Source organism: Mesorhizobium loti (assembly GCA_014189435.1).
Lineage (GTDB): Bacteria > Pseudomonadota > Alphaproteobacteria > Rhizobiales > Rhizobiaceae > Mesorhizobium > Mesorhizobium loti_G.
In genome coordinates this window covers 2,242,352-2,300,022 of sequence record CP050293.1, presented here as the reverse complement: position 1 = coordinate 2,300,022, position 57,671 = coordinate 2,242,352, and the positions used below count along the sequence as shown (strand labels likewise).

Here is a 57,671-nt window from a genome sequence, read left to right as displayed (position 1 = left end):
ACGGCGATCGTCATGCAGCTTCTCGAGGAACGCGGCGAAATCGCAGCACCGAAAGGCCAGCGCATCGTATCGGTCCTGCTGCTCGAGGATCTGGCCATCGTGCCGTTGCTGGCCCTGATCGCGTTTCTGGCGCCCGGTGGTGCCGACACCAGCCTGTCGGAGCGGCTGACCGAGGTCGGCATTGGCCTCGCCGCGATCGTCGGCCTGGTGGTGGCCGGCCGGTATCTGCTCAATCCGTTCTTCCGCATCCTGGCAGATGCCCGTGCCCGTGAGGTGATGACGGCGGCGGCACTTCTGGTCGTTCTGGGATCCGCGCTCGCCATGCAACTCAGCGGCCTGTCGATGGCGATGGGCGCCTTCCTGGCCGGCGTGCTTTTGTCCGAATCGACCTTCCGCCATCAGCTCGAAGCCGACATCGAACCCTTCCGCGGCATCCTGCTCGGTCTGTTCTTCCTTGCCGTCGGCATGTCGCTCGACCTGCACGTGGTCGCCGCGAACTGGCGGCTGATCGCCATCTATGTCGTCGCCTACATGGTGATGAAGGCGTTCGGCATCTACATCGTCGCCCGTATCCTGAAGTCAGGCCACCGCGAAGCGCTTGAGCGCGCGGTCTTCATGGCGCAAGGCGGCGAATTCGCGTTCGTCCTTTATTCGGCGGCCGCGGCAGTCGGCATCATCGACGGCAACGCCAACGCGACGCTGACGGCGATCGTCATCATCTCCATGGTGCTGACGCCGCTGGCGATCATCGCGCTGCGCTATCTGACACCGCGCGACGAGCAGTCGCTCGACGGGGTCGATGTCGCCGATGGCCTGACCGGCAGCGTGCTGGTCATCGGTTTCGGCCGCTTCGGCCAGATCGCCAGCCAGCCGCTGCTGCTGCGCGGCATCGACGTCTCGATCATCGACAATGATGTCGAAATGATCCAGGCGGCGGCCGATTTCGGCTTCAAGGTCTATTATGGCGACGGCACGCGGCTGGACATCCTGCATGCCGCCGGCGCCGGCCGGGCGCGCGCCGTGCTGATCTGCGTCGACAAGGCCGATGCCGCCGTCCGCATCGCGGAACTCATCAAGGCAGAGTTTCCTTTGCTCACCGTGCTGGCACGCGCTTTCGATCGCGGTACCGCGCTGCAGCTCATTCGCGCCGGCGTCGACTATCAACTGCGTGAAACCTTCGAATCCGCCCTTGTTTTCGGCGGCTCGGCGCTGGAATCACTGGGTGTCGATCCCGAAGACGTGGCTGAAACGATCGAAGACGTCAGGCGCCGCGACACCGACCGCTTCGAAACCCAGCTTGCCGAAGGCATTCGCGCCGGACAACGCTTCCTGAGGGGCAATATCGGCACGCCGATTCCCACACCGCTCTCCACGCCGCGCCGCCCTGGTCAGGCGCTCAACGAAGAGACCGCCGGCGTCTTGCACAAATCCGAACCCGCCGACTGAGCAAGGAACGAGGCATGGAATTGGACAGCAGAGCCCTGTCGGTCACCAAATTCTGGCGCGATGCCGGCGAGGACGCGTGGTTCGAGAAGAATGAGGCCTTCGATGCCGACTTCCGCGACCGCTTTCTCGATCTGCACTATGCCGCCGCGCGGCGTGAATGCGACGGCTGGCTGGAGCATGCCGAAGGCGCGCTGGCGCTGATGATCCTGCTCGACCAGTTCCCACGGAACTGCTTTCGCGGCACCGGCCACATGTACGCGACCGACCCGCTCGCCAGATATTTTGCCGCAAAGGCGATCGCCGCCGGCCATGATCTGGCGCTCGAGCAAGAAATCCGCGTCTTCCTCTATCTGCCATACGAGCATTCGGAACTGCTCGCCGACCAGCATATATCGGTCGATCTCACCCAGGCCAGGGCCGAACCCTATCTCAAATATGCTGTCGAACACCGCGATATCATTCAGAATTTCGGTCGTTTTCCGCACCGAAACAAAATGCTTGGCCGCGAAGCCACGCCGCAGGAGCAGACGTTCCTGGATGGCGGCGGATTCTCGGGTTAAAGACTACGCTGCCGCCCGCTCCAAGGTGTGTTGAGATTCAGGTCAGGCCGCGTCGAAAACGGTGGGGTACGAGAACCGGAGCGGAGCGTACTTTTGGCTACGTGAGCACCGGAAGCGCAGGAACTCGCCGTTTGCAGGCCGGCATCACCTGAATATCAACGCACCTAGGCCAACCACCAATCCCGGCCGGATGACAAGCGCTCGATGCCGGAGGTGTCGACGGCGACCAACCGGTCCGTGATGCTGCGGCCACTGATAACCAGGCCGGGTGCGATCTCTGCCAGCGGCGCCAGCACAAAGGCACGCTCCAGCATGCGCGGATGCGGCACCTCCAGACCGGTCTCGTGGATGACGCGGTCGCCGAACACCAGAATGTCGATGTCGATCAGCCGCGGCCCCCAGCGCTCCTCGCGCACCCGCTTCAGTCTGCGCTCAGCATCGAGGCAAAGGTCGAGCAAGGCACGCGGCGCAAGTCCGGTGGAAATTTCCGCAGCCGCGTTGAGAAAGTCCGGCTGATCGAGCTTGCCCCAGGGCGGCGTACGGTAGAGCGACGAGACGCCGGTGACGCGCGTGTCCGCGTCGGCATCCAGCATGCGCAGCGCCGCGCCCATTGATTTCGCCGGGTCGCCAAGATTGCCGCCAAGGCTGAGATAGACCGTGCTATTCGGGCCAGACAACGGTCACCTCGACGTAATCGAGCACGCCGGGTACCGGGGCGTTCGGCTTGCGCACCGTGATCTCGGCTTTCTTGATCTGCGGAAAACGCGTCGTCAGCGCACGGGCGACCTCGAGCGCCAGGGACTCGATCAGGAAACGGCGCTGCCCGGTGATGATCTTTTCGATCACCGTGAACGCAATGCCGTAGTTGACGGTGTCCTCGATGGAATCCTCGACAAGCGCCCGGCCGGGATCGACGGTGAGAGCTGCATCGACATAGAAGCGCTGGCCGAGCCTTTCCTCCTCGTCCAGCACGCCGTGCCGGGCAAAGAAAGCGCAGTTCTTCATGCGGATGACGTACATCGCTCAGTTTCTCGCCCGGTCGGTTTGACGCGCCAGCATAGCATCTGCGAGCGCCAATGCGTCCACGTTGAATGCGACATCGTGGACGCGAAACAGATCGGCGCCCTTGAGCCGCAAGATGACGCTGGTCGCCGCTGTTCCAACACCTCTGTCGGCCGCATCGCGGCCGGTGACGTTCCCGATGAAGCGCTTTCGCGACGTACCGGCCATCAGCGGCAAGCCGAGCGTATGCAACTCCGAAAAGCGAGCCATCAGGTCGAGATTTTCCTCCGCCGTCTCCTTGGCGAAGCCGAATCCGGGATCGAGCACGATATGGTCGTCGGCAACGCCGTTCTGGCGCGCGATTTCGAGCGATTTCCGCAGGAATGCCAGCTGATCGGCAATCACATCCGGCAGCTTCTGGCGATCTCGCCCGGTATGCATGATGACAAGCCCGGCGCCGGTATCGGCCGCGACACGCGCGATGTCGGGCTCGCGCTGCAAACCCCAGACATCGTTGACGATATGCGCACCGGCGGCAACCGCAAGCCGCGCCGTTTCGGCGCGATAGGTGTCGACCGAAATCAGCACCTCGCCGGCGCCCGCCAGCGCTTCGATCACCGGCAGGATGCGGGCCTGTTCCTGGCTGGCCGATACCGCGGCGGCACCGGGGCGGGTCGATTCGCCGCCGACATCGACGACCAGCGCCCCTTCCCCGATCATGCGCCGTGCCTGAACCAGCGCTTTTTCGGGGGCGTCGAACAGGCCGCCGTCGGAAAAGCTGTCGGGCGTGACGTTGAGGATGCCGACGACCACCGCCTTGCCGCCAAGGTCGAGATGGCGTCCATGTGCCAACTGCCATTGCCTAGCCGTCATTGCTCATCAACCATGTGTGATCCCTGGCGGATCAATTCCGTTGCGCCGGCAACGGCCGTAAAGCAAGGTGGTCGAAGAGGCAACATGATGAAGCGATCCATGCCCGGCATGAAACAATCCTTGGCTTGCGCGCTGCTGCTCGCCGTGACCCCGCTCCCGGCGAGTGCGGCCAATCTCGTCAAGACGTACAGCTACTTCGCCATTGGCGGCAGTACGCTGGAAGACATCGAGGCACAGCTTTCCAAACGCGGGCCGGAGGTGAAAAGCACGGGCACGCGGCACCCCGGCGCCACCCAGATGGCCTTCACCACCCGCATCAGCTATGCACAGACATCGAACTCCTGCCGGATCGCCGACGCTGCAGTGACCGTCAAGGTGAAGGTGATCCTTCCGGAGTGGCGCCGTCCGCGCAAGGCCGATGCCGATGTCAGGCTGTTCTGGGATACGCTGTCCGCCGACATCAAGCGCCATGAGGAGCGCCATGTCGAGATCGCCAAGAACCATGGCCGCGAACTCGAAGAGGCCCTGAAAGCCACCTATCCGCAAAAGAACTGCGACGCCGCCAAGGCCAAGGCCGCCGCAATCACTGCGGCTGTTCTGGCCAGCCACGACCGGGCCCAAGTCCAGTTCGACCGTGTCGAAAGCGTCAATTTCGAAAGCCGCATCCTGAGGCTGCTGCGCTACCGGATGGAGCGCATCGGGAACGGCCAACTGCCGCCGGCCTGAACGCACTCGAACTGACGAAAGCCAAATTCGCCGAAGCGTAGTGCCAGTTTCGAAAAACTTTCGAGCCCCTGTCGAAATCGGCCTATATGGGACGACATATATCAGGCTCGCCAGACGCGAACTCAAAACACGCGAGCTCAAAACGCCAATGCGATCAAGACGGTCAAAGGACCGGAACGGCCAAACAGCGCCGGCAGATCGCAAGCTTACGGATGAACGATCATGGACCAGGCTGTCGACAACAAAACGATGGTGGAAACTGGCACGCCGCTAACCGAGCGCGAAAAGAACGCCATCATCGGCGGCGTGCTCCTGTCGATGCTGTTGGCGGCACTCGATCAGACCATCGTCGCACCAGCCATGCCGACCATCGGGCATGCGCTCGGAAACGCACAATATCTGCCATGGATCGTCACCGGCTACCTGCTGACCGCAACCGCCGTGGCTCCGCTCTATGGCAAGATCTCCGATGTCTATGGCCGCCGGCCGACCGTCTATGCCGCGATCCTGATCTTTCTGGCGGGATCGCTGGTCAGCGCGATGGCCCCCAACATGTTTGTGCTGGTTGTCGGGCGGGCGATCCAGGGCGCCGGTGGCGGCGGCTTGTTCGCTTTGACACAGACCGTCGTCGGCGACCTCGTTCCGCCACGCGAGCGGGCACGTTATGCCGCCTGGTTCTCCGGCACATGGGCTGTCGCCAGCATTGCCGGGCCGTTGCTCGGCGGCACCTTCGCCGAGCATCTGCACTGGTCGCTGATCTTCTGGATCAATATTCCGCTTGGTTTTCTTGCGATGGCGATCATCAACAAGCCGCTCAAGAAACTGCCCATCGCCGCCAAGCACCATCGTATCGACGGCCTGGGCGCCCTGCTTCTGATCATCGCCACGGCGCTGTTGCTCCTCGCATTGAATTGGGGCGGCAGCGCCTATCCCTGGATTTCGCTTGAGGTCATCGGCGTTCTCTGCGGCTCAGCGATTTTCTGGGGCGCTTTTGCCCTGCGGCTGATGCGAGCCGCCGAACCGCTCATCTCGCTCGAAGTGCTCGGCAATCCGATCGTCCTGGCAGGCACGCTTTCGATGTTCCTGCTTCAGGCCGCAAGCGTCGGCATGGCGGTGTACCTGCCTGTCTATCTCCAGTCGGTGCTCGGCCTGTCAGCAAGCCAGTCGGGCATCGCAATGCTAGGACTTCTGCTGGGGACCGTCGGCGGCGCTGCGTTCAGCGGGCGTATGATACCGCACTTCACCCACTACAAGCGCATTGCAATGGTGGGCGTCCTCTTCAGCATGGTTTGCCTCTGCCTGCTGGCCCTTGTCGCAGGGCATGCATCGCTGCTGGAAGTAGAGGTTTTGACGATTTGCATCGGGTTGGGGACCGGAACGACGTTCCCTGTCACCACCGTATCGGTCCAGAACGCCGTCGACCGCATGCATCTTGGCGTCGCGACGGGCGTGCTGACATTCCTGCGCTCGCTGGGCAGTGCCCTGGGCGTCGCGATGCTCGGCGCGGTCGCTCTGGGCTATGGCCTGCCGCTTGCCGGTGAAGGCGTGCGGATTACCGGCCATGCCGCATCGGTCGAGCCGTTCGTGATGATCTTTGCCGTCGCCGCCGCCACATTGCTGCTGGGGCTGATCACGCTGACGCTGATGCCCGAAAAGGCGCTTCGCGGTTATGCCGACGATGCAGCTCCGATCCTCGCGGAGTAAAACCTAATGCATGTCGCCCAAAAGTGGTCCCGGTTTTGAGAGAACGACATGCATAAAACAAAGACCTAAAGCGCGTCGGCTGAATCCGTTCAAACGCGACGCGCTTTAGCCGGAGACGCCGAGCTTCTTCTGCAGGCTGGTCGACGAGGTCGTGTACTGGAAGACGATGCGCTCGCCAGGGCTGATGATGCGCTTGGCGGCCTGCGCCATCAGCGCCACCTCGTGGAAACCCGACAGGATCAGCTTCAGCTTGCCGGGATACCAGTTGATGTCGCCGACCGCGAAGATGCCTGGCACCGATGTCTGGAACTTCTCGGTATCCACTGGAATGAGGTTCTCGTGAAGATTGAGGCCCCATTCCGCGATCGGACCCAGCTTCATGGTCAGGCCGAAGAACGGCAGCATGCGCGTGCAAGGCACCTCGACGTCGCCATCCGGCCCCTTGATGGTGGCCGATGACAGCTGGCCGTCGGCGCCGGTCAATCCGGTCACCTGCCCGACCTGGAACTCCAGCTGCTTCATCTCCTGCATGGCATACATCTTGTTGACGCTGTCAGGCGCGGCGCGGAACTCAGGCCGCCGGTGCACCAGCGTCACGCTCTTTGCCACCGGCTGCAGGTTGAGTGTCCAGTCGAGCGCCGAGTCGCCGCCGCCGACAATGACGAGGTCGTGGTCGCGAAAATCCTCCATCCGGCGCACCGAATAGAAGACGCTCTTGCCTTCGTAGGGCTCGATGCCCGGGATCGGCGGGCGCTTGGACTGGAAGGAGCCGCCGCCGGCTGCAATCACCACCACCTTGGCCTCGAACACCTCATTCTCGTCGGTGGTGACGCGAAAACTGCCGTCCTCCAGTCTTTCCAGGCTGGAGACCATGCGGTTGTAGGTGAAATCAGGCTTGAATGGCGCGATCTGCTCGAGCAGTTTGTCGACCAGTCCCTGCGCCGAGATCGAAGGCCAGCCGGGAATGTCGTAGATCGGCTTTTCCGGATAGAGTTCCGCGCATTGGCCGCCGGGCCGGTCGAGAATGTCGATCAGGTGGCATTTCATGTCGAACAGGCCGAGTTCGAACACGGCGAACAGGCCGACCGGCCCTGCCCCGACAATAAGCACGTCTGTCCTGGTGATGTCGGTCATGCCTGTGCCTCGCTGCGAAAACAGCAGGACACTGCATGACCATTGCTCCGCTGCCAAGCCGCAGCGGTAAAAATCAGTTGGCAAAGATCCTGCGCTTACCCCTGACGGGCTGGCACGCGGACAACAAGGCCGTCAAGCGCATCGCGCACCTTGATCTGGCACGACAGCCGTGAGTTTGGCTGGACGTCGTAGGCGAAGTCCAGCATGTCCTCTTCCATCGCTTCCGGCTCGCCGACTTCAGCCGTCCATGCTTCGTCGACATAGACGTGGCAGGTAGCGCAGGCGCAGGCGCCGCCGCATTCCGCCTCGATCCCGGGCACGGCGTTGCGAATCGCGTTCTCCATGACCGTCGAGCCGTTCTCGGCGTCCATGTCGAAATGTGTGCCGTCATGGGCGATGAAAGTCAGCTTGGTCATTTGTCACCTGAAGGGAGTCTCAGCCGAGATAATCACTCCGGCGAGCAAGTCAACTGCCGCGCGAAAGCGCCGCTCCGTGACGTTTTTCCGCAAACCGGGTTTAGCGCCGGATTCAGCGATTGATGGCGGCGATGAAATCGCGCACTTCGTCGATCAGCGTACCAAGCCGCTTGAGCGTCTGGTTGTCTTCCGGCTGGCGCTCTATCTCGGTGACGCAATCGGCAATGGCAAAGGCGCCGACGCCCCGTGCCGAGCCCTTGAGCCCATGGGCGAGCAGCAGCCGGTCCTTGATGTCGGCGTCGACTATTCTGTCGCGCACCGACAGCGCCTGTTGTACAAACAGCGCCAGCACTTCCTGCTCGAGGCCGCGGTCGCCCATCGTCTGGCGGGCAAGGTGTGCCAAATCGACCGGCCGTGACCGCCTTGGTCCGGATACGTCGCCCCCGGGCATTGAGAAGGCAATGCCGCTTTCGCCACGCATGAACTCGAACTCCGTTTCTTCGATCGCCCAAAAACCTAGGCGAATCCAATGGACAACGGGTTAATGAATGGCCGGGAAAAATGTTGGCAAAACGGCGCCCAAATCACGGTTGCGTTAACCTTATATTTAAAGTTTTACGTATCCCGCGGAATGCATGTTTTCTTTACCCCCCTGTGTCATTACGATACGAGGGGTCCATTTTCAGCCTCCTGCGCGTGGTACGACAAACACAATTATAAGGCCCGCGGCAGCTAGTACAGGGTAGCGAAGGCATGGCGAAGAAACCAACGACGACGAGAACTCTCGACAGCGACGTGGCCAGGGAACTGGAAAAGGCGCTTGATATCGACCTCGGCAATGATGTCGGCAGCGGCGACCTCGACATCGCGGCTTCGATGGAGGATCTGGAAGCGCAGATATCCCAGGCAGCCGACGAGTTGGCACGCGAGGGACGCAATCAGAAACCAGAGTCCGTAGTCTCTCAGAGCCAGGCCCAGAACCAAGCCGCAAAGCCCGCGCCTAAGGCCAAGCCTGCCGAGTTGCGCCCCGTGGAACCACGCAATGGCGCCCAGCCCGCGGGTTTCGCGCCTGCCAATGACGATCGCCAGAAGGACTACAAGACGCTTCTGCACAGCCTCAACAGGCGTGCCTCGAACACCATTTACTGGGTCGTTGCCTTCGTTTCGCTCGCCTGGTTCGCCGGCGCCGGCGGCTTGGCCAACCTGCTTTTCGGACCGAGCATCTGGAGAATCCGCACGCTCGACCAGTTCCTTGCCCGTCCGGAGCTGATCGGCCTCGTCGTCGCGGCGATCGTGCCCGTCATCCTGTTCTGGGCCTTTGCGGCAATGATTCGCCGCGCCCAGGAAATGCGCATCGCCGCTCAGTCGATGACCGAAGTGGCCTTCCGCCTGACCGAGCCGGAAAACCTTGCCCAGGATCGCGTCATGATGATCGGCCAGGCCGTTCGTCGCGAGGTTGCGGCCATGGGCGAAGGCATCGAACGCACGCTTGCCCGCGCCGTCGAGCTGGAGACGCTGGTCCACAGCGAAGTCAACCAGATCGAACGCTCGTATTCCGAGAATGAATCCCGCATCCGTTCGCTGGTCGACGGCCTCGGCAGCGAGCGCGAAGCCGTCGTCACCCACGCCGAGCGCGTCCGCGCCTCGATCACCGGCGCGCACGAGACGCTGAAGGACGAGATCGGCGCCGCCTCCGACATCATCCGCGACTCGATCCTCAATGCGTCGACCAAATTGTCGATGACGATCACCAATTCCGGCGACACGCTGATCGACCGCATCAACGAAAGCTCGATGTCGATCTTCGATTCGGTGGAAGGCCGGCTCGATTCGATCACCGACCGGCTGTCGACCTCGGGCGAGGCCTTCGCCAGCCTTCTCGACACCCGCATTGCCAAGCTGACGGACACCACGGACGGCCTGACACGGTCGTTGACCGATCTGCTCGACGATCGCACCACCGGCATGGTGTCGCTGCTTGGCGGCGCCGCGCGCACCCTCAATTCCGAATTCGAGGCCAGCCTCAATGGCATCGAACGCACGCTCGCCGAACGCGGCCAGGCGCTGATCAGCGAATTCCAGACCCGCGCCGAGGCGCTGGACACCGGAACGCAGAAGCTCAATGCGGCCCTCGAGGCCCGCGCCCGCCAGATCAACGAGACTCTGGTCGAGCGCGCCCGCGAAATCGCCCATACCTTTGCCGAGAGCAAGGACACGCTGTCGGCGATGATCGATCAGGGCAAGACCCAGATCGGCGCCGACATGGCCGACATCGTCACCTCGACCTCCTCCATGCTCGAAGCCCGCGCCAGCGACTTCGCCGGGCGCATGGAAGCCGCCCGTCACGTCGTGTCGCGTTCGTTCGACAGCGACATCCAGCGGCTCGCCGACGCCCGCGTCGGCATCGAGGACGCTGTCGAGAACCACAGCAGGAAACTGTCCGAAAGCCGCGAGCGTATGGCCGCGGCCATGGAGGCCGACCTGGCGAAGTTCGCCGAGGGCCGCGCCGGCATCGATGCGGCGGTGACCAACCAGGTGCAGAAGCTGGCCGAAGGCCGCAACCTGATCTCGCGCGCTCTCGAAGAGGATCTGCGCAAGGTCAATGAATCGCGGGCGGCCATCGATGCATCGCTCGGCAGCCATCTCGAAAGGCTGGAAGAAGGCCGCAACAGGCTCTCCACTGCCTTGAACGAAGACTCCGGGAAACTGGTACAAGCTCGTACGATCATTGATGAAATGGTCGCAGGCCACGTCGGCAAGCTCGCCGAGGGTCGCAACATCCTGTCGCGCGCCCTGGAGGCCGATCTCGGCAAACTGTCCGACAGCCGCGCCGGCATCGACGGTCTGGTCGCCGGTCAGGTCGAGAAGATCGCCGAAGGCCGCGCCGTGCTCGCCAAGGCGTTGGAAAACGACATCATCGGCATCAAGAGCCTCATCGAAACCCATTCCGCCAAGCTGGTGGAGGACCGCACACAGCTTTCCCATTCGCTCGACAGCGACCTGTCCGGCATACGCAATCTGATCGAAGGCCATTCGGGACGGTTGGCCGAAGACCGCAGCCTGCTGTCGCAGACCCTTGAAGCCGACCTTGCCAAACTGGCCGACAGCCGTTCGAGCATTGACGGTCTGGTCGCCGGTCAGGTCGAGAAGCTGGCGGAAGGCCGCGACATTCTCAAGCGCGCGCTGGAATCCGACCTGAGCACGATCAGGGGCGTCATCTCAAGCCAATCGGAAAAGCTGGCCGAGGATCGCGGGCAGCTTTCGCGGGTCCTGGAAGCCGACCTGCAGAATGTGAACAGCGTCATTGCCGACCACATGAACAGGCTGGTTCAGGATCGCTCGGCTCTATCCAAAGCACTTGAGGATGACCTCGCCAAGCTTGCCGACAGCCGCTCCAGCATCGATGGGCTGGTTGCCGGTCAGGTCGAGAAGCTGTCGGAGGGCCGCGACATCTTGCGGCGGGCCCTGGAAGCCGACCTCAATGCGATCAAGGGGACCATTGCCGATCAGTCGCAGAAACTGGTCGATGACCGGGCACAGTTCGCCCGCGCGCTCGAGGCTGATCTCGAAAGCGTCAACGGCCTAGTCAACAGCCATTCCGAACGGCTCGTGCAGGACCGTTCGACGCTATCCAAGGCGCTTGAGGACGATCTCGCAAGCGTCAGCAGCTTGGTCAACAGCCATTCCGAACGGCTCGCCCAGGATCGTTCGACACTATCGCGGTCACTCGAGGCCGACATCGAAAACGTCGGCGGCCTCGTCAACAGCCACGCGGAAAGGCTTGTCCAGGAGCGCTCGACCCTGTCGAGGGCGCTCGAGGACGATCTTGCCAAGCTGGCCGAGGGCCGCTCCAGCATCGACGGTCTGGTCGCGGGCCAGGTCGAGAAGCTCGCCGAAGGCCGCGACGTTCTCAAGCGCGCGCTGGAAGCCGATCTGGCCAAATTGGCCGAAAGCCGTTCGAGCATCGACGGCTTGGTCGCTGGTCAGGTGGAGAAACTGGCCGAGGGCCGCGACATTCTCAAACGCGCCCTTGAAGCCGACCTGCAGAAGCTGACCGAAAGCCGTGGCGATATCGACAGCGTTGTAGCCGGGCATGTCGGCAAGCTGGCCGAAGGCCGCAATATGCTGACCCGCGCGCTGGAAGACGATCTCGGCAAGCTCGCCGAGGCCCGCAAGGACGTCGACCGCTCGCTGTCGGGCCATATCGATCAGATCGCCGCCAGGAGCACCGGCATTTCCGACGCGATCGCTGCCGATGTCGAGAAGATCGAGCAGGCGTTCAGCCGCCAGACCGGTATCATCGAAGAGCGCGCCGGAACCATGGAGCGTGCGCTTTCGACAGGTGTCGACAACGTCCGCAGCGTGCTCGAGAAGAGCGCTGTCTTTGTTGCCGGCGCCCTGCGCGAAAAGGTCCTGGAAGTCACCAGCACGCTGCATGAGCAGGCCGGGGCCGCGTTCAGCGACGCCGACCGCAAGATCGCCGAGCGCGCCGAGCAGACCTCCGCCGCCCTGCTGACGCGTGCCGAAGACATCGCCCGCACCTTCGAGGAGGCTGATCGTCGCCTGCACGCCCGTGCGGAAGATACGTCGAACGCCTTGCTTGCCCGCGCGGACGACACCTCCAGCTCGCTGCTGGCGCGCGCCCATGAAACCGCCGATCAACTGGCTGCTCGCGCAAGCCAGATCGCTGGCGCCTTCGACGTGGCGGACCAGAAGCTCGCCGCCCGTGCCCAGGAAACCGCCGATCAGCTGACCGTCCGGGCCCAGGACACCGCCGACCATCTGGCAGCTCGTGCAAGCGAGATTGCGGGCACGTTCGATGCCGCCGACCAGAAGCTGGTCGCCCGCGCCATCGAAACGGCCCAGTCGCTGGCCGCGCGCGCCGGCGACATCCTGCGCAACTTCGAAGGCGCCGACCAGCGGCTCGGCATGCGCATCGGCGAATCGGCCGAAGCGCTTGCCGCACGTGCATTGGACCTTGGCCGCATCTTCGACGCCGCCGACCAGCAATTGGTCTCGCGGATCGCCGAAGGTTCGGAAGCATTGTCGAGCCGTGCCTCGGAAATCGGCCGCATCTTCGACGACGCGGATCAGCGCCTGGTGTCGCGCATCGCCAACAGCACCACCACGATCGGCGAGCACGCCGAGACCATCGTCGGTGCCTTTGCCGATACCGAGCAGAGGGTTGCCGAGCGTGCAAGGCGGACCGGCCAGGAAATGGCCGTGCATGCCCGCGAAATCGAGCAGGCGCTTGCCGGCGCCGACGAGCGGCTCGCATCGAGCGCGGCAGCCGCGGCGGCCCGTGTCGAAGAGCAGGTCTCAGGTGTCGAGAACCGCCTCGCCTACACGGCCGAGACGATGGGCCAGAAGCTCAGCGAGCAGGTGTCGAATGCCGAGGCGCAACTCGTCTCGCGCGCCAATGTCATCGCGGAGACCTTCACCGCGGTTGGCCAGCATATCGGCCAGAGCACCAACGATGCCGCCAAGACGATCGGCGCCAACACCCGCGAACTCAACACCATGCTCGCGGCGCGTTCGGCCGAAATGTCGAAGATCCTCGACGAAACCGCACGGCCTTTGGTCGAGCGCTTCGCCCAGGGCGGCTCGGAACTGCAAAAGAGCATGGAAGCGGTCACCGAACGCGCCACCGAGAAGCTGCGCAGCGAGAATGCCGCACTTGTCGACGCGCTCGCCAGCCGCACCGCCGAAACCTTGTCGGCGGTCGAAGGCGCGCGCTCGTCGCTGTCCGACAGCGTCGCCGACCTCATCGGCCGCATGACCAAGTCCAGCTCGCAGCTCGGTCAGCTGATCGAGCAGGCCGCGGTCAATCTCGGCCAGGTCGACGAACGCCTGAGCGGCAGCACGCAAAGCTTCGCCGCCACCACCGAGAAGGCCGCGCAGACCTTCGCCAGCTCGGCGCGACTGGTCGATTCTGAACACGACAAGGCTGACGGAACTGTCGTCGTCCACCTTGCGCGAGGTCGCGTCGATCGCCACCAAGTTCGACGAGCACAGCCGCTTGCTGTCCAGCGCTTCGGACCTGTTGAGCTCGGCCCAGAGCAACCTCGAACACACGCTCGAACGGCAGTCGTCGCTCGAAGACCTCGCCGTCGGCCTGGTCAAGAAGTCGGAAGATCTCGAAAGGGTCATGCGCTCGTTCGAAAATCTCGTCGGCCAGACGCTGCAGAACGCCGAAGGCAAGACGATGGAGTCGGCCGACAAGATCCGCAACGCCATCACCGACGTCGTCGATTCGGCAACCAAGCGCTTCGCCGATGCGACCGAGGAGATGCGGCGCACAGCGGGCTCGATCAAGAGCGAGCTCGACCTCACCCGCGCCGAACTCAAGAAGGGCGTCATCGAGATGCCGGAAGAGGCCAAGGAATCGACCTCGGCCATCCGCCGCGCCGTTTCCGAGCAGATCAATGCCCTGAAGGAGCTTTCTGACATCGTTGCGAAGTCCGGCCGTGGCGGCGATGGGTCCGAGCCACGCAATCTGCGTCCGGCGCCGCAAGCGCCGGCCGCACGTGCTGCCGAGCCGCCGCGTCGCGCACCGGCTCCGCAGCCGGAGCTGCGCGCGCCTCAGGCGCCCTTGGGCGGCCCCGCATTGCGCGGCACGCTCGACCTTGAGCGTCCGGCCGAGGCGGCACCGCGCCAGCGTTCAGACGCCAACGCCCGCACGCCTCAGGGCGGCTGGGTGCGCGATCTGCTGACCGCGGCATCGAACGACGAGGACCTGAGGTCGGCAGCTCCCGTGGCGCCCGCTGAAGCACCGCGCCCGGCCCCTGCCCAGCGCTCGCCCCTGCATGTCGTGGAATCGCTGAACTCGCTCTCCGTCGACATCGCGCGGGCCATCGACCACGATGCTTCGATCGAGTTGTGGAACCGCTACCGGCGCGGCGAGCGTGACGTGTTCACAAGGCGGCTCTACACGCTGAAGGGCCAGCAGACGTTCGACGAGATCCGTCGCAAGTATCAGGCGGAGGCCGAGTTCCGCGCCGCCGTCGACCGCTACTGCGACGATTTCGAGAAGCTGCTCAAGGATGTCTCGCGCAACGACCGCGACAACATCATGGCCCAGACCTACCTGACCTCGGACACCGGCAAGGTCTACACCATGCTGGCCCATGCCAGCGGCCGTCTGCATTGATCAACCGATAGGGCAACAAACAAAAAGGCGGGAAATTTCCCGCCTTTTTGTTTGTCCGGGGCAGCAAGCTGGTGACGTGAGATGCAGCAGATGTCGTCGGTCGGCGCCGCCCCCCATCCGCCTGCCGGCACCTTCTCCCCGTATAGTGACGGGGAGAAGGGAGATGGCCGCATCGCTAGCGCCTAATTCCGCAACGTTGAGAGATTGGCGAAACCGTCAATGACGGCGTCTTTCTCCCCGTCACTATACGGGGAGAAATGCCCGACAGGGCAATGAGGGGCAGCACAGACATTTCAGCAATAGCTGCTGGGCGTGGCTCAGATCACCGAATCCGTCCAGCGCACGATCTGCTTGGCGGCATCGCCAAACGCATTGTCGAGCGCGCTGACATAGGCCGGGTTGCCGCTGCCTGAAACAGGCGCGCTGGCGGTGAAGCTCTTGGAGGCACGCACCTCGCCATTGCGATCGTTGAGGATGCGCACGAACAGGTCGACCTCGGCATGTTCGCCGCCCTCAACGCGCACCTCGAACGAGCGGATTTCGACGATCACCTGATAGTCGATCGCCAGGCCCTCGCCCGGCTTGCCGACGCCGGCAAAGCTGCCCGAACGCTGGAAGGTCTCGGCCAGCCGCGCCTGCACGATCAGCGGCAGTCGGTCGGCCCATTGCGCGCCCTTGAGATACTGGATCGAGCGATCCGACGGCTTGATGACGATGTTTTGGCTGTCCAGCGCCTTGAGCGCCGACGGCTGGGCAATCAGGATCTGGCGGCGACTATGGCCATGCGCGTCGACCGAAGGCGCCGACAGTTCGAACGTATCGAGCGGCGCGGGCTTGCCGCCCAACGCCGCGCAGCCGGCCATCGTCAGGGCAAGCAGTGCCGCAGCGGATGTCAACCCGCCCGTTTTCACCCATACAGACTTCACGCGCGATCCCCGTTGTCCCCGGAGCGTATGATCAACCCGCTTTCGCGGCTCATGTTCTTGGGGCGCGCCGACGCCGAAGTCAACGCCGCGCCCTGCCGTCGAACTGCCGAACCTCGCCATCGCCACCCGAAAGGATGCGCTGCGGATTGCGGCTGAGATCGGTCACCGCTTCCTCGATACGGCTGATCGAACGGCGGCTGTCCTGCACCAGCGCTTCGACATTCGAAAGCCCCTGGCCCGAGAAGCGCGCCAGATTGTCGGTGATCACGCCAAGGCGCGAATTCAGCGTGTCGGCAACCTGCTTGAACGACTTCAGCGTGTCCCTGGCATCGGCCATCACGCCGTCGGCCTGCCCCGAGCCGAGCAAGGTGTCGACCCTGGCGAGGATGCCGTCGACACGCACCGAGGCGTCGTTGAGCCGCTGCGCCAGTTGCTTGGCATCCTTGATCGTCTGGTTGATATCGTCGGCCCGTTCGGCGAACTTGTCAGTCACTTTGGCGATATCGGCGGCCGCTTTGTCGGCGTTTTCACTCGCCTTCTGGATGTTGGCGAGCGCTGTGCGCACCTGCGCCGGATCGATGCCGTCGAGCACGCCGTCGACCTTGGCCAGCGTGCCTTGCGTCTGCTTGGCGAAATCGTTGACCGAGCCGACCGCCGTGTCGACATTCTTGATCACGCCGTCGAGCTGCTGCGTCGTCTGCTTGAGGTTTCCTGTCACCGTATCGACGTTGGCGACAATGCTCTTGATCTTGTCCTTGTCGACGGCGTTGAGCAGGCCTTCGGCTGCCTTCAGCGTACCGTCGAGCTTGCCGGAAACGCCTTTCAGCTCATCCGCCAGCGTGCTGGCGGCGGACAAGAACTTGTCGATGCCGTCCGAATTCTTGGCCAGCGCATCCGAGAAGGTCTGCACATTCTGCACGGTCTGCGTCAGCGGGCCGCGAACGTCCTTGGTGAAGCCTTCGAGCTCCGTCAGCACCTTGTCGGCGCGGGTGAAGATGTTCTGCGCCGTCTGCAAGAGGTTGGTCACCGCCGACGGATTGGCGACGATCTCGGCGACCTTGCCTTCCTTTTCAGCCTGGTCGAGGAGCTTTACTTCCTTGGGGTCGGCGCCCTTGAGTTCGATGTTGGCCTGCCCGGTCAGGCCGGCAAGCCCGATATCGGCCTGCGTCGACTTGGTGATCGGCGTCAGGCGGTCGATCTCGGTGTCGGCAATGGCAACCGTTGGATTGTCGACGTCGATATAGACGCGTTTGACGTCGCCGACCTTGACGCCGTTGAACAGCACGAAACTGCCGCGGCCAAGCCCGGAGGCCGAGCCCGGAATGCGCACGCGCAGCAACGTCGTCTCGCCCTTGTCGCCGATCGCCGCCGTCCAGTAGACGAACGCGAACGCCGCCAGGATCGCGGCCAGCGTGAAAATGCCGACAATGACGTAGTTGGCTCTGGTTTCCATTGCCTCACTTATGGCTATGCGCGCGCCGCAAGATCAAGTTGCCGGGCGCGTTTTCCGCGGAAATAGGACTTTACCCACGGTTCCTCGCTCTTCAGCATGTCGTCTATCGTGCCTTCGACCAGCACCTTCTTGTTGCCAAGCACTGCCACCCGGTCGCAAGCCGTGAACAACGTGTCGAGATCATGCGTGACCATGTAGACGGTCAGGTCCATCGTGTCGCGCAGCTTGACCACCAGTTCGTCGAATTCAGCCGCGCTGATCGGATCCAGACCCGACGTCGGCTCGTCGAGGAAGACAATGTCGGGATCGAGCGCCAAGGCGCGAGCCAGCGCTGCCCGCTTGATCATGCCGCCGGACAGTTCGGACGGGAATTTCTGCGCCGCATCTGGCGGCAGCCCGACCAGTTCGATCTTGAGCAATGCCAGTTCGTCCATCAGCTTTCGCGGCAGGTCGAGATATTCGCGCATCGGCACCTGGACATTCTCCAGCACCGTCAGCGCCGAAAATAGGGCGCCATGCTGGAACAGCACGCCAAGCCGCATGTCGATGCGCAGCCGCTCCACATCGCTCGCTTTCTCGATATCGACATCGAACAGCTTGATCGTGCCCGACTGCTTGCGCGTCAGGCCGAGAATGGTGCGCAACAATACGGATTTGCCGGCACCCGAGGCGCCGACAAAGCCAAGGATCTCGCCGCGCCTTATGTCGAGAGACAGTCTGTCCAGGATGAGCTTGTCGGCGAAGGACACGCTGATGTCGTGCGCGGAAAGCACGATGTCGCCCTCGCCCGCATCGTTCACCGGTGTATCCGCCCTTTTCCTTTCTCTCAGCTTCATCTCAGAACTCGATCGCTGCGTAGAAAATGGCAAAAAGCCCGTCGAGGATGATGACGACGAAGATCGACTTCACCACCGAGGCTGTGACGTGCTGGCCGAGTGATTCCGCGCTGCCGCCAACCTTCATGCCTTCGACCGAGGCGATCGTGCCGATGATCATGGCCATGAATGGCGCCTTGATCAGGCCGGCAAAGATCGTGCTGAGGTCGATGGCGACGCGCAGCCTGTCGATGAAAGCAGCCGGCGGGATGTCGGAATAGAGCCACGCGGCCAGGATGCCGCCGCCGAGTGCGGCGAAATTGGCAATGATGGTCAGGCACGGCAAGGCGATGACCAGCGCCACGAGCCGCGGAAAGACCAGGACGCCGATCGGGTTGAGCCCGATGACCTTCAGCGCGTCGACCTCCTCGCGCATCTTCATCGAGCCGATCTCGGCGGTGATCGCGCTGCCGGAGCGGCCGGCGATCATGATCGCCGTCATCAGCACCCCAAGCTCGCGCAGGATCAGCACGCCGACGAGGTCGACGACGAAGATATCGGCGCCGAAATAGCTGAGCTGGTAGGCGCCTTGCTGGGCAACGATGGCGCCGACGATCGCCGACATCAGCACCACCACCGGAATGGCGCCGACGCCCATGCGGTCGATCTGGTTGAAGATCGCCGCCGGGTTGACGGCATGACCACGCCCGAGCTTCATCTGCGCGCCGCGGATGGTGGCGCCGAGGATGTTCATCGAGGCGAGGAAGTCGTCGCGCATCTCGTAGACGCGCCGGCCGACCGCCTCCAGCGCGCGAATGACGATGTTGGGCGGCCGCGACGGGCCGGAGTCGGGTTCGCGCCGCACGGCCTCGCTCACCGCGTCGAGCAGGATCGAAGCGATCTCGCTCTGGCCTTGCATCTGGATCTTGACGCCCTTCTTCTCGAAGGCGCTGACCAGCCGGTCGATCAGCCAGGCGCCGGCGGTGTCCATCTTCTCGATCTTGGAAAGATCGAGCGCCAAGGTCTTGAAACCGCTTCGCTTCTCGATCTTGCGCATATCAGCGTCGATCAGCGCGACGGTCCGTGTTGTCCAGATTCCGGAGAAAGCACAGCCGAGAACGCCGTCCTCCTCGCCGATCGCCACGCGCGGTTCGTGGTCAGCCTCCCCCGCGGTCGTGCCGCTTGCGTCGCGCTTGCCGATGGTCAACATGGCGTCCTGTTTAGCCTGACGGGTTTGACCTGTCGATTTGCCGACGACGCTTGTCGCATAGCCGGAGCAGAAAAATATGGCGCGTGTCATTTCGGTTGAGTCCGAGCGTTTTCCGATCGCCGGAACCTTCACCATTTCACGCGGTTCCAAGACCGAAGCCGAAGTGATCTCCTGCACGATAAGCGAGAGCGGCCACGCCGGACGTGGCGAATGCGTTCCCTACAAGCGCTATGGCGAGACCATGGACGGCGTCCGCGAGGCGATCGAGGCCATGCGCGGCCGGATCGCCGGCGGCACCAGCCGAACCGCCTTGCTCGATGCCATGCCGGCCGGAGCTGCACGCAACGCCATCGACTGCGCCCTGTGGGACCTGGAAGCAAAGATCAGCGGAACATCGGTCGCGGATGCGATAGGTGCCGCTCCACTGCGGGCGCTCGAAACGGCCTACACGCTGTCGCTCGGCGAGCCGGAGGCGATGGCTGCGCAGGCTCGCGCCAATGCGGCGCGGCCGCTGCTCAAGGTCAAGATCGGCGGCGACAACGACATCGACCGCATCCGCGCGGTCAGGCAAGCGGCGCCTGACAGCCGCATCATCCTCGACGCCAACGAGGGCTGGAGCGACGACAACATCGTTGCAAACCTCGCCTTTGCCGCCGAACAGGGCATCGCGCTGATCGAGCAGCCGCTGCCGGCCGGTCGTGACGAGATCCTGCGCCATATCGCGCATCCGGTGCCGATCTGCGCCGACGAAAGCGTGCACGAGGCAAAGAATCTCGAAGCGCTTGTCGGCCTCTACGATGCCGTCAACATCAAGCTCGACAAGTCGGGAGGCCTGACAGCCGCCCTTGTGCTGCGCGATCGCGCCCGCGAACTCGGCTTCGGCGTGATGATCGGCTGCATGGTCGGTACATCGCTGGCCATGGCGCCGGCGGTGCTGCTCGCACAGGATGCCGATTACGTCGACCTCGACGGTCCGCTGCTGCTTGCCCGCGACCGGGTGCCCGGCCTTGTCTATCAGGGGTCGCTGGTGTCACCGCCCGATACGGCGCTGTGGGGCTGAGCGCGCAGCCAGCCCGATCAGCACGAGGCCGACGATAGCGATCGGAATCATCACAAGGAACCCATCGACGCCGAGACGGTCATAGAGCGGGCCCGAAGCAAGCGTAACAGCGGCCATGAAGAAGCCATTGAAGAAATAGGCGATGCCTTGCGCAGCACCGGTGCGCTCTTCGGAGACAGTCTCGGCGATCATTTTCTGCAGGCCGATCAGCACCATTGCGACAGACACCGAATGCAGCGACTGCACGGCGAAGAAGCCGGGGATGCCAAGACCAAGCGGCCACACCAGTGGAAAGATGACCCAACGCACGATTGAACCGATGCCGGCGATCACCATCACTTTGACGACCGACACGGAAGCGAAAATGCGATTGAAAAACAAAAACATGCAGACTTCGCAAACCACGCCCCAGGCCCACAGCAGGCCGACGACGGAATCGCTGATGCCGATCGATTTCCAGTAGATGGAGACGAAGCCGTAGAGGAAGGCGTGGCTGGCGGTAATGATGCCGACGCCAAAGGTGAAGTAGAGGAAATAGGCATTGAACAGGCTAGGCGCGGCGTGCTGGATTTCCGCGGCCGACAGCGGCGAAGCCTTGCGCGGCCGCCCCATTCGCGGCGCAAACAGGGCTGCGACAAGCGCTGCGGCAAGCGCCACGAATATGATTATCGGCACAGCTTTGGCTCCGGCCGCCGCCAGGATGAAGCCGCCCACAACATTGGCGCAGAAATATGAGATCGAGCCCCATTTGCGCATAGCGGTGTAATTCGAGCCGAAGCGGCGCACCCCAGACAACGCCAGCGAATCGGCCATTGGCGAATGCGGTGTCCAGACGATCGTCAAAAGCAGCGATACGGCCAGCACGACCGCATAGGTCGCTGGCAGGAAATAGCCGGCCGAAATGGCCATCGTTGCCGCGACCAGCGCGATGTAGACGTTGGCGCGGTCCTTCGCCCGGTCGGCAAATGCCGTCAACATAGGCGTCGTCACGACGCGCAGGAACATCGGTGCGGCAAGGATCACGGCGATCTGTTCGGCGCCGAAGCCCTTCGCCTGCAGCCAGAGCGGAAAATAGGGCAGATGCGTGCCCTGCGACACGAACAGCGTCGCGAAAATCAGGCTCATGCGCAGCTCGAAATGGCGCGGCTTGACGAGTTGTTCGGGCGAAAGCGGCGGCAGGGACATGAATCGATCCAATTACGTTGCGCTCGGCCGGACGGCAACGCGTATCGATCCCTTAACATGGGCGAAAACCGGGCGGAACCGGCTGGACTAATCGATTGATCCCAGAGCCGAAACGAACGCCGGCGCTATGCTGCCTGCCCTACCCGGTCTTCGATGAGCAGCGGGATAAAGGGTTCATCCGGCGCCTCGGGCAGCACCTGCGCCCAGGTCAGGATTTCCATCCGGCCGTCGAAGTGCTCGACCACAGCCGTGCAGCTTTCCACCCAGTCACCGGTGTTGATGTACTGGACGTCGCCAAAATTCTCGATCGCGGCATGATGGATATGCCCGCAGATGATGCCGTCGACATGTGAGCGGCGCGCCTCGTCCGCAAGCATGGTCTGGAACGAGCCAATGAAGTTCACTGCCTTCTTGACGTTGTGCTTGGCCCAGGAAGAGAACGACCAGTATGGCAGGCCGAGCAGCTGGCGCAGCCGCGTCACCACACGGTTGACCAGCATGGCCGCGTCATAGGCATGGTCGCCGAGATAGGCCAGCCAGCGCGCATTGTGGACGACGGTGTCGAACTGGTCGCCATGGATGACAAGCAGCCGCTTGCCGTCGGCGGTCTCGTGGATGGCGCGGTCGGCGACGACAATGCCACCGAAATGCACGCCCTGGAACTGGCGGGCGAACTCGTCATGGTTGCCGGCGATGTAGGTAATATTGGCGCCCTTGCGCGCCTTGCGCAGCAATTTCTGCACGACGTCATTGTGGCTTTGCGGCCAGTGCCAACTCCGCCGCAACCGCCAGCCATCGACGATGTCACCGACCAGATAGATGATATCGGCATCGTGATATCTAAGGAAATCGATCAGGAATTCGGCCTTGGCCGCCTTCGAGCCCAAATGGACGTCGGAGATGAACATGCTGCGGAACGTGCGGGGCTCTTGGCCGGACATCGCGATTTCACCGTTGCTTTCGCGTGCCTATGCCCCGATTCATGCAACAACCGTATGACGGTTGCGATTGGTCCAGCCGAAGGACTAGCTTGCCGCCGGCTCACAAGGAGAAAATCATCATGGATCTCGGTATCAGCGGGAAGAAGGCCATCGTCTGCGCTTCGAGCAAGGGACTTGGGCGCGGTTGTGCCATGGCGCTGGCAGAGGCCGGCTGCGACATCGTCGTCAACGGACGCAATACCGAGTTGGTGGCGAAAACCGCCGCGGAATTGCGCCAGCGCTATGGCGTCATGGTGACGGAAGTCGTTGGCGACGTCTCCAGGCCCGAGATACAGAAGGCGCTGCTCGCGGCCTGCCCGGACCCGGATATCCTCGTCAACAACAATGGCGGACCGCCGCTTCGCGACTTCCGCACGCTTGATCGCGAAAAGATCCTCGAAGGCGTCACCCAGAACATGGTGACGCCGATCGAGCTGGTCCAGGCTGTCCTCGACGGCATGGCGACGCGTGGCTTCGGCCGCATCGTCAACATCACCTCGCTGTCGGTCTATGTACCCATTCCCGGCCTCGACCTGTCGTCCGGCGCGCGCGCCGGCCTGACCTCGTTCCTTGCCGGCGTGGCCCGAACCGTCATCGACCGTAACGTGACCATCAACAGTCTTTTGCCGGGCAAGCTCGACACCGACCGGCTGCGCGGCCCGCACGAGGCCGGCACCGTCGAGGACCCTGCCGCGGCTGCCGCGCGCAAGACACGCATCAGTGCCGACGTTCCGGCCAAGCGGCTCGGCACGCCGGAGGAATTCGGCCAGATCTGCGCCTTCCTGTGCTCGGTCCATGCCGGCTATCTGACCGGACAGAACATACCGGTCGATGGCGGTCTCTACGTCAGCGCCTTTTGATCGACGCACCTGCCGAACAGCAGGACTCATCTGCTATGAAATCGGCATAAGCATTTGATAGATCACGGCTTTCGATGCGCCGGCCGGTAAAGCTGCCGGCGCGTCAATTAGCGTCGCGAAAAACCTCGGCTGCATGCTAAAAGGGAATCTCCAGCCAGATTTCGAGGGAGCGGCCGCATGGAAGGCGAGAGCAAAAAGACGGCGCGTTCGGACCTCGACGAAGCCGCCCTCTACTTCCACAAATACCCAAGACCTGGAAAACTCGAGATCCAGGCGACCAAGCCGCTCGGCAATCAGCGCGACCTCGCGCTCGCCTATTCGCCTGGTGTCGCCGCCCCTTGCCTGGAAATCCGCGACGATCCGGCGACCGCCGCCGACTACACGGCGCGCGCCAATCTGGTCGGTGTCGTGTCCAACGGGTCGGCCGTGCTCGGCCTCGGCAATATCGGCCCGCTGGCCTCCAAGCCGGTGATGGAAGGCAAGGCTGTCCTGTTCAAGAAATTCGCCGGCATCGACGTCTTCGACATCGAGATCGACGCGCCCGGCATCGAACGCATGGTCGAGACGATCTCGGCGCTGGAGCCGACCTTCGGCGGCATCAACCTCGAGGACATCAAGGCGCCGGAGTGCTTCGAGGTCGAGGAGCAGTTGAAGGCCCGCATGGGCATACCGGTGTTCCACGACGACCAGCACGGCACCGCCATCATCGTCGCTGCCGCCGTGCTCAATGGGCTGGAATTCGCCGGCAAGACCATATCGGACATCAAGATCGTCACCTCAGGTGCAGGTGCCGCCGCCCTTGCCTGCCTCAACCTGCTGGTCTCGCTCGGGGCGCGGGTCGAAAACATCTGGGTCACCGACCGTTTCGGCGTCGCCTACAAGGGCCGCACCGACGAGATGGATCGCTGGAAAGACCCCTATGTGAAGGACACCGAGGCGCGCACGCTGGCTGACGTCATCTCTGGGGCCGACGTCTTCCTCGGCCTGTCGGCGGCAGGCGTGCTGAAGCCGGAACTGCTCCAGCACATGGCGCCAAAACCGCTGATCCTGGCGCTGGCCAACCCAAACCCCGAGATCATGCCGGAAATAGCGCGCGCGGCGCGTCCCGATGCGATGATCTGCACCGGCCGTTCCGATTTCCCCAATCAAGTCAATAACGTACTGTGTTTTCCTTACATTTTTCGCGGCGCGCTCGACTGTGGCGCCAGCGCCATCAATGAGGAGATGAAGATGGCGGCGGTGCGGGCAATCGCAGCGCTCGCACGCGAGGAGCCTTCCGATGTCGCGGCCCGCGCCTATTCCGGCGAGACGCCGATCTTCGGGCCCGAGTTCCTGATCCCTTCGCCCTTCGATCCGCGCCTGATCCTGCGCATCGCGCCCGCGGTCGCCAAGGCTGCCTGCGACACCGGTGTCGCGACAAGGCCGATCACAGACTTCGCCGCCTATATCGACAAGCTCAACCGCTTCGTCTTCCGCTCCGGCCTGGTGATGAAGCCGGTGTTTTCGTCCGCCAAGGCGTCGGCCGCCAAGCGCGTCATCTATGCCGACGGCGAGGATGAGCGCGTGCTGCGCGCGGCACAGGTCGTGCTTGAGGAAGGCATCGCCGAGCCGATCCTGATCGGCCGCCCCCACGTCATCGAGGTACGCCTGAAGCGCTACGGGCTGCGCATCAAGCCCGGCGTCGATTTCGGCCTGATCAACCCGGAGGACGATCCGCGCTACCGCCACTATGTCGACCTCTTGATCGAACTCGCCGGCCGGCGCGGCGTGACGACGGAGGCCGCGCGCACCATGGTGCGCACCGACAACACGGTCATTGCGGCCCTGGCGCTGAAGCGCGGCGATGCCGACGCCATGGTGTGCGGCCTCGAAGGCCGCTTCGAGCGGCATCTGCGCAACGTCACCTTGATCATCGGCCCGCGCACCGGCGTCAAGGATCGCGACCTGTCGACGCTTTCGATGCTGATCTCGCAGCGCGGCATCATCTTCCTCACCGACACGCACGTCTCCGTCGACCCGACGGCCGAGGAGATCGCCGAGATGACGGTTCTGGCGGCGGAAGAAATCCAGCGCTTCGGCATCGAGCCGAAGGCGGCGCTCCTGTCGCATTCGGATTTCGGCTCGCGCGATTCGCCGAGTGCACTCAAGATGCGGCAAGCAGCGGCAATCCTGGCGCGTATCGCCCCCGAACTGGAGTGCGACGGCGAGATGCATGCGGACTCGGCTTTGTCGGAGCATCTGCGCCAGCGCGTTTACCCGCATTCGCGGCTCAAGGGCGAAGCCAATCTGCTGGTGTTCCCCAACCTCGATTCGGCCAACATCACGCTGACCGCGCTCAGGACCATGATGGATGCGCTGCATGTCGGGCCGATCCTGCTCGGCACCGACATGCCCGCGCACATATTGACGCCGTCGGTGACCTCGCGCGGCGTCGTCAACATGACGGCGCTCGCCGTGGTCGAAGCAGCCCACAAGGCGCAGGCGGTCGTCGATCTGGGCTGAACACGGATTTCGCGGTAAACTGCAGTTAACCGCGAACACGGTAGCCTTGCGGGCCAACGGGCGGGTTTTGGGCAGGCGGAGTTTGGGCGGATGGCAAGCGGAGGGTGGAAGCAGGCGCATGCTGCCGTGCTGCTTGGCCTTCTGTTGTCCGCAACCTGGGGGGTAGCCGAGCCACAGGCCGCTTCGCGGGTCTGCCGCCAGTTGGAAGCCGATCTTGCCGCGGCCTCACGCGGCGGTGGTGGCGGTCCGGCGCTGATCCGGAAATATGACGCCGCCATCGCCAGGCAGCATGAGCAGATTTCGAAGGCCCGCAGCCAAGCGAGCCAGGCAGGGTGCGGCTTTTCGCTGTTTGGCCGCAACCTCAATCAATGCGCCGGGCTCAACGCCACCATCGATCGCATGAATGCCAACCTCGATGCGCTGCAAGGCAAACGCGAGCGGCTTGCCGGCGGCGGCTCGCGCCGTGACCGGGGACGCATCCTGGCGGCACTTGATGCCAATGGCTGCCGCGACGACACCGTTGCGCCTCGGCGTGCGCCCTTACAGGAAGCGAACCGCGACGGCGGCAGCACAAACCTGTTCGACCAGCTTTTCGGCGGCAACAGCCAGCAGCTCGACACGCCAGATGCACTTGACCAGCCTGACGATCCCGACGAAGAGCGCAGCGTCCGCCGGGTGCTCAATCGGCCCGGTATACCGGACTTTCCGAGCGTCGGCGGTGAATTCCACACCTCCTGTGTACGCACCTGCGATGGCTACTTCTTCCCGATGTCGAACTCGGCCTCGACCAGCGACTTCGAACGGGATCAGAAGAATTGCGGATCGAGCTGCCCCGGCACCGAGATGCAGGTTTTCTACTCGCGCGGCATGGACGACGATTCGGCCAAGATGACATCATCCGTCACCGGCCAGCCCTACAGTGAATTGCCGACCGCCTATCTCTACAAGCAATCCAACATCCCTCGGCCGCCGGCCTGCGGCTGCAATGCCGCCGCGCAGGGCTTCCAGATCATCGCCGGCAATCCGCCGTATCCGGAACAGTCGTTGCCCGATACGGACGCTGCTCCGTTCATCCCGGTCCCGGCGTCCAAGCCGGATCCAGGTGCCGATCCGGAAACCCTGGCCAATCTGGAAGGCGGGCTCGATCGCGAGGCGATCAAGCGACTTTCGGTCAAGCCGGTGACGTCGCCAGTGTCAGCGCTGCCACCGGAACAGCGCAAGGTCAGGGTCGTCGGGCCAACGTTCCTTCCCGACCCATCAGCGGCAATAGATCTGCAAGCTCCGGCCCCGAAGACAGTCCGGTAAGGGCTGTTCTGAGCGGCATGAACAGGGCTTTGCCCTTGCGGCCGGTCGCTTCCCTGATCTTGCCCGTCCAGTCCTTCCAGATCGTCGCGGTCCAGGGTTCCTCCGGCAGCAGATCGAACGCCTGTCCGAGGAAATCGCGGTCTTCATCGGAAAATTCCGGCTTCTCCTGCGGGCCCTCGCGCAGGATACGCCACCAGTTGACCGCATCGGCCAGCCTGTCGAGATTGCCGCGCACCGCCAGCCAGAACGGCTCGGCCTGCTCGCCCGAGACGCCGAGCACGATCAGCCGGTCTTGCGCCTCGGCGAACGGCATGTGGTGCAGCAGTGTCCGGTTGAGCACGAACAGCTCGTCCGGATCGAACTTGGCCGCCGACTTCGAAGTTGCCGCCGGATCGAAGCGTTCGGCGAGTTCACCCATCGTCGGCACCGCCGCGACATTCTCCGAAGTGCCGACCAGCACGGCCAGCGAGGCGACCGCCATCGGCTCGATGCCGTCCTCGCGCAGGCTTTCGATCGAGAGCGCGCCGGTGCGCTTCGACAATCCCTCGCCCGATGCGGTGGTCAGGAGGTTGTGGTGGCCGAACACTGGCGGCGTGGCAGCCAGCGCCTGGAACAGGGCGATCTGCACGCCGGTGTTGGTGACGTGATCATCGCCACGGATGACATGGCTGACGCCCATCTCTATGTCGTCGACCACGGAGGGAAGCGTATAGAGATAGGTGCCGTCCTCGCGCACAAGGACCGGGTCGGAAAGCGAAGCGAGGTCGACGGTTTCCTCGCCGCGCACCAGATCGTTCCAGTGGATTTCGGTGCGTTCCGGCTGTTGCGGATCGCTTGAGAAATTGGGGAGGAGGAACCGCCAGTGCGGACGGCGGCCATCGGCCTGGTATTCGGCGATCTGCTCGTGCGTCAGCGCCAGCGCCTCGCGGCCATAGACGGGCGGCAAACCACGCGTGCGGCGCACCTTGCGCCTCAGATCGAGTTCCTCCGGCGTTTCATAGCAGGCATAGAGAACGCCTGCCGCCTTCAGCCTCTCGACCGCCGCGTCATAGACCTCGAAACGCCGCGACTGGTACTCGGTGGCGTCGGGAAAAATGCCCAACCAATGCAGGTCGTAGAGGATGGCGTCGGAAAACTCCTGCTTCGAGCGGGCAATGTCGGTGTCGTCGAAGCGCTGGATGAAGCGACCCTTGTTGTTCATGGCAAACAGCCAGTTGAACAGAGCCGTGCGCGCATTGCCGATATGGATGCGGCCGGTTGGCGACGGGGCGAAACGAACGGTAACTGTCATGAACGGGGCGTACCGGATGCTTTTGTGATTGACAAGACGCGCCCCCGCGCTGCCCGGCAGACATAGAACATGGCGGCTGGAATGAAAAGACCGGGGCGGCGCGCGCCTCAGGCGGCGCTTAGGCGGCAGCCAGCCGGTGGCGCCGACGAACAGGTCGTTGAAGGCTACCCGTGGCCGAAGTCGTCGGAACTGAGGCGGGTCCAGCGGTCGCCCATCACCCCACCGATAAAGATGTCGCCGGAGCGGACCGCTTCCGTGACCTCGGCGATTCGCGAGCGGACCATCGTCCCCCCGGCATAGCGGAAGAAGACATTCCTGTAGCCGAAGAGTTGCGGCATGAATCTGCTCTGCGTCTGCCCGGTGATACCCACGCAACCCATATCCCGCGCGGCCGAGATAAGGCCATCCAGGGTCGCGCGCCAGTGAGATCCGGACGCCTGGATTTGCAACAGGTTCGCGATATCGCCGGCTTGACCGTAGAAGGCATAGCAGCCGAGCATTTTGCCCGTTTCGTCGTAAGCCCCACCGAAATGAAGTGGGCCGTCGGCCCGCTTCTCGGCCGCTAGCGCGAGCAGCCGTGGCAGCTCGCCATCCTTCCAGCTCGGCCGAAGAGAGTAATCGGACAGCAGGGTCGGCAGCCGCTCGGCAAATTGCACGGCATCGATCGGCTCGCAGTGGACCCGTTGCGACGCTGAAAGCTGGACGGGGGGCTCGAACCTTCTTTTCGCAAGAGCATCGAATGCTCTCGCGCAGGGATCGAGTGCCAAGCGAGGCAGGCCGGGCCACTTACGGTGCAGTGTGGCGGCGGCCATCGCGGCTGGTCGGAAAATACAGGTCCATCCCAGACAATGCACCGGCAGGAGCTGATACTTCATCGGGCGCGCGAAGGCCAAGGATGTCCGGTTGGCCGAATCGGTCAGCTGCAGATCGAATTCGCCTTGGTGCAAGGCACGCAGCAATTGCGGTCCGGCCGAGCCGTCATCGGTGCCGGGGTCGGCCATGAGCGGACCGATGATCGCCGCATTCAATGTCGCTCCGTTGAGCTCGTAGCGGGCTTTCAGGACGCCGAGGAACCCACCCAGACGACCTTGCCGGTTGACCTGGACAAGAGCATTGCTCGCACCGGACTGGCCGGCAGGGTCAAGATAAATCTCTCTCATATACGCGGCCGTCTCCGCGATCGCGCGATCGCGCAGATGACGCCGCCGCCGGCGAAACTTGGTCAGGAAGAGTGCGGCGACGCTCTCGAGATCTTCGGCAGCGAGCGGCCGAACCGAGCCGTGCGATTCCAGCACCGACGGCGCGGCCACCTTTCCCGGACCGGCATTTGCGGAAAGATGCATCGCGAAGAGCGCCCCTGGGTTGCCTTTCTTAAATATATATCAACCAAAGGTAGAAACAACATTTCTCGATCGGTATGATGAACAGGCGTTTCAAAAACTCAAGATCGGAAAAGGACTTCACAGGCAGATTGGTTCGGCCGACATATGCTGAGCGACAGCGGCATCGGACGTCTCCGGTTTGCCGATGTGCTCGCAACAGGTTGGGTTCCGCCCTGCGATTGCGCCCCCTGCCTGGCTGACAGCGCCTGATAGAGGCGGCCTCCGGCCGAAGCCGGAGGCCACCCCAGGTCAAATCACCAGACCCTTGGTCAGCTCCAGCGCCTGGCGCTCGAACAGGCGGCGGTAGATACCGCCCTTCAGCCGGATCAGTTCGTCATGCGAGCCTTCCTCGACGATCTTGCCGCGATCGAAGACCAGCAGCCTGTCGAGCGCCCGCACCGTCGAAAGCCGGTGCGCGATGACCAGCGTCGTGCGGCCGACCATCAGCCGCTCCATCGCCTGCTGGATCAGCACTTCCGACTCCGAATCAAGGCTCGATGTCGCCTCGTCGAGGATCAGGATGCGCGCATCGGCAAGGAACGCGCGTGCGATCGCCACGCGCTGACGCTCGCCGCCCGACAGTTTCACACCGCGCTCGCCGACCAGCGTGCCATAACCCTTCGGCAGGCTGGTGATGAAGTCGTGCGCGCTCGCCAGCTTTGCGGCGTGCTCGATCTCATCTTGCGTCGCACCCGGCCTGCTATAGGCGATGTTCTCGGCCAGCGACCGGTGGAACAGGATCGGCTCCTGCTGGACGATGGCGATCTGCCCGCGCAGCGACGCCTGCGCCACTTGCGAGATGTCCTGGCCGTCGACCAGGATCCTTCCCGCATTGACGTCATAGAGCCGCTGGATGAGCTTGACGAAGGTCGTCTTGCCCGAACCCGAATGGCCGACCAGTCCGACACGTTCACCCGGCGCGATATCGACCGAAAAGTCGCGATAGAGCGCCAATCGGTGATTGCCGTAGTGAAAGGTGACGTTGTCGAAGCTGATCCGTCCTTCAGTGATGCGGATCGGCTTGGCGCCGGGCCGGTCCTCGATGCCGAGCGGTTCGGACTGGAAATCGACCAGCTCCTCCATGTCGTTGATCGAGCGCTGCAGATTGCGGATATGCGTGCCGATATCCCTGAGATAGCCCTGCAGCACGAAGAACGAGGTCAGCACAAAGGCGACGTCGCCGGCGCTTGCCTGTCCCCACGACCACAGCATCAGCGCAAGGCCGATCACCGCCGCGCGCATGACCAGCAGCAGCGCCCCTTGCGTGGTGCCGTTGATGGTGCCGCGCACCCAGGTGCGCCGCGTGCGCGCACGCCATTTGGCGACGACCCTGGCGAGGCGGTGCTCTTCGCGCTCCTCGGCGCCAAAGCCCTTGACCACGGCGTTACAGCTGACCGCGTCGGCCAGCGAGCCGCCGAGGCGCGTGTCCCAGGTGTTGGCGAGCCTTGCCGCCGGCGCGACATAACCAAGCGACAGCATCGCCGTCACCATGATGAACAACACCGAGCCGGCGGCAACCACCGCGCCCATCAGCGGCCAGAACCAGCCGAGCAGCAGCGTCGAGCCGACCAGCATGACGATGGACGGCAGCAGCGCGATGAGGATCGTGTCGTTGAGCAGGTCGAGCGCCCACATGCCGCGCGTCACCTTGCGCACGGTCGAGCCGGCAAAGCTGTTGGCATGCCAGTCGGTGGAAAAGCGCTGGACGCGATGGAAGGCGTCGGCGGCAATGTCCGCCATCATCTTCAGCGTCAGCTCAACGATCGCCATGAACGCAAGGTTGCGCAAGACAACGCCGGTCAATGCCAGGGCCATCAGCATCGAAAACGCCGTCATCGCGGCATTCCAGGCAATCGTGTCGGCGCCGGCGCTGCTGGCGACGGCGTCGACCAGCCGGCCAGAATAGAGCGGCGTCAAAACGTCGGCCAGCGTCGACAGCAGGAAGCCGCCCATGATCAGCGAAAGCCGCCACGGCTGGCGCCGCCAATGGGTGAGCGTGAAACCAAGAACGCTGCGAAAGGCGCTCGCGCGCAAATCGATCTTAAAACGAGCCATGATGTCATTCGGGCGCAAACGAGCCCGATCCCAGTAAAGTCGAAAATTGAAAACCGCGCTGGGGCAATGCGCCCAGGCATGCGGAGGTTCGGCATAGGTGACGGCGCCCGATTTATCGGGTGGCGACCGGCATCGGCATAAGCCCGTACTCGACCCGGCATCGGCGCGAAGGGCAAACCTTCGCCGGACGCCAGGTGAGACCTAAGCTTCGCGGCCTCGCATTACCATTTGAAATACTGCCATTCGGACCTCCCGCAAGACAATTGCGGAGCGGCCCTTATAGAGACGCTCGGGCAGATCGCCAAGACGGGCTCTCGCCGAAAGCGTATCTGGTCCAACCACTGCGATTATTTTGCAACAACGGCGGCAAGCCGCGCGCCTCATTCAGGAATGCGATCCAAGCGCATGTAGCGACCGTCGGTCGATGGCTTGAACCCGAGCTTTTCATACAAACCATGGGCATCGCTGGTCGACAGGCTCCAGTGGAAAACCGTCCTGACTTCCGGATGATCGATCAGGGCCTGGACGAGGCGGCTGCCGATGCCCTGCCCGCGATGCTCGGGCCAGATGATGATATCGGCGAGATAGGCGAACACCGTACGGTCCGTGATCGCCCGCCCGAAGCCGACTTGCTTGCCATCGATGTAGGCGCTGACGCAAAGCGAATTGGCAAAGGCGCGGCGATGGACCTCGTCACTGCGCCCGGCGCCCCAATAGCTCGCCATCAACAGGTCGGATGTCGCCCGGAAATCGATCCGTGACGGGTCGAAGCTGATTTCACAGTCGGGCATGGCTATCTCCGGCTGCGGCATGGCGCGAACTTTCGGTCAGGAAACCGTGTCCAGCCGATCCCTGAACCGGTTGGTGATGGGATAGCGGCGGTCGCGCCCGAAGTTCTTTTTGGTGATCTTCACACCAGGTGCTGCCTGCCGGCGCTTGTATTCGGCGATGTAGAGCAGGTGCTCAATGCGCGTCACCGTCGCCCGGTCATGGCCGCGCGCGACGATGTCGTCGACGCCCATCTCGTTCTCGACCAGGCATTCGAGGATATCGTCCAGCACCGGATAGGGCGGCAGCGAATCCTGGTCGGTCTGGTTCTCGCGCAATTCCGCCGACGGCGCCTTGTCGATGATGTTCTTCGGGATCACCTCGCCGGAGGGGCCAAGTGCGCCCGGCGGCACGTGGCTGTTGCGCCAGCGCGACAGCGCATAGACCTGCATCTTGTAGAGGTCCTTGATCGGATTGAAGCCGCCATTCATGTCGCCATAGAGCGTGGCATAGCCGACCGACATCTCGCTCTTGTTGCCGGTGGTGACGACCATCGAGCCGAACTTGTTGGAGATCGCCATCAGGATGGTGCCGCGCGCGCGGCTCTGCAAATTCTCCTCGGTGATGCCTTCCTTGGTGCCTTCGAACATCTGCGTCAGTGCGTGCAGAAAGCCTTCGACTGGCTCGAAGATCGGCACGATGTCATAGCGGCAGCCGAGCGCGCGGGCGCAATCCTCGGCATCTTTCAGCGAGTCCTTCGAGGTATAGCGGTAGGGCATCATCACCGCGCGCAGCCGCTCCTCGCCGAGCGCATCGACGGCCAGAGCCGCGCAGATCGCCGAATCGATGCCGCCGGACAGACCAAGCACGACGTTCTTGAAACCGTTCTTGTTGACGTAGTCGCGCAGGCCCAGCATGCAGGCGCGATAGTCGGCTTCCTCCCGTTCCGGGATTTTCGACATCGGCCCTTCCGAGCAGACCCAGCCTTCGGAGTTTCCGTTTTGCGCGCCTGCGGCGTCGCGGGTCCTCTTCCAGGTGGTGACGTCGACTGCTTCCTCGAACTGGCTCATCTGGAAGGCAAGTGTCTTGTCGGACCCTATGGCGAACGAAGCGCCGTCAAAGATCAGCTCGTCCTGGCCGCCAAGCTGGTTGGCATAGATCATCGGCAGTCCGCACTCGATGACCTGACGGATGACGACCTGGTGGCGAACATCGATCTTGGCGCGATAATAGGGCGAACCGTTCGGCACCAGCAGGATTTCCGCACCGCTTTCGGCCAGCGTCTCGCAGATGTCGACATCGCCCCAGATGTCCTCGCAGATCGGAATCCCGATGCGCACGCCGCGGAAATTGACCGGTCCCTGGATCTCCGGTCCGGCCTGGAAGACGCGCTTCTCGTCGAACTCACCGTAGTTCGGCAGATCGAGCTTGTAGCGCTCGGCAATGATCTTGCCGCCATCGGCGAAGATGATCGAATTGTGCGTGCCACTCTTGCGCTTCAGCGGCGTGCCGATGATGACGCCCGGGCCGCCATCGGCGGTATCCCTGGCGAAATCTTCTGCCGCCTTTTCACAGGCTTTCAGGAAGGCCGGCTTCAGCACCAGATCTTCCGGCGGATAGCCGGCGAGGAAAAGCTCGGTGTAGAGCACGAGATCGGCGCCCTGGCGGGCGGCATCCGCCCTCGCCTCGCGTGCCTTGGCGAGGTTGCCTGATATGTCGCCAACAGTCGGATTGAGCTGGGCGACGGCGATGCGCAGGATGTCGAGCTTCTTGGTCATGCCTGCTGACTTAGCGCGGCAAAATTCGCCGGGCAATGGCGTTCGTTTGGACCACTTCGGATCGAATGACGAATGTCATTTGCCACCATCGACATTCGTCATTCGGTCAGGACACGAGACGGCCTTGTATCAGTCGTCGCCCATATATTCGCGCAACGCTTGCGGCGAATGGTTCTCGCCGATCGACATCGCCAGGATGCGCGAAATATGCCGGCGCGGCAGGCCTGTCTGCGCGACCCACTGATTGATCTGCGCCTGGATCTTGTCGAGATCCCTCTTCGAAGTCGGGCTTTCGGCGATGTCGAGGCCGGCGTCGCGCAGAGCCGCGGCCATATCGCCTGAGATGACAAAGGCGTCCCAGCCCAGCCAGCGCAGGAAATACTGGCCGGTGTTGCCGCCGAGCCGGCTGCCATGCTTGCCGAGATAGGCCATCAGCCCGACCTGGTCGTCGGCCGGCCAGTTGGCGAGGAATTCGCCGAAGCCGCCATGCTCCTTCGACACGCGCTCGACAAAGGCCGCATTTTCGCGAACGGATTTGATCTTCTGCGGATTGCGCACGATGCGCTGATCGGAAGCCAGATCGTGCCAGAAATCATCGGGTTGGAACAACAGCCGCTTCGGTTCGAAGCGCAGAAACGCCTCTTCGAAACCTGGCCATTTCTGCTCGATGACGCGCCAGACGAAACCGGCGGCGAAGACGCGCTCGGCCATAACGGACAGAATGCGATTGTCCGCAATGTCAGCCACGGCGGCATTGTCGGGCGCCGGACCCAGCAGTGACGTCAGTTCCTCCTCGCCGCCTTTGCGTTTTGCAGCGCGTGCGCGGATTTTTGCGAAATCGGGCATTCTGCTTGCATCCTCACGTCGTGCTTTTGACGAACCGGCATCTTCCTATATGGAAACCAGGCTGCCAAGCCGATGCTTTTGTATGGAGACATCCATGAACAAGACCGTGCCCGAACTGGCCAATCGCTGGCTGAAGCGAAACCCGGAGAATTTGAGCGAGCTTGAGAGGCGGGTGCTGCAGAGTACCGTCGACCGCAAGCCCATATCGCAGGACATCAACGACAGTCTTGCCGGCCTTCAGGGCGCGGGCGACCGTATCGCAGATGCCATTGCGCGCGTCGGCGGTTCGTGGACGTTCATCCTGTCCTTTATCGCCTTCCTGATCCTCTGGATCGGTGCCAATTGGTGGCTGCTGGGGCAAGATTCGTTCGACCCCTACCCCTTCATCTTCCTCAACCTCGTCCTCTCGATGATCGCCGCCTTGCAGGCGCCGGTGATCATGATGTCGCAGAACCGCCAGGCGGCGCGCGACCGCATCGACGCCGCCCATGACTACGAAGTCAATTTGAAGGCCGAGATCGAGATCATGGCGCTGCACGAAAAGCTGGACGAGTTGCGCCACAGCCAGATCATCGGCATGCGCGACGAGATCGCGCAGATAGCCGAACAGCTGAAGCGGATCGACGAACGGCTCACCCCCCAGACCCAACCCTCATGACGCAGGCCATCCATCATTTCATCGAACAGTATGGACTGCTTGCCGTCTTTATCGGCTGCCTCGCGGAGGGCGAAAGCGCCGCCATCCTCGGCGGCTTCTTCGCCCACCAGCAGGTCTTTGTCTTGTGGCACGCCTTCCTCGCGGCTGGCCTCGGCGCCTTCGTCGGCGATACCTTCTTCTTCATCCTTGGACGAAGCTTTGCCGACCATCGCTACGTCGTCAGATTGCGCAGGCGGCCCGGCTTTCGCCGTGCCTTTCGCCTGCTCAACACCCATCCAAACATTTTCGTGCTGTCCAACCGCTACGTCTACGGCATGCGCCTTGTCGGCGGCGTCGCGGCCGGGCTTTCCAATATCCCCGCGCCGCGCTTCGTCATCCTCAACGCCATTTCATCGGTGATCTGGGCGGTGCTGTTCAGCACGATCGGTTATGTCTTTGGACTGGGGGCCGAACACTTCATCGGCCAGGCGTTGATGCGTCATGAGCGATTGCTGGTCGGGCTTGGTATCGGCCTGACGGTGGCGATCCTTGCCTGGTTCGTCGCCCGTCACATTGCCAAGAAGGAGCGCGCCAAAGAGAGCTGATCTGGACCTTGAGATTCAGGGCGGGCCGTCAGGCACGTCCTAGTCTACGCCGAGCGCGACATCACCCCGATCGAGGATCAGCGGAATGATCAGGTCTTCCTCGTCGGCAAGATGCCGGGTCAACATGGCGATCAGCCGGCTGTTTTCGTCGGCATAGGCGTCGGCGGCGAAGCGCTGTCTGTCCTCGCTCTCCTGCAGCGTCTTGATGAAGGCATTGGCCGCCTCGGCATTGCGCTGCAGCCCTTCATGGATGGTGTGGTGGTCGGCATCGAGAATCTCGAAGCCGCGCTTCAGCCGGGGCTCGGCCTTGGTGAAGACCGGGAAATATTGGTAATCCTCGACATTGTGGTGGCCATCGAGATTACCGAGAAAATGGTTGAGGCGAGGCGCGAACCAGCGCGCGAAGTCGGGCGCCGTCAGCCTGCCCTCGCGATAATCGCCAATGCCCTTGGTCAGCATGCCGCCGAGTTCGCGGAACATGTCGTGCCGCTGCAGCCACATATTGGCGATGCCGCGGATGTTGGCATGGTCCTGCCAGTTTTCACGCGGGTATTTTTCGACGAGCCAGCGCAGATCGTCCGGCAGGCCTTTGCGTTCCAGAAGCAGAAAGTTGGTGGCTTCAGACATGACGGTTTCCTTTGGTAACCGACATGTAGGAACTGAAGCATCAGATCGGTAGCCCCGTGATCCGCTCGATGATGGCGATGCCCCAGACGCCGGCAACGATGAGCACCGAAATCAGCACCGCCAGCGAACCGCAGTCCTTGGCCAGTTGGATGTCGACATTGAACTCGCGGCTGAAAGCATCGCACGCCGCCTCGATGCCGGTGTTCAGCACTTCGACCATGATCAAGAGCAGCACCGCGCCGATCAGCAAGGCATAGCCGCGCCACGAGATCGAAACGAACCAGCCGAGCGGCAAGGCCAGCGCCAGCAGCATCAGCTCCTGCTGGAAAGCCTTTTCGCTGACGGCCAGTTTGCGAAACGCCCGCACCGAATTGAAATAAGCGTCGATCAGCCGCTGCATGCCAAACCCCTTTCCGAATCACCGGCACGGGATAATGCAATGGCTGGCCAGATCAATGGAATACGGCGACTTATCCCAGATTCATTCGTCCGCCACCTTGATTGACGGCGTCGACTTTTCGAATTGCGGCAGCGTGTCATCGATCGAATAGTAGTCGCCCTTGTCGCCGACAAAGATGTGGCATTGGCCCCTGAGATCGGTCGGTTCGTCGAACGATCCCGCAAGAACCGAGACATAGGCGTCTTCGCGCGGCTTCCAAAACAGCACCGACCCGCATGTCTTGCAAAACCCGCGCCTGGCGAAAGCCGATGCTTCGTACCAGGTGATGCTTTCCGTGCCTTCGATCACGATATCGGCGTCGGCGACATTGGTCGCGGCATAGAAATGTCCGCTCTGCTTGCGGCATTGCGAGCAATGGCAATAGATGACGCCGCGCAGCGCCCCGCGCGTCCTGAAGCGAACCGCTCCGCACAGACACGCTCCCGTGTGATTGTCGCTCATCTCGACCCCTTCCTGAAGAAAAAATTGCCCGCATTCAGGATTCCAGCTTTGCGGCACCCACACGCAAGCAAATGCGACATGTATTGGCGCGGCGAATCCGAAATTCAGTTTCATTTTCAAGAGCGCAATGCGCGAATTTCGGATTCAAGGCCGCCAAACTGGCGTCGGTATGGATTGTTGTGCGCGGATTGAAGCTTCTACAGCCGCAGGTAGGGAAAAACGTGCCCGTTTCTTACAAATTAAGGAAACTTTAGCGCTGGCGCATTTATGGTCACGGCAAGCGAAGGCCGTGGGTGGGGACGCATCCTTCGTAAATTGCTCTGAAGTGCCTGTCGCATTCCCCAGGTCGGCGACAAAGGGAACCCGCGAATTCTGCGGCGGAATCCGAGGGGAAGAATCAAAATGCAGCCGGTACCTGTCCCGACCGAACGAAGCACCGACATCGCAGCCACTGCTGTTGCCACAATGCGCCAGCTGGGCGTACTTGGCCTGCCGCGCAACTACGAGATTTTCTACGAGGCCCTGAGCGGCACCAATCGCGAACTCAGCCTCGCCGTCGTTTCGCTGAGCAGCCGGCCGACACAAGATGAGCTGGATCAGATCGGACGCACTTTCTTTGCCCATAACCATGGTCCCGGCATCGTCGAGCATGCCAGGGACGTCATTGCCAGGGAGCTCGAGGAAGTCGCTTCGCTGTTGAGGAGCGAGCGCAGCCACATCGAGAAATACGGCCGGATCCTCGATGAGACATCGAGCGGCCTCAGTGGCCGCAGCCTTCTCTCTCAGGATCTTTTGCAGAAGATCGCCAACGCCATGGCGATTGCCACCAATTCGACGATCGACCACGGCCGGCAGGTGGCCTCGACGCTCAGCGACAAGACGGCCGAACTCGAGAGCGTCAAGTCGAAGCTCGAGGAGTACAAGCGGCTAGCCGACACCGATCCCTTGACCCACATCTGGAATCGCCGCGCCTTCGACAAGGAAATCACCAGGATCTACAACAGCAACAAGGGTATCCTGTTCAACGCCTTGGTCCTTGCCGACATCGATCGCTTCAAGGACATCAACGACCGCTACGGCCACCCGGTCGGCGACAAGATCATCCAGATCATCGCCGACATCTTCCAGACCAGCATCCGCGGCGACATGTTCGTCGCCCGCACCGGCGGCGAGGAGTTCGCGCTGATCATCGAGGGCGCCAGCGAGGACGCCACCTATGAGATCGCCGAGCGCATTCGCGCCCTGATCGAGCAGACGCCGTTCACCAGCAGCCAGACCGGCACGAATTACGGCACCGTCACCGTCTCGATGGGCATCTGCATGGCATCCGAGGCCGAGGGCCCGGAGGATCTCTATACCAAGGCCGACCGGGCGCTCTATCGTTCGAAGGTCAGCGGCCGCAACCGCGTCACCAAGCACTCGATGATGGCTGGCCGGGCCGGCAAGAGCTGGCTTCTGTACAAGAAGGACTGAGCTTCTCCGTCGGTCGCTCCTCAGGATTGTTTTGCATCCGCACCTTTCCATATGAATTTTTGTGGACTATATTTTCCACAGAAATAGGAAGGCATCGCCATGCAACCTCAAACCGCTGCCAAAACAGCCGAGAATGCAGTCCTGACCAAGGCAACGCTGCGCGCGGCTGATCTGCTGGACATCACCGCCAGGATGCTGGCCTCGGTGATCGGCGTTTCGGAGGCCACGGTTTCGCGCATGCGCAGGGACGAATTCCTGCTCGAGCGCGGCACCAAGCCATTCGAGCTCGCCGTGTTGTTCGTCAGGCTGTTCCGCTCGCTCGACGCCATTGTCGGCGGCGACGCGGCTGTCGCCCGGGCATGGCTGAAGAACGCCAACACGGCGTTCGATGCCGCTCCGCTTGAAAAAATCCTCACCATCACCGGGCTTGTCGATGTCATCGCCTATCTGGACTCCCGACGCGCTCTCGTCTGAAGCCGTCGGCATCGACGGCAAATACTGGCGTATGGTCGAGGCGCAGCACCATGTCTCGACGCTCAAGATCGTCGACACGCTCGACGAGCAGGCGATGCTGGAAGACCTGATCGAGGAAACCAAGCCGCAGATTCCCCTCGAATGCCGCCATCTCCACTATCTCCTGGCGACGCCCTTCCGCTACGGCTCGGTCTATCCGCACGGTTCGCGCTTCCGCCGCGCCGGCAGGACCAAGGGCGTCTACTATGCGGCCGAGACCATGATGACCGCGGTGGCCGAAATGGCCTTCTACCGGCTGCTGTTCTTTGCCGAGTCGCCCAAAACACCCTGGCCGAGCGACGCCGCCGAATACACGGCCTTTGCCGCCGCGATCAAATGCGCCGAGGCAGTCGATCTCACCCGGCCGCCGCTCGATCGAGACGCGGCGGCATGGACGCATCCGGCCGACTATGCCGCTTGCCAGGCCATTGCCGACGTCGCCCGCGAGGCCGGGCTGGAGGCAATCCGCTACCGCTCGGCACGCGACCCCAAAGGCGCCAACATCGCGCTGCTGACCTGCCGCGGCTTTGCCAAGGCCAAGCCGATGGAGCCGCAGACCTGGCGCATCCGGCTCGGCGCGTTCGGCGTGCAGGCGATCTGCGAATTTCCGGAAAAACGGATCGAATTTTCCAGAACCGCCTTTGCCGATCCCCGTCTAACCGACTTGCGCTGGGAACGCGGGCACTGAGCCGAAAACGAAAAAGGCGCCGGATGTCTCCAGCGCCTTTTCATGGGTTCATTCAGATCGCGGCGAAAATCAGCCGTTGACGGCCTGCTTGTGCTGCACCGGGTGGCTCTTCTTCAACAGATCCGAGACCAGGAACGCCAGTTCGATCGCCTGGTCGGCGTTAAGGCGCGGATCGCAATGGGTGTGGTAGCGGTCCTGCAACTCCTCGGCGGTGATGGCGCGCGCGCCACCGGTGCATTCGGTGACGTTCTTGCCGGTCATCTCGACATGGATGCCGCCCGGATGCGTGCCTTCGGCGCGGTGCACCTCGAAGAAGGTCTGCACCTCCTTCAGGATGCGGTCGAACGGCCGCGTCTTGTAGCCGGCGGCCTCGATCGTGTTGCCGTGCATCGGGTCCGACGACCACACCACGCTGCGGCCTTCCTTCTGCACCGCGCGCACCAGCTTGGGCAGGTGGTCGGCGACCTTGTCGGAGCCGAAGCGGGCGATCAGCGTCAGCCGGCCGGGCTCGTTTTCAGGATTGAGCAGGTCGATCAGCTCCAGCAAGCCGTCCGGCGTCAGCGACGGGCCGCATTTCAGCCCGAGCGGGTTCTTGATGCCGCGGCAATATTCGACATGCGCATGGTCGGGCTGGCGGGTGCGGTCGCCGATCCAGATCATGTGGCCAGAGGTGGCATACCAGTCGCCGGAGGTTGAATCGACGCGGGTGAGCGCCTCCTCGTAGCCGAGCAGCAGCGCCTCGTGGCTGGTGTAGAAATCCGTCTCGCGCAGCGCGTAATTGGTCTCCGAGGTGATGCCGACGGCCTTCATGAAGTCCATCGTCTCGGTGATGCGGTTGGCGAGAGACTCATACTTCTCACCCTGCGGGCTGTCGGACACGAAGCCGAGCATCCAGCTATGCACGTTCTCCAGGCTGGCATAGCCGCCCTGCGCGAAGGCGCGCAACAGGTTGAGCGTCGCCGCCGACTGGCGGTACGCCATCTCCTGGCGTGCGGGATCGGGAATGCGCGACTTGGCGTCGAACTCGATGCCGTTGATGATGTCGCCGCGATAGCTGGGCAGCGTCACGTCGCCCTTGGTCTCATTGTCGGAGGAGCGCGGCTTGGCGAACTGGCCGGCGACGCGGCCGACCTTGACCACCGGCTGCGCGCCGGCGAAGGTGAGCACCACCGACATCTGCAGGAAGACGCGGAAGAAGTCGCGGATGTTATCCGCGCCATGCTCGGCAAAGCTTTCGGCGCAATCGCCGCCCTGGAGAAGGAAGGCGTCACCGGCTGCGACAGCCGCAAGCTGCTTCTTCAGCTTGCGCGCCTCACCTGCAAAAACCAGCGGCGGAAAGGTTGCGAGCTGGGCTTCCGTGTTCTTCAGCGCGGCAAAGTCCGGATAGGCAGGAACCTGCTTGATCGGCATCGCTCTCCAAGAATTCGGCGACCATTTCGTCATCGCTGCACCCAACGCTCTTTCCAGCGGCCTGTACTCCGCCATTCCCGCCCCCATATGGGGATCGCGGCTCCATACACGAAGCCGATTTCCTATTCTAGACCGGAATTCAAGCGCTGGCGAATGTGCCGGCTACGCTAAGCCGCCTTCTCCACCAGCCGCGCCAGCTGGGTCATGACGACCGCGGAGCCCGCCAGCCGCTTCTCGGCCGTTGGCCAATCGCGCACGAAGACGACGCTGTGGTCCGGCCGGATCTTGGCCAGCGAGCCCTGCTCGCCGATGAACCGGACCAGCCCGACCGGGTTGGAGAATTCGCGCTTGCGGAAATGGATGACGACGCCTTTCGGCCCGGCGTCGAGCTTCTCGACATTGGCCTTGCGGCACAGCGCCTTGATGAAGACGATCTTCAACAGATGCTTCACCTCCTCCGGCAGCGGGCCAAAGCGGTCGATCAGCTCGGCGCCAAAGGCGTCGATTTCCTCGGTGTTTTCGAGATCGCCGAGGCGGCGATAAAGCGCCAGCCTGAGCTGCAGATCCGGCACATAGCTCTCCGGAATCATCACCGCCGTGCCGACGGCGATCTGCGGCGACCAACCGCCATCCTGCACTTCGCCGGAATCCTTCACCTCGGCGACAGCCTCTTCCAGCATCTGCTGGTAGAGTTCGAAACCGACCTCCTTGATGTGGCCGGACTGTTCTTCACCGAGAAGATTGCCGGCGCCTCTGATATCGAGGTCGTGGCTGGCCAGCTGGAAGCCTGCGCCCAGCGTGTCGAGCGATTGCAGCACCTTGAGCCTCCGCTCGGCGGTGTCGGTTAGCTTGCGGTTGGCCGGCAGCGTGAACAGCGCATAGGCGCGCACCTTCGAGCGGCCGACGCGGCCGCGCAACTGGTAGAGCTGCGACAGGCCGAACATGTCGGCGCGATGGATGATCAGCGTGTTGGCGGTCGGGATGTCGAGGCCGGATTCGACAATCGTCGTCGACAACAGCACATCGTACTGGCCGTCATAGAAGGCATTCATAATGTCGTCGAGTTCGCCCGGCGGCATCTGGCCATGGGCCACCGCCACCTTCAGCTCAGGCACGGATTCTCTTAGGAAATCATGGATTTCCGCCAGATCGCTGATACGCGGAACGACATAGAAGGAATGCCCGCCGCGATAGCGCTCGCGCAGCAGCGTCTCGCGAATGACCAGCGGATCGAAGGGCGATATGAAGGTGCGCACCGCCATACGGTCGACCGGCGGCGTGGCGATCAGCGACAGCTCGCGCACCCCGGTCAACGCCAGTTGCAGCGTGCGCGGGATCGGCGTCGCCGACAGCGTCAGCACGTGCACATCGGTCTTCAGGTCCTTCAACCGCTCCTTGTGCTTGACGCCAAAGTGCTGCTCCTCGTCGATGATCAGCAGGCCAAGATTCTTGAAAGAGATCGCGGAACCGAGCAGCGCGTGGGTGCCGATAACGATGTCGACCTGCCCTTCGGCGATGCCTTTCTTGGTTTCGGCCAGTTCCTTGGCGCCGACCAGCCGCGAGGCCTGGCCGACACGAATCGGCAGGCCGGAAAAGCGCTGCGAAAACGTCTTGAAATGCTGGCGCGACAACAGCGTCGTCGGTACCACCACCGCCACCTGAAACCCTTCCATCGCGGCGATGAAGGCGGCGCGCAGCGCCACTTCTGTCTTGCCGAAACCGACATCGCCGCAGATCAGCCGGTCCATCGGCTTGCCGGCGGCCAGATCGTCGCGCACCGAGTCGATCGCCGTCTGCTGGTCGTCGGTCTCCTCATAGGGGAAGCGGGCGGCGAACTCGCCATAGAGGCCTTCGGCCGGCACCAGTGGCGGTGCGGAGCGCATCTGCCGCTCGGCGGCGATGCGGATCAGCTGCCCGGCCATGTCGAGCAGACGCTTCTTCAGCCGCGCCTTGCGCGACTGCCAGGCGCCGCCGCCAAGCTTGTCCAACGTCGCTTCGGCTGAGTCAGAGCCGTAGCGCGACAGAAGCTCGATGTTCTCGACCGGCAGGAACAGCCGGTCGTCGCCGGCATAGTGGATTTCCAGGCAATCATGCGGCGCGCCGACTGCTTCGATGGTGCGCAGGCCGATGAAGCGGCCAATGCCGTGGTCGGCGTGGACGACAATATCGCCGGCCGACAGCGCCGAGGCCTCGGCAATGAAATCGGAGGGACGCTTCTTGCGCTTCGAACGGCGGATCAGCCGGTCGCCGAGAATGTCCTGTTCGGCGACGACGACAAGTTTTTCGGTCTCGAAGCCGGATTCGAGCGGCAGCACGGCCAAGGCCGCCTGCCCCGGCTCGAGCTTTTCGGCTTCCGCCAGCGTTGCAACCTGCTTGAGGTTGCCGAGATGGTGTTCGGCAAGGATCTGGCCAAGCCGGTCGAGCGAGCCTTCGGTCCAGCCGGCAACAACAATGCGGCGGCGCGCCGCGCGCTCATTAGCGATGTGTTTGACGACGACATCGAACACATTGGCGTTCGGGTCGGCGCGCTCCTCGACAAAGCTGCGGCCGTGGCGCGAACCGGCATGGTAGACCTTTTTCGCACCGGCATCGGGTGCGTCGAACGGCGTGAAATCGATCGCTTCACGTGGCCCGAGCGAGGCGATCAGGTTTTCCGGAGAGAGATAGAGCAGGTCCGGCGGCACCGGCTTGTAGGGCACGGCATCCTTCAAGGCACCATCGGCCTGCTTCCTGCGCGCCTCGTAATGGTCAAGGATCAGCGTGTGGCGCTCGGCCAGCGCCTCATGCGCCAGATGGTCGAAAATAACAGGCGTGTCGGGCAGATAGTCGAACACGGTCTCCAACCGCTCGTAGAAGAACGGCAGCCAGTGCTCCATGCCGGCGAAGCGACGCCCTTCGCTGACCGCCGCATAGAGCCCGTCATCGCGCTGCGGCGCGCCAAAAGCTTCGATATAGGAGCGGCGGAAGCGGCTGATGGTTTCCGGCGTCAGCGCCACTTCGCTCATCGCCTGCAGCGCCATCGACTTGCGCTGGCCAGTGGTGCGCTGGGTGGCTGCATCGAAGACGCGGATCGATTCCAGCGTGTCGCCGAAGAAATCGAGCCTGAGCGCTTCGGTCCAGCCGGGGGCGAACAGGTCGAGAATGCCACCGCGCACAGCGAACTCACCGATGCCGCGCACCGTCGGCACGCGCTCGAAACCGGATGTTTCCAGCCGCGACACGAGTACGTTCATGTTGATCTGGTTGCCGGGCCTGGCATGAAAAGTCTGTGCCTCGACCAGCTCGGACGGCGGAATGCGCTGCAACAATGCATTGGCGGTGGTGAGGATGACGGCGCGGTGCGGCTTCTTCGCCAGCGCGATCATGGCGGTCAGCGCATCGAGGCGCTTGGCGGCCGCATCCGAGCCGGGCGAGACGCGGTCGTAGGGCAGACAGTCCCAGGCCGGCAATTCCAGCACGGGCAGGCCTGGGGCCGCGAAGGACAGCGCCTCGATGATCGCCGGCAGCCGCTGGCCGTCGCGTGCCACGAACAGAACCGGCTTGTCGGGCGCGATCTCGAGTGCCGCCTGCACCAGCGCAAAGGCTTCGTAGCCGTCGGCGACGCCGTCGACGATGAACTGGCCGGCGCGGCCTTTCGGCAGACCGATGGTGGGAATGAGGCTCATGAAATCACGGTCTTGTTTTATCGCAACTCCGAACGGAAAACCGCTTCGCACTTTTCCTGGAATTGCTTGTGTTCAGAAAGTCATGGTTCGGCGGGACGCCAGGATCTTTGCAGGACGGCGCAGTCGATATCCGCCGTCACCGGGCGTTCGCCAGTGATCATCGGCAGGAATTCAGTGTCGGGAATGTCGAGGAGCCTCTCATATTGGTCGATTTCCTCGTTGGTCAAGGCACCGATCTCAGCGTCGGCGAAAGTGCCGAGGATCAGGTCCATCTCGCGCATGCCGCGATGCCAGGAGCGAAACAGAAGCTTGCGGCGGTGGGCGTCCAGCCCCTCGCTTGATCTCGTCGTTCCGGTCATTGTGCCGCATCCTCACTTGCTGCGGCGCATATAGCGTGGATAGAAGGTGCTGTCAGCCTTGCGCTGTAGCCGTCGCGACATAAGCTGACATCATGCGTCCTTCCATCCTCGATCCGCTGTTTGTCCCGATCACCTCGCTTGCCGGCGTCGGGCCGAAGGTCGGTGCCCTGATCGAGAAAGTCGTCGCCGCCGATCTGGGTGATCGCGCGGCGCGCGCGGGCGACCTTCTGTTCGTGCTGCCGCACACCGTCATCGACCGCCGCAGCCGGCCTGGTATCGCTGGCTCCGCGGAAGGCCAGATCGTCACGCTCGATGTGCGCATCGACCGCCACCAGCCGCCGCCGCGCGGCAACAAATCGGTGCCCTACCGCGTCTACGCCCATGACGACACCGGCGAGATCGCGCTGACCTTCTTCCATGCCCATGCTTCCTATCTGGAAAAGGCGATGCCCGAGGGCGAGCATGTCGTGGTCTCCGGCCGCATGGAATGGTTCAACGGTCGCCCGAGCATGGTCCACCCCGACCATATCGCGCTGGCCAGCGAAGCGGAGAACCTGCCGCTGGTCGAACCGGTTTATCCGCTCACCGCCGGGCTCTCGGGCAAGGTGCTGCGCCGGGCGATCGGCCAGGCGCTGGCGCGCGTGCCCGAATTCCCCGAATGGCAGGATGGCGCCTTCATGCGCCGGCACACCTTTGCAGCCTTCGGCGATGCGCTCGCCCGCATCCACAATCCGGCCGATCCGATCGATGTCTCCGTCGACGGCGCCGCCTGGCGGCGCCTCGCCTATGACGAGTTGCTGGCGGGCCAGGTCTCGCTGGCGCTGGTGCGGGCAAAAGTCCGTCGCCTGTCCGGGCGTCCCCTGGTCGGCGACGGCAGCATCGTCGAAAAACTGCGCGAGGCCCTGCCCTATTCGCTGACCGCTTCCCAAGAATTCGCGCTGGCCGAAATCAATGCCGACCTTGCCGATCCAGAGCGCATGCTGCGGCTTTTGCAGGGCGATGTCGGTTCCGGCAAGACGGTTGTCGCGCTGCTGGCCATGGCGCGTGCCGTCGAGGCCGGCGGCCAGGCGGCGCTGATGGCACCGACCGAAATCCTGGCGCGCCAGCATCTGGCAACGATCACGCCGCTGGCCGCAAAGGCCGGGCTGCGCATCGCCATCCTCACGGGGCGCGAGAAGGGTCGCGAGCGCACCGACACTCTGGCCGGCCTGGCAAGCGGCGAGATCGACATCGTCGTCGGCACCCATGCGCTGTTCCAGGACACGGTCACCTTCCACGACCTGGTCTTCGCCGTCATCGACGAGCAGCACCGCTTCGGCGTCCACCAGCGGCTTGCCATCACCGCCAAGGGCGATGCGCCCGACATGCTGGTGATGACCGCCACCCCCATCCCGCGCACGCTGGTGCTGACCGCCTTCGGCGACATGGACGTGTCGAAGCTGACGGAAAAGCCGGCTGGCCGCCAGCCGATCCGCACCGTCACCTTGCCTCTGGAAAGATTGGACGAACTGGTCGGCCGCATGGTCGACGCCGTCGCAGGTGGCCAGAAGATCTACTGGATCTGTCCGCTGGTCGAGGAATCCGAAGAGATCAAGCTGATGTCGGCCGAGGACCGTTTTGCTTCGCTGAAACCATTGTTCGGCGACCGTATCGGCCTCGTCCACGGCCGCATGAAGGGCGCCGACAAGGACGAGGCGATGCGCGCCTTCAAGCAGGGCGAGACACGCATCCTGATCGCCACCACGGTCATCGAGGTCGGCGTCGACGTACCGGACGCCACCGTCATGGTCATCGAGCACGCCGAGCGCTTTGGCCTGGCCCAGTTGCACCAGTTGCGCGGCCGGGTCGGGCGCGGTGACAAGCCCTCCTCCTGCGTGCTGCTCTACAAGGACCCGCTCGGCGAGACCGCGAAACGCCGGCTGTCGGTGATGCGCGAGACCGAGGACGGGTTCCTGATCGCCGAAGAAGATTTGAAGCTGCGCGGCGAAGGCGAACTTCTGGGCACCCGCCAGTCCGGTACGCCGGGCTTCCAGGTGGCGCGCATCGAGGCGCACGCCGATCTTCTGGAGGCTGCCCGCGACGATGCCAGATTGGTCCTGTCACGCGATCCGGAGCTGCAATCGCAGCGTGGCGAGGCGTTGCGCCTGCTGCTTTACTTGTTCGGCCGCGACGAGGCCGTGCGGCTCTTGCGCGCCGGCTGAGCCAGGGCGGCAACCGACGGGTTGGCCAGCACTCCCTCGATCGGCTCGCCGTTCACGACAACCATCTGCTTGACCTCGGGCGCCACCAGCCCGGCCGAGACGATCAGCTTGGCGCCGTCCTCGATCGTCATGTCGAGCAGGACGATATCCGACTTCGGCACATACATCAGAAAGCCGGTCGTTGGATTGGGCGTGCACGGCATGAACACGGCGATCAGCGGATCGCCTTCCTGATCAAGCTTCTGGTTGATCTCGGTTTCCTTCTCGCTGGCGACGAACACCAGCGACCACACGCCCTTGCGCGGATATTCGACCAACCCGACCTGGCGGAACATGTCGCCCTTGTTCGACAGCACGGTCTCGAAAATCTGTTTCAGCGAACCATAGATGCCGCGCACCAGCGGCATGCGGCCAAGCAGCCGCTCGCCGAAATTGACGATGGCGCGGCCGACAATGTTGGCCGTCAGAAAACCGATCAGCGTGATCAGGATGAGCGCCACGATCAGCCCGAACCCCGGCACCGGAAACGACAGGTAGGTGTCGGGGCTGTAACGGGCCGGAATATAGGGTTTCACCCAGGAATCGACCCAGCCGATGAACGACCAGGCGATGTAGGCGGTGATCGCCAATGGCGCGCAGACGATGAAGCCTGTGAGGAAATAGTTCCTCAGCCGGGTCATGCCGGAGGTCTTGGGAGCATCGGCCATGGTTCACCGGGGGCGCGGGTTGCAGCGCAACATAGTGAACCAGGGAGCGCATTGGAACTGCGAAGTTTTTAAAGGGTCGATTATGCCGCCACTTCCAGCGGTTCAATCCAAACGGAAGCAGCACACGTTCGCGATTAGCCGAAACATCCTTCCCTTCGTCATCCACGGGCGGAGCAAGAAGCGAAGCGACGCAGACCCGAGGATGGGATGACGAAAGGATGAGACCTACTCCACCGTCACCGATTTCGCCAGATTGCGCGGCTGGTCGACGTCGGTGCCCATGAACACGGCGGTGAAATAGGCCAGCATCTGGATCGGCAGCGCGTAGATGATCGGCGAGATGATTTCCGGCACGTCGGGCAGCACGATCGTCTCCATCGTCTTCACGCTCGTCAGTGCCGCCCCCTTGCTGTCGGTGATCAGGATGATCTTGCCGCCGCGCGCCGCCACTTCCTGCATGTTCGACACGGTCTTTTCGAAGATGCGGTCATGCGGCGCGATGACGATGACCGGCATGTTCTCGTCGATCAGCGCGATCGGCCCATGCTTCAACTCGCCCGCGGCATAGCCCTCGGCATGGATGTAGGAGATTTCCTTGAGTTTTAGCGCGCCTTCCATGGCCAGCGGGAAATTGGTGTCGCGGCCGAGATAGAGCACGTTCTTGTAGTGCGCGAGGTCGCGCGCGATCTTTTCGATCTGATGGTCGAGCTTCAGCACCTGGTTGGCAAAGCGCGGCGCCTCCGACAGTTCGCGCACGAAGGTCTTTTCCTGCTCCTTCGAAATCGTGCCGCGCGCCACGCCGGCGCGCACGGCAAGCGATGCCAGCACCGACAGCTGGCAGGTGAACGCCTTGGTCGAGGCAACGCCGATCTCCGGCCCGGCGAGCGTCGGCAGCACCACGTCGGATTCGCGCGCCATGGTCGATTCGCGCACGTTGACGACCGCGCCGATCTTCATCCCCGCCTTGCGGCAGTAGCGCAGCGAAGCCAGCGTGTCGGCGGTCTCGCCCGATTGCGAGATGAAGAATGCGGCATCGTTCTTCGATAGCGGCATTTCGCGGTAGCGGAATTCGGAGGCGACATCGATGTCGACCGGCAGCCGCGCATAGCGCTCGAACCAGTATTTGCCAATTAGGCCGGCGAGATAGGCGGTTCCGCAGGCCGAAATCGCAAGCCGGTCGATCTTGGCGAAATCGAAAGGCAGGTCGAGCGGCTTGGACACACCGCCGACGAAATCCAGATAATTCGCCAGCGTGTGCGAGATCACCTCGGGCTGTTCATGGATTTCCTTCTCCATGAAATGGCGACGGTTGCCCTTGTCGACCATGAAGCTGGTCGACAGCGACTGCTGGCGCTTGCGGTCGACCTTTGTGCCGTCGATATCGAAGATCTCAACACCGTTGCGGCGCACCACCGCCCAGTCGCCATCTTCCAGATAGGTGATCGAGTTGGTGAAGGGGGCGAGCGCGATGGCATCGGAGCCCAGGAACATCTCGCCATCGCCATGGCCGACGGCCAGCGGCGGGCCATTGCGAGCACCAACGATCAGGTCTTCATCGCCCTTGAACATGATCGCCAGCGCAAAGGCGCCTTCCAGCCGCTTCAGCGCCTGATGCGCGGCCTCGACCGGCTTCAGCCCTTTGGCCAGTTCGCGCGCCACCAGATGGGCGACGACCTCGGTGTCGGTCTGCGACGAGAAGGAATAGCCGTCGCGGATCAGTTCCTCGCGCAATTCGGCGAAATTCTCGATGATGCCGTTGTGGACGATGGCGACGCCGTCGGAAAAATGCGGATGCGCATTGGTCTCGTTGGGCACGCCATGCGTCGCCCAGCGCGTGTGGCCGATGCCGATCGTGCCATCGAGCGGCTCGTTTTTCAGCAAGCGTTCGAGGTTGACCAGCTTGCCTTCAGCGCGGCGGCGGCCGAGCTCACCATGCTCGATGGTGGCGACACCGGCCGAGTCATAGCCGCGATATTCCAACCGCTTCAGCGCATCGACGATGAGCGGCGCAACCTGCGAGTGGCCGACAATTCCAACGATACCGCACATGCAGAAAGCCCCCGATTCCCCATGGAAAACCAGCGCTATTTAGGGATGGCCGGCCTGCCGTGAAAGTCACATTGCATTTCGTCCCGTGTAATGGAACGCTTCTTGCTCGCATGCACCATGACAGACCGCTCTTGCAATCCGGTTACTGCAATCATTCGGTTTTTCAGCCATTCGGTTCTCGTTCGGGAAATATTTGGCTAAGCTTGAACCATGAATGAAGCCAAAACCACCGTTACACTCTGGCGCCCGGTCGGACCCAAAGAGCTAGGGCTCATCGAAGAATCGGACATGCGTGCGTTTCCACCGCGCCTGCCCGAACAGCCGATTTTCTATCCGGTCCTATCAGAAGCCTATGCCGTGCAGATCGCGCGTGACTGGAATGTGCCCGCCAGTGGCGCGGGTTTCGTCACGCGATTTGAGGTGCTGAAAAGCTTCCTCGATCGATATCGGGTCGAACACGCCGGCAGCAGAGCGCATCTGGAATACTGGATTCCCGCCGAAGACCTGGATGATTTCAACAAGGCCATCGTCGGTAAGATCGAGGTGACCGCCACTTTCGGTCAGAGCGCCGCCCGCTAACAGCTAATGGTCGGCGCCGGCCGCCTTCTTCTTCGCCGCCGCGGCCGAAGCAAAGCGCTCGCGCAACTCCTTGCCCTTGCCCGGGATCGTCTTTTGGCGGGCGCGGCCGAAGGCCAGCGCGTCGTCGGGCACGCTTTCGGTGATCACGCTGCCCGAGGCGATGTAGCCGCCCTTGCCGATGGTGACAGGCGCCACCAGCGACGAATTCGAGCCGACAAAAGCGCCCTCGCCGATGTCGGTGAAGAATTTCGAGTAGCCGTCATAATTGCAGGTGATGGTGCCGGCGCCGATATTGGCACCTGCGCCCACCCGGGCATCGCCGATATAGGTCAGATGGTTGACCTTGGCGCCCTCTTCGATAACCGCCTGCTTGACCTCGCAGAAATTGCCGACTTTTGCCTTGGTCTTCAGGTCGGCGCCTGGTCGCAGCCGCGCATACGGCCCGACTTCGCAATTGGACGCAATGGTGGCGCCTTCGATATGGCTGAAGGCATGGATCTTGGCGCCGGTGGCGATCTTCACACCCGGACCAAACCAGACATTGGGCTCGACGATCGTATCAGTGCCAATCTCGGTGTCGTGCGAGAAATACACGGTTTCCGGCGCAATCAGCGTCACGCCTGACAGCATCGCTTCATGGCGGCGACGAGCCTGCCAAATACCTTCGGCCTGCGCCAGTTCAGCGCGGTTGTTGATGCCGAGCGCGCTTTCGAAGCTGGCTTCGGTGGCAACGACATCGAGGCCCCGCGCGCCGGCGATCTCGACAATGTCAGTCAGGTAATACTCGCCCTTGGCGTTCTTGTTGCCGACCGCATCGAGCAGCTTCAGCGCATGGGCGCCGGCCACCGCCATCATGCCGGCATTGCAGAAGGTTATTTTCCTCTCCTCCTCGGAGCAATCCTTCTCCTCGCGGATGGCGACCAGCTTGCCGTCCTTCTCGATCAACCGGCCATAACCGGTCGGACTGGGCGGACGGAAACCGATCACCACGACGGCCGCCCCTTCCGCCAGTTTCAACCGCGCCACGGTCAGCGCATCCGCGTCGATCAGCGGCGTGTCGCCGAACATCACAAGGATATCGTCATAACCCCTTGATATCGCTTCGCGAGCGGCCAGAACGGCATGCGCGGTGCCAAGGCGCTTTTCCTGCACGAAGGTCTCGGCCTTCGGCGCAAACTTCGCCGCCGCCTTGCGCATCTCGTCCGCGCCATGGCCAATCACCAGCGCCTGGCTACCGGCGCCGGCGGCTTCGGCCGCCTTCACCACATGGGCCACCATCGGCAGCCCGGCAATCTGGTGCAGCACCTTCGGCAGCACGCTCTTCATGCGCGTGCCTTCGCCGGCGGCGAGAATGACGGACAGGCAGGATCGTTGGCTCATGGATGGACAACCATATGAAAAGGGTTGGGAATCAAGACAGGATAGCAGTGGCGCCATGCTGCACCAATGCGGTTAAATTCCGGTGAGATGGTGGAGCTGCTGAGCCAATCCACACACAACAGATACTAAACCCTCTAGAATTAGATGGCACCCGTTCGATGCAGCCAATCATAGATAGTTGTGCTGTCGGCCAGAACCCCGACGATATCTATCAGGCACACCCCAAGAGCAAGAGCAGAGTAGAAGCGGCTAGGCTGGATTTTTTTCGACTTGCGAGGCGCCATGACACAGTTCTCCATTTAATCTTTGGAGACGGTCTGTTCGGGCCGATTTCTTATGTTGGCAGATTTTCGGCAGATGGCAAAGTGGCTGCGCCCCAGTAGCCAGTCTAAAATACCGCTAAAGTCGCGTCGTGAGGCGGCTAAGTCGTTGTTCTTTCTCGTTGACCTACTGATTTTGAGTCAGCGGGTCCAACCGCGAAAACGGGTAGAAAATCAACGGGTTGAATTTTATCCACAGCAAATAGGCAGTCTCACGGTCTCACGAGTTGCCGCGTTTACCCCAGCCGCCCCAGCACCGGGAAATTCTCCAGCAGCCAGTAGGACACGGTCTGCACGCCACCGGTGAGGAAAAACACGCCGGCGACGACCAGCAGCGCGCCGATCGCCTTTTCGACGCGGCCGAGATGGACGCGGAATTTGCCGAGGAAGCGCATGAAGGCGCCGGAAAACAGCGCCGCGATCAGGAACGGGATGCCCAGTCCGAGCGAATAGGCGGCAAGCAGCAAAGCGCCCTCGCCCACCGTTTCGCGGCCGCCGGCCAGCGTCAGGATCGGGCCCAGCACCGGACCGATGCAGGGCGTCCAGCCGAAGGCGAAGGCCAGCCCCATGACATAGGCCGCGACCGCGCTTGCCGGCTTGCCCTGCGACTGGAAGCGCGCCTCGCGCGACAAAAGCGGAATGCGCAGGACGCCAAGGAAGTTCAGGCCCATCAGGATGATCAGCACGCCGGCGCCCATCGCCAGCGGCTCTTGCCAGACACGCAGCAGCCGGCCGATGGTCGAGGCGCCGGCGCCCAGCGCGACAAAGACGGTCGAGAAGCCGAGCACGAAGGCGATCGAGGAATAGAGCAGCGCACCGCGCGCGCCTTCCCTCGCCGTAGTTCCCGCATTGCCACGAAAATCGTCGACCGACACGCCGGCCATGTAACAGAGATAGGGCGGCACCAGCGGCAGCACGCAAGGCGACAGGAACGAGATCGCTCCTGCCCCGACCGCGCTGACATAGCCGATGTCCAATGCCATTTCTCAGAACTCCAATGCCGTGCCGCCGATATAGCGATGCGCAGCCTTGTCCACCAATCACCATTGTGTTGGCAAGATCATCTCTTGCCGATGCACCTGCCGGGGAAGAAACAGCAGCCCGCGGGCGTTGATACAGCGAGACCGCGATTTCCCGTGCGTCTCCAGATATCAGCCAGGGAGATTTCCATGAAAACCATAACCGCAGGGCTGGCAGCGCTTTTGCTCAGCACCGCCGCATCCTTCGCCGCCGACGCGTGGAAGGAAGCCGAGGTCAATGGCACCAAGATCTACACCGACGCCAACGGCATGACGCTTTATACCTATGACAAGGACGAGAAGGGCAAGACCAATTGCTACGACAAATGCGCCACCAACTGGCCGCCGCTGAAGGCCGAAGCCGGCGCCAAGGCGGACGACGAATGGAGCGTTGTCGACCGCACCGACGGCACCAAGATGTGGGCCTATGACGGCAAGCCGGTCTACACCTTCATCAAGGACAAGAAAGCCGGCGACGTGAGTGGCGATGGCGTCGGCGAGGTCTGGCACATCGTCAAGGCCGACTGAGCACGCCAATCCCGCCTGCTGGCGGGACAAGGGGCTGGCCGCCGGGCATCTCCATGCAGCCGGCGGCCGGCGTCAGCCAACCTGCCACGACGTCGACCCAGCGGTAACCAGGCGCCTCTTCCTCGACTCGTTGAAAAAAATGAAACGGGTCGTTTTCGATGACTCGGGACCACCATCTCCCTTTCTCGAAATTCTGTGATTTTCTCCATACACTCTAAGAGTGTATTGCTGCGCAGAGCCCCGCAATTTGGGCGCTTCCCCTTGACCGGATGCAAAAGCGCGGCCATGTGAGCGACAAATAGAACGAGATTTCGTCGCGCGCAGCGGAATTCTTCTGCCGCACCACAGCTGATATGAGACCTCATGGACGTCGTCGTCGTCGAATCGCCGGCCAAGGCAAAGACAATCAACAAATACCTCGGCAAGAACTACAAGGTTCTGGCCTCGTTCGGCCATGTCAGGGATTTGCCGGCCAAGGATGGCTCGGTGCGTCCGGACGAGGATTTCGCCATGTCCTGGGCGGTCGACACCGCCTCGGGCAAGCGCCTTGCCGACATCGCCAAGGCGGTCAAGGACGCCGACGGCCTGATCCTCGCCACCGATCCGGATCGCGAGGGTGAAGCCATCTCCTGGCATGTGCTGGAGGTGCTGAAGCAGAAGCGCGCGCTGAAAGACAAGCCGGTCAGCCGCGTCGTCTTCAACGCCATCACCAAATCGTCGGTGCTGGAGGCAATGGCCAATCCGCGCCAGATCGATGCGCCGCTGGTCGATGCCTATCTCGCCCGCCGGGCGCTGGATTATCTCGTCGGCTTCACGCTGTCGCCGGTGCTGTGGCGCAAGCTGCCGGGCGCCCGCTCGGCCGGCCGCGTCCAGTCGGTTGCGCTGCGCCTGGTCTGCGACCGCGAATCCGAAATCGAGCGCTTCATCCGCGAGGAATATTGGCAGATTGCTGCTCTGCTGGGCACGCCGCGCAACGAGAATTTCGAAGCGCGGCTGACCGCCTTCGATCGCAAGAGACTGCAAAAGCTAGACATTTCCAACAAGGCGCAGGCAGACGACATCAAGTCGATGCTTGAAGGCGCAACCTTCAAGGCAGTGTCGGTGGAAGCCAAGCCGACCAAGCGCAATCCCGGCCCGCCCTTCACCACCTCGACGCTGCAGCAGGCCGCCTCGTCTGGCCTCGGCTTCTCGGCAAGCCGCACCATGCAGGTGGCGCAGCGGCTTTATGAAGGCATGGAGATCGGCGGCGAGACCACCGGCCTCATTACCTACATGCGAACCGACGGCGTGCAGATGGCGCCCGAGGCGATCGACGCCGCACGCGATGCCATCGCCAAGGAATTCGGCGCCAAATACCTGCCGGAAAAGCCGCGCCAATATACCGCCAAGGCCAAGAATGCCCAGGAAGCGCACGAAGCGATCCGCCCGACGGATTTCATGCGCACCCCGGCATCGGTCAGGCAATATCTCGATTCCGACCAGATGCGGCTCTATGAGTTGATCTGGAAGCGCGCCATCGCCAGCCAGATGCAGTCGGCCGAGATCGAGCGCACCACCGCCGAGATCGAGGCTGTCAACGGATCGCGCACCGCCGAGCTTCGCGCCATCGGTTCGGTCGTTCGCTTCGACGGCTTCATTGCCGCCTACACCGACCAGAAGGACGACGATGCGGAAGACGAGGAAAATCGCCGTCTGCCCGAGATCCGTGCCGGCGAGCAGCTTGCCCGTCAGGCAATCAACGCCACCCAGCACACCACCGAACCGCCGCCGCGCTATTCCGAAGCCTCGCTGATCAAGAAGCTGGAAGAGCTCGGCATCGGCCGGCCTTCTACCTATACGGCGATCCTGAAGACGCTCGAAGACCGCGACTACGTCACCATCGACAAGCGCCGGCTGGTGCCGCAGGCCAAGGGCCGGCTGCTTTCCGCCTTCCTCGAAAGCTTCTTCAAACGCTATGTCGAGTACGACTTCACGGCATCTCTGGAAGAGAAGCTCGACGAGATTTCCGACGGCAAGCTCGCCTGGAAGGACGTGCTGCGCGATTTCTGGAGGGATTTTTCCGGCGCCGTCGCCGACATCAAGGAACTGCGCGTCACCGACGTGCTCGATGCGCTGAATGAAGAACTGGCGCCGCTGGTATTTCCGACGCGCGAAGACGGTTCCAACCCGCGCATCTGCCCGAAATGCGGCACCGGCAATCTGTCGCTGAAGCTCGGCAAGTTCGGCGCCTTTGTCGGCTGTTCCAACTATCCCGAATGCTCCTTCACCCGCCAGCTCGGCGACGCCGCCAACCCGAATGGCGAGAATGGCGGCGGCGAAGACGGCACCAAGGTCATCGGCAAGGATCCCTACACGTCAGAGGAAATCACGCTGCGCAGCGGCCGCTTCGGCCCCTATCTGCAGCGTGGCGACGGCAAGGAAGCCAAGCGCTCCAGCCTGCCCAAGGGCTGGACAGCTGAGTCGATCGACCACGAGAAGGCGCTGGCGCTGCTGTCGCTGCCGCGCGATGTCGGCCAGCATCCGGAAACGGCCAAGATGATCTCGGCCGGGCTCGGCCGCTACGGCCCGTTCGTGCTGCATGAT

At 62.9% G+C, this 57,671-nt stretch carries 44 protein-coding genes and 2 pseudogenes (2 of these 46 running past the window's edge); 18 read left to right on the top strand and 28 right to left on the bottom strand.

Features of this window, described 5'->3' with window-relative positions; genetic code table 11:
- Window positions 1-1,446: the 3' portion of a potassium transporter gene (locus tag HB777_11000; GenBank protein ID QND64384.1), read on the top strand. The gene continues 390 nt to the left of window position 1, outside the view; the window shows 1,446 of its 1,836 coding nt (coding positions 391-1,836); the start codon falls outside the window, past its left edge; it ends in the stop codon at window positions 1,444-1,446.
- A gap of 14 nt (window positions 1,447-1,460) precedes the next feature.
- Window positions 1,461-2,006: a DUF924 family protein gene (locus HB777_10995; GenBank protein ID QND64383.1), complete on the top strand. Its 546-nt coding sequence runs from the start codon at window positions 1,461-1,463 to the stop codon at window positions 2,004-2,006.
- A 164-nt stretch (window positions 2,007-2,170) separates the two neighbouring features.
- Here HB777_10995 and folK read toward each other — a convergent pair whose 3' ends face one another.
- From folK to folP, 3 genes are read right to left on the bottom strand one after another with little or no spacing between them, the layout of a single operon-like run.
- Window positions 2,171-2,683: a 2-amino-4-hydroxy-6-hydroxymethyldihydropteridine diphosphokinase gene (folK, locus tag HB777_10990; GenBank protein QND64382.1), complete on the bottom strand. Its 513-nt coding sequence runs from the start codon at window positions 2,681-2,683 to the stop codon at window positions 2,171-2,173.
- Entirely contained in the window at window positions 2,667-3,026 is a 360-nt protein-coding gene (gene folB, locus HB777_10985; protein ID QND64381.1) for a dihydroneopterin aldolase, read from the bottom strand. Before folB ends, folK begins: the two co-directional genes overlap by 17 nt.
- Window positions 3,027-3,029: 3 nt before the next feature.
- Complete coding sequence (gene folP, locus HB777_10980; protein QND64380.1) at window positions 3,030-3,881, bottom strand: dihydropteroate synthase; 852 nt, start codon at window positions 3,879-3,881, stop codon at window positions 3,030-3,032.
- A gap of 108 nt (window positions 3,882-3,989) precedes the next feature.
- On the opposite strand from folP, the gene HB777_10975 reads away from it, so the two are divergent.
- Both HB777_10975 and HB777_10970 read left to right on the top strand, forming a co-directional pair.
- A complete protein-coding gene (locus HB777_10975) occupies window positions 3,990-4,607 on the top strand; it encodes a DUF922 domain-containing protein (protein ID QND68735.1) in 618 nt (205 codons plus the stop codon).
- 222 nt (window positions 4,608-4,829) lie between these two features.
- A complete protein-coding gene (locus tag HB777_10970) occupies window positions 4,830-6,311 on the top strand; it encodes an MFS transporter (protein ID QND64379.1) in 1,482 nt (493 codons plus the stop codon).
- Between the two features lie 105 nt (window positions 6,312-6,416).
- Here HB777_10970 and HB777_10965 read toward each other — a convergent pair whose 3' ends face one another.
- From HB777_10965 to HB777_10955, 3 genes are all read right to left on the bottom strand, one after another.
- Window positions 6,417-7,445 carry an NAD(P)/FAD-dependent oxidoreductase gene (locus HB777_10965; protein QND64378.1) on the bottom strand — a complete coding sequence of 343 codons (1,029 nt, stop codon included), beginning with the start codon at window positions 7,443-7,445 and terminating at the stop codon, window positions 6,417-6,419.
- 95 nt (window positions 7,446-7,540) lie between these two features.
- The gene (locus tag HB777_10960; protein ID QND64377.1) at window positions 7,541-7,861 is read right to left on the bottom strand and encodes a (2Fe-2S)-binding protein; all 321 of its coding nucleotides are present in this window, start codon (window positions 7,859-7,861) and stop codon (window positions 7,541-7,543) included.
- A gap of 112 nt (window positions 7,862-7,973) precedes the next feature.
- Window positions 7,974-8,342: an Hpt domain-containing protein gene (locus tag HB777_10955; GenBank protein ID QND64376.1), complete on the bottom strand. Its 369-nt coding sequence runs from the start codon at window positions 8,340-8,342 to the stop codon at window positions 7,974-7,976.
- Between the two features lie 272 nt (window positions 8,343-8,614).
- Between HB777_10955 and HB777_10950 the strand changes: the two are divergent.
- A pseudogene (locus tag HB777_10950) lies at window positions 8,615-15,011 on the top strand (kinesin).
- A 317-nt stretch (window positions 15,012-15,328) separates the two neighbouring features.
- On the opposite strand, the gene HB777_10945 reads toward HB777_10950, so the two are convergent.
- The 4 genes from HB777_10945 to HB777_10930 are packed head-to-tail and all read right to left on the bottom strand — an operon-like array spanning window position 15,329 to window position 19,415.
- Window positions 15,329-16,057: an ABC transporter gene (locus tag HB777_10945; GenBank protein ID QND64375.1), complete on the bottom strand. Its 729-nt coding sequence runs from the start codon at window positions 16,055-16,057 to the stop codon at window positions 15,329-15,331.
- Entirely contained in the window at window positions 16,017-17,390 is a 1,374-nt protein-coding gene (locus HB777_10940; GenBank protein ID QND64374.1) for an MCE family protein, read from the bottom strand. The genes HB777_10945 and HB777_10940 overlap by 41 nt, the downstream gene beginning before the upstream one ends.
- A 14-nt stretch (window positions 17,391-17,404) precedes the next feature.
- Window positions 17,405-18,226 carry an ABC transporter ATP-binding protein gene (locus HB777_10935; GenBank protein ID QND64373.1) on the bottom strand — a complete coding sequence of 274 codons (822 nt, stop codon included), beginning with the start codon at window positions 18,224-18,226 and terminating at the stop codon, window positions 17,405-17,407.
- A gap of 1 nt (window position 18,227) precedes the next feature.
- Window positions 18,228-19,415 carry an ABC transporter permease gene (locus HB777_10930; protein ID QND68734.1) on the bottom strand — a complete coding sequence of 396 codons (1,188 nt, stop codon included), beginning with the start codon at window positions 19,413-19,415 and terminating at the stop codon, window positions 18,228-18,230.
- A 76-nt stretch (window positions 19,416-19,491) separates the two neighbouring features.
- Here HB777_10930 and HB777_10925 point away from each other — a divergent pair, with 76 nt between their 5' ends.
- Window positions 19,492-20,475 carry a dipeptide epimerase gene (locus HB777_10925; GenBank protein QND64372.1) on the top strand — a complete coding sequence of 328 codons (984 nt, stop codon included), beginning with the start codon at window positions 19,492-19,494 and terminating at the stop codon, window positions 20,473-20,475.
- On the opposite strand, the gene HB777_10920 is transcribed toward HB777_10925, so the two are convergent.
- Entirely contained in the window at window positions 20,446-21,660 is a 1,215-nt protein-coding gene (locus tag HB777_10920; protein ID QND64371.1) for an MFS transporter, read from the bottom strand. The two genes, HB777_10925 and HB777_10920, sit on opposite strands and share 30 nt — an antisense overlap.
- Before the next feature lie 125 nt (window positions 21,661-21,785).
- Window positions 21,786-22,568, bottom strand: a complete 783-nt coding sequence (locus HB777_10915) for a UDP-2,3-diacylglucosamine diphosphatase (GenBank protein QND68733.1) — start codon at window positions 22,566-22,568, stop codon at window positions 21,786-21,788.
- A gap of 152 nt (window positions 22,569-22,720) precedes the next feature.
- Here HB777_10915 and HB777_10910 point away from each other — a divergent pair, with 152 nt between their 5' ends.
- The 3 genes from HB777_10910 (at window position 22,721) to HB777_10900 (ending at window position 27,307) form a co-directional block, all read left to right on the top strand.
- Window positions 22,721-23,500: an SDR family oxidoreductase gene (locus HB777_10910; protein QND64370.1), complete on the top strand. Its 780-nt coding sequence runs from the start codon at window positions 22,721-22,723 to the stop codon at window positions 23,498-23,500.
- 177 nt (window positions 23,501-23,677) lie between these two features.
- Window positions 23,678-26,002, top strand: coding sequence for an NADP-dependent malic enzyme (locus tag HB777_10905; protein ID QND64369.1), 2,325 nt, complete (start codon window positions 23,678-23,680; stop codon window positions 26,000-26,002).
- Between the two features lie 90 nt (window positions 26,003-26,092).
- Window positions 26,093-27,307 carry a DUF2865 domain-containing protein gene (locus HB777_10900; GenBank protein QND64368.1) on the top strand — a complete coding sequence of 405 codons (1,215 nt, stop codon included), beginning with the start codon at window positions 26,093-26,095 and terminating at the stop codon, window positions 27,305-27,307.
- Here HB777_10900 and HB777_10895 read toward each other — a convergent pair.
- The 6 genes from HB777_10895 to HB777_10870 all read right to left on the bottom strand — a co-directional run bounded on the left by HB777_10895 (window position 27,225) and on the right by HB777_10870 (window position 35,427).
- Entirely contained in the window at window positions 27,225-28,598 is a 1,374-nt protein-coding gene (locus HB777_10895; GenBank protein ID QND64367.1) for a glutamate--tRNA ligase, read from the bottom strand. The genes HB777_10900 and HB777_10895 overlap by 83 nt on opposite strands.
- A 164-nt stretch (window positions 28,599-28,762) precedes the next feature.
- The gene (locus HB777_10890) at window positions 28,763-29,941 is read right to left on the bottom strand and encodes a hypothetical protein (protein ID QND64366.1); all 1,179 of its coding nucleotides are present in this window, start codon (window positions 29,939-29,941) and stop codon (window positions 28,763-28,765) included.
- 288 nt (window positions 29,942-30,229) lie between these two features.
- Window positions 30,230-32,053 carry an ABC transporter ATP-binding protein gene (locus HB777_10885; protein ID QND64365.1) on the bottom strand — a complete coding sequence of 608 codons (1,824 nt, stop codon included), beginning with the start codon at window positions 32,051-32,053 and terminating at the stop codon, window positions 30,230-30,232.
- A 362-nt stretch (window positions 32,054-32,415) separates the two neighbouring features.
- Entirely contained in the window at window positions 32,416-32,826 is a 411-nt protein-coding gene (locus tag HB777_10880) for a GNAT family N-acetyltransferase (GenBank protein ID QND64364.1), read from the bottom strand.
- Between the two features lie 36 nt (window positions 32,827-32,862).
- Window positions 32,863-34,581, bottom strand: coding sequence for an NAD+ synthase (locus HB777_10875; GenBank protein QND64363.1), 1,719 nt, complete (start codon window positions 34,579-34,581; stop codon window positions 32,863-32,865).
- A 129-nt stretch (window positions 34,582-34,710) separates the two neighbouring features.
- Window positions 34,711-35,427, bottom strand: coding sequence for a DNA-3-methyladenine glycosylase I (locus HB777_10870; protein ID QND64362.1), 717 nt, complete (start codon window positions 35,425-35,427; stop codon window positions 34,711-34,713).
- A gap of 94 nt (window positions 35,428-35,521) precedes the next feature.
- On the opposite strand from HB777_10870, the gene HB777_10865 reads away from it, so the two are divergent.
- Together HB777_10865 and HB777_10860 are read left to right on the top strand one after the other, a co-directional pair.
- On the top strand, window positions 35,522-36,085 hold the full coding sequence (locus HB777_10865; protein QND64361.1) for a DUF1003 domain-containing protein: 564 nt from the start codon (window positions 35,522-35,524) through the stop codon (window positions 36,083-36,085).
- Window positions 36,082-36,669: a DedA family protein gene (locus HB777_10860; protein QND64360.1), complete on the top strand. Its 588-nt coding sequence runs from the start codon at window positions 36,082-36,084 to the stop codon at window positions 36,667-36,669. Before HB777_10865 ends, HB777_10860 begins: the two co-directional genes overlap by 4 nt.
- A 39-nt stretch (window positions 36,670-36,708) precedes the next feature.
- Here the strand turns inward: HB777_10860 and HB777_10855 are convergent, their stop codons facing one another.
- From HB777_10855 to HB777_10845, 3 genes are all read right to left on the bottom strand, one after another.
- On the bottom strand, window positions 36,709-37,296 hold the full coding sequence (locus HB777_10855; protein ID QND64359.1) for a hemerythrin domain-containing protein: 588 nt from the start codon (window positions 37,294-37,296) through the stop codon (window positions 36,709-36,711).
- A gap of 40 nt (window positions 37,297-37,336) precedes the next feature.
- Window positions 37,337-37,696 (bottom strand): diacylglycerol kinase, encoded by a 360-nt coding sequence (locus HB777_10850; protein QND64358.1) that lies wholly within the window; start codon window positions 37,694-37,696, stop codon window positions 37,337-37,339.
- A gap of 81 nt (window positions 37,697-37,777) precedes the next feature.
- The gene (locus tag HB777_10845; protein QND64357.1) at window positions 37,778-38,197 is read right to left on the bottom strand and encodes a GFA family protein; all 420 of its coding nucleotides are present in this window, start codon (window positions 38,195-38,197) and stop codon (window positions 37,778-37,780) included.
- A gap of 402 nt (window positions 38,198-38,599) precedes the next feature.
- Between HB777_10845 and HB777_10840 the strand changes: the two genes are divergently transcribed.
- The 3 genes from HB777_10840 (at window position 38,600) to HB777_10830 (ending at window position 40,871) form a co-directional block, all read left to right on the top strand.
- Window positions 38,600-39,670 carry a diguanylate cyclase gene (locus tag HB777_10840; protein QND64356.1) on the top strand — a complete coding sequence of 357 codons (1,071 nt, stop codon included), beginning with the start codon at window positions 38,600-38,602 and terminating at the stop codon, window positions 39,668-39,670.
- 99 nt (window positions 39,671-39,769) lie between these two features.
- The gene (locus HB777_10835) at window positions 39,770-40,144 is read left to right on the top strand and encodes a DUF2384 domain-containing protein (protein QND64355.1); all 375 of its coding nucleotides are present in this window, start codon (window positions 39,770-39,772) and stop codon (window positions 40,142-40,144) included.
- A complete protein-coding gene (locus HB777_10830) occupies window positions 40,104-40,871 on the top strand; it encodes an RES family NAD+ phosphorylase (protein ID QND64354.1) in 768 nt (255 codons plus the stop codon). The genes HB777_10835 and HB777_10830 overlap by 41 nt, the downstream gene beginning before the upstream one ends.
- A gap of 69 nt (window positions 40,872-40,940) precedes the next feature.
- Here HB777_10830 and HB777_10825 read toward each other — a convergent pair whose 3' ends face one another.
- The 3 genes and pseudogenes from HB777_10825 to HB777_10815 all read right to left on the bottom strand — a co-directional run bounded on the left by HB777_10825 (window position 40,941) and on the right by HB777_10815 (window position 46,305).
- Window positions 40,941-42,314: a 3-deoxy-7-phosphoheptulonate synthase class II gene (locus tag HB777_10825; protein QND68732.1), complete on the bottom strand. Its 1,374-nt coding sequence runs from the start codon at window positions 42,312-42,314 to the stop codon at window positions 40,941-40,943.
- 134 nt (window positions 42,315-42,448) lie between these two features.
- On the bottom strand, window positions 42,449-45,946 hold the full coding sequence (gene mfd, locus HB777_10820; GenBank protein QND64353.1) for a transcription-repair coupling factor: 3,498 nt from the start codon (window positions 45,944-45,946) through the stop codon (window positions 42,449-42,451).
- 72 nt (window positions 45,947-46,018) lie between these two features.
- Window positions 46,019-46,305: pseudogene (locus tag HB777_10815) on the bottom strand (succinate dehydrogenase assembly factor 2).
- Between the two features lie 92 nt (window positions 46,306-46,397).
- Here HB777_10815 and recG point away from each other — a divergent pair.
- On the top strand, window positions 46,398-48,506 hold the full coding sequence (gene recG, locus HB777_10810; protein ID QND64352.1) for an ATP-dependent DNA helicase RecG: 2,109 nt from the start codon (window positions 46,398-46,400) through the stop codon (window positions 48,504-48,506).
- Here the strand turns inward: recG and HB777_10805 are convergent.
- Together HB777_10805 and glmS are read right to left on the bottom strand one after the other, a co-directional pair.
- Window positions 48,458-49,213, bottom strand: coding sequence for a DUF502 domain-containing protein (locus HB777_10805; GenBank protein ID QND64351.1), 756 nt, complete (start codon window positions 49,211-49,213; stop codon window positions 48,458-48,460). The two genes, recG and HB777_10805, sit on opposite strands and share 49 nt — an antisense overlap.
- Before the next feature lie 225 nt (window positions 49,214-49,438).
- A complete protein-coding gene (gene glmS, locus HB777_10800; protein ID QND64350.1) occupies window positions 49,439-51,262 on the bottom strand; it encodes a glutamine--fructose-6-phosphate transaminase (isomerizing) in 1,824 nt (607 codons plus the stop codon).
- 210 nt (window positions 51,263-51,472) lie between these two features.
- On the opposite strand from glmS, the gene HB777_10795 reads away from it, so the two are divergent.
- Complete coding sequence (locus HB777_10795; GenBank protein ID QND64349.1) at window positions 51,473-51,841, top strand: ADP-ribosylation/crystallin J1; 369 nt, start codon at window positions 51,473-51,475, stop codon at window positions 51,839-51,841.
- Between the two features lie 3 nt (window positions 51,842-51,844).
- Here the strand turns inward: HB777_10795 and glmU are convergent, their stop codons facing one another.
- Window positions 51,845-53,221, bottom strand: coding sequence for a bifunctional UDP-N-acetylglucosamine diphosphorylase/glucosamine-1-phosphate N-acetyltransferase GlmU (gene glmU / locus HB777_10790; protein QND64348.1), 1,377 nt, complete (start codon window positions 53,219-53,221; stop codon window positions 51,845-51,847).
- A 556-nt stretch (window positions 53,222-53,777) separates the two neighbouring features.
- Window positions 53,778-54,524 carry a cytochrome c biogenesis protein CcdA gene (locus HB777_10785; protein QND64347.1) on the bottom strand — a complete coding sequence of 249 codons (747 nt, stop codon included), beginning with the start codon at window positions 54,522-54,524 and terminating at the stop codon, window positions 53,778-53,780.
- 186 nt (window positions 54,525-54,710) lie between these two features.
- Between HB777_10785 and HB777_10780 the strand changes: the two genes are divergently transcribed.
- Together HB777_10780 and topA are read left to right on the top strand one after the other, a co-directional pair.
- Window positions 54,711-55,088 carry a hypothetical protein gene (locus HB777_10780; GenBank protein ID QND64346.1) on the top strand — a complete coding sequence of 126 codons (378 nt, stop codon included), beginning with the start codon at window positions 54,711-54,713 and terminating at the stop codon, window positions 55,086-55,088.
- A 363-nt stretch (window positions 55,089-55,451) separates the two neighbouring features.
- Window positions 55,452-57,671: the 5' portion of a type I DNA topoisomerase gene (gene topA / locus HB777_10775; GenBank protein ID QND64345.1), read on the top strand. Its footprint extends 417 nt past the window's final position; the window shows 2,220 of its 2,637 coding nt (coding positions 1-2,220); its start codon is at window positions 55,452-55,454; the stop codon falls past the right edge of the window.

Bases quoted from the DNA above. Each gene is read 5' to 3' on its own strand.
- HB777_10995 (QND64383.1), top strand. From the start codon at position 1,461: ATGGAATTGGACAGCAGAGCCCTGTCGGTCACCAAATTCTGGCGCGAT.
- folB (QND64381.1), bottom strand. From the start codon at position 3,026: ATGTACGTCATCCGCATGAAGAACTGCGCTTTCTTTGCCCGGCACGGC.
- folP (QND64380.1), bottom strand. From the start codon at position 3,881: ATGACGGCTAGGCAATGGCAGTTGGCACATGGACGCCATCTCGACCTT.
- HB777_10975 (QND68735.1), top strand. From the start codon at position 3,990: ATGAAACAATCCTTGGCTTGCGCGCTGCTGCTCGCCGTGACCCCGCTC.
- HB777_10970 (QND64379.1), top strand. From the start codon at position 4,830: ATGGACCAGGCTGTCGACAACAAAACGATGGTGGAAACTGGCACGCCG.
- HB777_10965 (QND64378.1), bottom strand. From the start codon at position 7,445: ATGACCGACATCACCAGGACAGACGTGCTTATTGTCGGGGCAGGGCCG.
- HB777_10960 (QND64377.1), bottom strand. From the start codon at position 7,861: ATGACCAAGCTGACTTTCATCGCCCATGACGGCACACATTTCGACATG.
- HB777_10955 (QND64376.1), bottom strand. From the start codon at position 8,342: ATGCGTGGCGAAAGCGGCATTGCCTTCTCAATGCCCGGGGGCGACGTA.
- HB777_10945 (QND64375.1), bottom strand. From the start codon at position 16,057: ATGGCGAGGTTCGGCAGTTCGACGGCAGGGCGCGGCGTTGACTTCGGC.
- HB777_10940 (QND64374.1), bottom strand. From the start codon at position 17,390: ATGGAAACCAGAGCCAACTACGTCATTGTCGGCATTTTCACGCTGGCC.
- HB777_10935 (QND64373.1), bottom strand. From the start codon at position 18,226: ATGAAGCTGAGAGAAAGGAAAAGGGCGGATACACCGGTGAACGATGCG.
- HB777_10930 (QND68734.1), bottom strand. From the start codon at position 19,415: ATGTTGACCATCGGCAAGCGCGACGCAAGCGGCACGACCGCGGGGGAG.
- HB777_10925 (QND64372.1), top strand. From the start codon at position 19,492: ATGGCGCGTGTCATTTCGGTTGAGTCCGAGCGTTTTCCGATCGCCGGA.
- HB777_10920 (QND64371.1), bottom strand. From the start codon at position 21,660: ATGTCCCTGCCGCCGCTTTCGCCCGAACAACTCGTCAAGCCGCGCCAT.
- HB777_10915 (QND68733.1), bottom strand. From the start codon at position 22,568: ATGTTCATCTCCGACGTCCATTTGGGCTCGAAGGCGGCCAAGGCCGAA.
- HB777_10910 (QND64370.1), top strand. From the start codon at position 22,721: ATGGATCTCGGTATCAGCGGGAAGAAGGCCATCGTCTGCGCTTCGAGC.
- HB777_10905 (QND64369.1), top strand. From the start codon at position 23,678: ATGGAAGGCGAGAGCAAAAAGACGGCGCGTTCGGACCTCGACGAAGCC.
- HB777_10900 (QND64368.1), top strand. From the start codon at position 26,093: ATGGCAAGCGGAGGGTGGAAGCAGGCGCATGCTGCCGTGCTGCTTGGC.
- HB777_10895 (QND64367.1), bottom strand. From the start codon at position 28,598: ATGACAGTTACCGTTCGTTTCGCCCCGTCGCCAACCGGCCGCATCCAT.
- HB777_10890 (QND64366.1), bottom strand. From the start codon at position 29,941: ATGCATCTTTCCGCAAATGCCGGTCCGGGAAAGGTGGCCGCGCCGTCG.
- HB777_10880 (QND64364.1), bottom strand. From the start codon at position 32,826: ATGCCCGACTGTGAAATCAGCTTCGACCCGTCACGGATCGATTTCCGG.
- HB777_10875 (QND64363.1), bottom strand. From the start codon at position 34,581: ATGACCAAGAAGCTCGACATCCTGCGCATCGCCGTCGCCCAGCTCAAT.
- HB777_10870 (QND64362.1), bottom strand. From the start codon at position 35,427: ATGCCCGATTTCGCAAAAATCCGCGCACGCGCTGCAAAACGCAAAGGC.
- HB777_10865 (QND64361.1), top strand. From the start codon at position 35,522: ATGAACAAGACCGTGCCCGAACTGGCCAATCGCTGGCTGAAGCGAAAC.
- HB777_10860 (QND64360.1), top strand. From the start codon at position 36,082: ATGACGCAGGCCATCCATCATTTCATCGAACAGTATGGACTGCTTGCC.
- HB777_10855 (QND64359.1), bottom strand. From the start codon at position 37,296: ATGTCTGAAGCCACCAACTTTCTGCTTCTGGAACGCAAAGGCCTGCCG.
- HB777_10850 (QND64358.1), bottom strand. From the start codon at position 37,696: ATGCAGCGGCTGATCGACGCTTATTTCAATTCGGTGCGGGCGTTTCGC.
- HB777_10845 (QND64357.1), bottom strand. From the start codon at position 38,197: ATGAGCGACAATCACACGGGAGCGTGTCTGTGCGGAGCGGTTCGCTTC.
- HB777_10840 (QND64356.1), top strand. From the start codon at position 38,600: ATGCAGCCGGTACCTGTCCCGACCGAACGAAGCACCGACATCGCAGCC.
- HB777_10835 (QND64355.1), top strand. From the start codon at position 39,770: ATGCAACCTCAAACCGCTGCCAAAACAGCCGAGAATGCAGTCCTGACC.
- HB777_10830 (QND64354.1), top strand. From the start codon at position 40,104: ATGTCATCGCCTATCTGGACTCCCGACGCGCTCTCGTCTGAAGCCGTC.
- HB777_10825 (QND68732.1), bottom strand. From the start codon at position 42,314: ATGACGAAATGGTCGCCGAATTCTTGGAGAGCGATGCCGATCAAGCAG.
- mfd (QND64353.1), bottom strand. From the start codon at position 45,946: ATGAGCCTCATTCCCACCATCGGTCTGCCGAAAGGCCGCGCCGGCCAG.
- recG (QND64352.1), top strand. From the start codon at position 46,398: ATGCGTCCTTCCATCCTCGATCCGCTGTTTGTCCCGATCACCTCGCTT.
- HB777_10805 (QND64351.1), bottom strand. From the start codon at position 49,213: ATGGCCGATGCTCCCAAGACCTCCGGCATGACCCGGCTGAGGAACTAT.
- glmS (QND64350.1), bottom strand. From the start codon at position 51,262: ATGTGCGGTATCGTTGGAATTGTCGGCCACTCGCAGGTTGCGCCGCTC.
- HB777_10795 (QND64349.1), top strand. From the start codon at position 51,473: ATGAATGAAGCCAAAACCACCGTTACACTCTGGCGCCCGGTCGGACCC.
- glmU (QND64348.1), bottom strand. From the start codon at position 53,221: ATGAGCCAACGATCCTGCCTGTCCGTCATTCTCGCCGCCGGCGAAGGC.
- HB777_10785 (QND64347.1), bottom strand. From the start codon at position 54,524: ATGGCATTGGACATCGGCTATGTCAGCGCGGTCGGGGCAGGAGCGATC.
- HB777_10780 (QND64346.1), top strand. From the start codon at position 54,711: ATGAAAACCATAACCGCAGGGCTGGCAGCGCTTTTGCTCAGCACCGCC.